A 56,555-nucleotide genomic window follows, 5' to 3' on the forward strand; every position below is an offset into this window, starting at 1 on the left:
CCGTCATCACGGTCGTCGGCAATCTTGTCGATGACCCCGAGCTGCGCTTCACCCCCTCGGGTGCGGCGGTCGCGAAGTTCCGTGTCGCGTCCACCCCCCGCACCTTCGACCGTCAGACGAACGAGTGGAAGGACGGCGAGAGCCTGTTCCTGACCTGCTCGGTCTGGCGTCAGGCGGCGGAGCACGTCGCCGAGTCGCTCCAGCGAGGCATGCGCGTCATCGTGCAGGGCCGGCTGAAGCAGCGGTCGTACGAGGACCGTGAGGGTGTCAAGCGCACGGTCTACGAGCTGGACGTCGAGGAAGTCGGTCCCAGCCTGCGCAATGCCACGGCCAAGGTCACCAAGACCGCCGGCCGCGGTGCCCAGGGTGGTGGCGGCGGCTTCGGCGGCGGTGGCGGCCAGCAGGGCGGCGGCTGGGGCGGCGGCTCCGGTGGCGCCCCGCAGGGCGGCGCTCCCGCCGAGGACCCCTGGGCGACCGGCGCTCCCGCCGGTGGCCAGCAGGGCGGCGGTGGCTGGGGCGGTGGCTCCGGCAACGGCGGCGGCTACTCGGACGAGCCCCCCTTCTAGACCCTCGGGTCAGGGGTGGGGTCGTACCCAAACTTCTTGATCACACAGGAGAAACACCATGGCGAAGCCGCCTGTGCGCAAGCCTAAGAAGAAGGTCTGCGCGTTCTGCAAGGACAAGGTCACGTACGTGGACTACAAGGACACGAACATGCTGCGGAAGTTCATTTCCGACCGCGGCAAGATCCGTGCCCGCCGCGTGACCGGCAACTGCACGCAGCACCAGCGTGACGTCGCCACGGCCGTGAAGAACAGCCGTGAGATGGCGCTGCTGCCCTACACCTCCACCGCGCGATAAGGGAAGGGTGACCGACACATGAAGATCATCCTCACCCACGAGGTCTCCGGCCTCGGTGCCGCGGGCGACGTCGTCGACGTCAAGGACGGTTACGCTCGCAACTACCTGATCCCGCGGAAGTTCGCGATCCGCTGGACCAAGGGTGGCGAGAAGGACGTCGAGCAGATCCGTCGCGCTCGCAAGATCCACGAGATCCAGACCATCGAGCAGGCCAACGCTGTGAAGGCCCAGCTCGAGGGCGTGAAGGTCCGTCTGGCCGTTCGCTCCGGCGACGCCGGCCGTCTCTTCGGCTCCGTCACCCCGGCCGACGTCGCTTCGGCGATCAAGGCCGCCGGTGGCCCCGAGGTCGACAAGCGTCGCATCGAGCTCGGTGCGCCGATCAAGACCCTGGGCGCCCACGAGACGTCCGTGCGTCTGCACCCCGAGGTTGCCGCCAAGGTCAACATCGAGGTTGTCGCGGGCTGATGCTCGCGATCGGCTGAACAGCTGACAGGGAGGGGCCGCACCCGCTTGGGTGCGGCTCCTTCTGCGTGTTTCACGTGAAACGTCGGCCCCGGGCTGAGGCGCTCAGCAATGTCGACCCCGGGCCGGGGTGCTCAGTAATGCCGGCCCCGGCCGGCCGTGGTCAGCGTGTCGCGCCCGTGACGAGCCAGCGGCCCGAGCGGGTGCGCAGCCACAGGGTCGCCATCCGCACGGTCATCATCAGGGTCATCGCGGCCCACAGGGCGGTGAGGCCGCCGCCCAGGGCGGGCACGAGCAGGGCGACCGGGGTGAAGACCGCCAGGGTCAGGAGCATGGCCCAGGCGAGATACGGGCCGTCTCCGGCGCCCATGAGCACCCCGTCGAGGGTGAAGACCACTCCGCAGACCGGCTGGGACAAGGCGACGACGATGAGCGCGGGCAGCGCGGTGTCCGTCACGGTGGAGTCGCTGGTGAACAGAGGCAGGAACACCGGCCGGGCCGCGACGACCAGGGCGCCGAGCACCACTCCGACCCCGATGCCCCACTGCACCATGCGACGGCAGGCGTCGCGGGCGCCCTGGGGATCATCGGCGCCGAGGTAGCGGCCGATGATGGCCTGGCCCGCGATGGCGATGGCGTCGAGGGCGAAGGCCAGCAGGCTCCACAGCGACAGGATGATCTGGTGCGCGGCGACCTCGGCGTCTCCCAGTCGGGCCGCGACCGCTGTGGCGATCATCAGGATCGCCCGCAGCGACAGGGTGCGCACGAGCAGCGGCACTCCCGCGTGCGCGGAGGCCTTGATCCCGGTGGCGTCGGGGCGCAGCGATGCTCCGTGCCGCCGCGCTCCGCGGATCACGACCACGAGGTAGGCGACGGCCATGCCCCACTGGGCGATGACCGTGCCCCAGGCGGAGCCGGCGATGCCGAGGTCGGCGCCGTAGACGAGGCCGGCGTTCAGGGCGGCGTTGGCGACGAAGCCCGCGACGGCCACGTAGAGCGGTGTCTTGGTGTCGTGCAGTCCGCGGAGCACTCCGGTGGCGGCGAGCACGACGAGCATGGCGGGGATGCCGAGTGCCGAGATTCGCAGATAGGTGGTCGCGTGGGGAGCGGCTGTCTGGGAGGCGCCGAAGAGGTCGACCAGGGATGCCGCGGTGGGCAGGACGAGGGCGATGACGCCGGCTCCGAGCAGCAGGGCCAGCCAGATGCCGTCCATGCCCTGGCGTATGGCGGCCTGGAGGTCGCCGGCGCCGACCCGGCGGGCGACGGCGGCCGTGGTGGCGTAGGCGAGGAAGACGAAGACGCTGACGGCCGTCGCGAGGAGTGCGGCGGCGATGCCCAGTCCGGCGAGCTGTGCGGTGCCGAGGTGGCCCACGATGGCGCTGTCGGCCATGAGGAAGAGGGGCTCGGCGACGAGCGCGCCGAAGGCCGGGACGGCCAGCGCGAGGATCTCGCGGTCGTGCTGTCGTCGGGTGGCCCTGGGGGTCGTGGGAGCCTGCGTCATGACTGTCAATGTAATCGTCCACAGGTAAGAGATGCAAAGCATTTGCGCCCCTTACTTGTCGTCACTGTGAGTGTGCTTCCCCACAGGTTCGGAACTGATCTTGGCCCGACTGGGGAAGTTTTTCTTCTGCACAGCCGGTGGACGGGAAAGCCGCAGGTCAGGGCCGTGGCCGCAGAGACTGTGGGGGCTTGTTCACAGGGCTGTCCACCGGGTCGTGCACAGGTTTCGCGGAGTTCTCCACAGCATCTGGGCCGTCGTCCACATGGCCTGTGGATAACCAGATTGGCTGACGGTGCCCGGGGGCCTACCGTGGTCCGGCGCCCGCTCCGTCCGTCGGTCGTGAAAACGACACAAAAACGACGCGCTAGAAACGGAGTTGGGCTTCTCGTTTTGTCAGTGCCGTGCCGTAGAAAAGAGAGGCACGGCGAGGTCCGCTCGGCGGACGGGAGGAGGTGGCTCGGTTGAGCATTTCCGAGCCCTTGGACGACCCGTGGGCCGACAGCGGGCCGGGTGACCGTCTGCCCGCCTCCCGTAGGCGCAGCGACGGCGGCCGAGGCCGCGAGGAGCAGCACGACCGCGATGAGTGGGAGGGCGGCGGAGGCCCGGCCTTCGAGCGGGTGCCGCCGCAGGATCTGAACGCCGAGCAGTCCGTGCTCGGCGGCATGCTGCTGTCCAAGGACGCCATCGCCGACGTCGTCGAGATCCTCAAGGGCCACGACTTCTACAAGCCGGCCCACGAGACGATCTACCAGGCGATCCTCGACGTCTACGCCAAGGGCGAGCCTGCCGACCCCATCACGATCGCCGCCGAGCTCACCAAACGTGGCGAGATCAACAAGGTCGGCGGCGCATCGTATCTGCACACCCTCGTCCAGACGGTCCCGACGGCCGCGAACGCCGAGTACTACGCCGAGATCGTCCATGAGCGGGCGGTGCTGCGCCGCCTGGTCGAAGCGGGCACCCGCATCACCCAGATGGGATATGCGGCCGACGACGACGTCGACGAGATCGTCAACCGCGCCCAGGCGGAGATCTACGCCGTCACCGAGCAGCGGACCAGCGAGGACTATCTGCCGCTCGGCGACATCATGGAGGGCGCCCTCGACGAGATCGAGGCCATCGGCTCGCGCAGCGGCGAGATGACCGGTGTCCCCACCGGCTTCACCGACCTCGACTCGCTCACCAACGGCCTGCACCCCGGCCAGATGATCGTCATCGCCGCGCGTCCCGCCATGGGTAAGTCCACGCTCGCGCTGGACTTCGCCCGCGCCGCGTCGATCAAGCACAACCTGCCGAGCGTCATCTTCTCCCTCGAAATGGGCCGCAACGAGATCGCGATGCGTCTGCTGTCCGCCGAGGCCCGTGTCGCCCTGCACCACATGCGGTCGGGCACGATGACGGACGAGGACTGGACGCGGCTGGCCCGCCGGATGCCCGAGGTGTCCTCGGCGCCGCTCTACATCGACGACTCCCCGAACCTGTCGATGATGGAGATCCGCGCCAAGTGCCGCCGGCTGAAGCAGCGCAACGACATCAAGCTCGTGATCATCGACTACCTCCAGCTGATGCAGTCCGGCGGCTCCAAGCGCTCCGAGAGCCGTCAGCAGGAGGTCTCGGACATGTCCCGTAACCTCAAGCTGCTGGCCAAGGAGCTCGAGGTCCCGGTGATCGCCCTGTCGCAGCTCAACCGTGGTCCCGAGCAGCGCACGGACAAGAAGCCGATGGTGTCCGACCTGCGTGAGTCCGGCTCCATCGAGCAGGACGCCGACATGGTGATCCTGCTGCACCGCGAGGACGCGTACGAGAAGGAGTCACCGCGCGCCGGCGAGGCCGACATCATCGTCGGCAAGCACCGTAACGGCCCCACGGCCACCATCACGGTGGCCTTCCAGGGCCACTACTCCCGCTTCGTGGACATGGCCCAGACCTGATCCACGCCCTCGGTGAAATGGGCTCGACGTCGGCCGTCTCGGCGGGTGGACTGGGCGCATGACACCAGCTCAGGAAGACCTTCTGCCCGCCACGCGCCGGGCGCTGCTGCATCGCGTCGCCGTAGCCCAGGCCGAAGGGCGGACCCCCTCGCTCGTGGCGGCCGTCGTCCGGGGTGGGCAGGCCGTGTGGCACGGGTCGCGGACGTCGGTCGACGGCCATGGCCCGGACGCGAACGTGCAGTACCGGATCGGCTCGATCACCAAGACCTTCACCGCGGTGCTCGTCCTGCGGCTGCGCGACGAGGGGATGCTCGACCTCGGTGACCCGCTGGAGAAGCATCTGCCGGGTACCGGCGCCGGAGAGGTGACGATCCGCGAACTGCTCGCGCACACCAGCGGACTGGCCGCGGAGTCCCCGGCGCCGTGGTGGGAGCGCACCCCGGGCTCGCTGCGCCCCGAGCTTTCGGACGTGCTGGGAGAGCGACCCGTCCTGCACCCGGCGGGTTCGCGGTTCCACTACTCCAACCCCGGCTATACGTTGCTCGGTGCGCTCGTCGAGAAGCTGCGCGGGGCGCCCTGGGAGGACGTGCTGCGCAGCGAGGTGCTCGAACCCCTCGGTCTGGAGCGCACCAGCGGACAGCCGCAGGCACCGCATGCGGGCGGCTGGGCGGTTCACCCCTGGGCCGATGTGATGATGCCGGAACCTCTGGAGGACCTCGGCCGGATGGCCCCGGCCGGGCAGCTCTGGTCCACCAGCGGTGACCTGGCCCGCTTCGCGGCCTTCCTGGCCCGGGGCGACGAGCGGGTGCTGAGCGCGGAGAGCCTTCGGGAGATGCGGACTCCCGCGGCCCCTGCCGAGGCCGCCGATCTCGCGGACGGGGCCGCATACGGTCTCGGTCTGCAGCTCCAGCACCGGGACGGCCGGCTGCTCGTCGGCCACTCGGGATCACTGCCGGGCTTTCTGGCCAACCTCACGATCAGCGTGGCGGACGACGTGGCCGCGGTGGTCCTCACCAACTGCACCTCGGGTCCGCAGATTTCGGCGCTGGGCGCCGATCTCGTCCGTATCGTCGCCGAGGCCGAACCCCGCATCCCCGAGCCCTGGAAGCCCCTGCCTGAGGCCCACGAGGCTCCGCTGGAGCTGGCCGGGCCGTGGTACTGGGGGACCAGCGCCTTCGGGCTGCGGCTGACGGCCGACGGACTGCTCTGGCTGGGGCCGCTGTCCGGTACGGGCCGCCGCTCGCGGTTCCGGGCGAACGGCGACGGCACCTGGACCGGTCTGGAGGGCTACTTCGCGGGCGAGATCCTGCGAGCAGTACGCCGGCCTGACGGCTCGCTGAGCCATCTCGATCTCGGCTCGTTCGTGTTCACTCGTAAGCCGTACGACGAGACCGCCGATGTGCCCGGCGGGGTGGACCCGGACGGCTGGCGGGGGATCGGCTAGCGGACCGGCGCGGAGCGAGGGGCTGTGTTTCACGTGAAACCGGGGCGGGCCGTTTCACGTGAAACCGGGGGCGGCCTGTTTCACGTGAAACATCGCCGCCCCGAGCTCCTCGACGGTGCTGAGAACCTCAGAGTGAGAGCTTGAAGCCCACGTGGGAGGCGGCGAAGCCCAGTCGCTCGTAGAAGCGGTGGGCGTCGGTCCGGGTCACGTCCGAGGTCAGTTGGACCAGTTGGCACCGCTGGCGCCGGGACTCCTCGATCGCCCACTCGATGAGCCGGGTGCCGAGCCCGCTGCCGCGCTCGTCGGCGTGGACCCGGACAGCCTCGATGATCGACCGGGTGGAGCCGCGTCGGGAGAGCCCGGGGATGACCGTCAGTTGCAGCGTGCCGACGACTGCGCTCTCCCGCACGGCCACCACTAGATGCTGGTTCGGGTCGGCCGCGAGCCGCTCGTACGCGGTCAGATAGGGCGTCAGGTCGTCGGGTGACTCCCGCTGGGCCCCCAGCGGGTCGTCCGCGAGCATCGCGACGATCGCCGGGATGTCCTCGGCTGTGGCCCGACGTATCTCAAGATCTTCCATGCCTGCAGCCTAGGCGGGCACCTTCAGCGACTCCACGACCCGTACGAGAGGGGCGAGTTCGGGGTTCTTGGCCGCCTCGTCGAGGGCTTCCCGCAGCGCGCTGTCGTTGGTCGGGCGCGCCTCCTCGAGCAGCTCCAGGCCGGCCTGGGTGACGTTGGTGTAGATGCCGCGTCGGTCGGTGGGGCACAGATAGCGCTCGAGCAGTCCGCGGTCCTCCAACCGGGTGACCAGGCGCGTGGTGGCGCTCTGGCTGAGGACGACCGCGTCGGCGACCTGCTTCATCTGCAGATGGCCGCCCTCGCCGTCGTGCTGGCGGCTGAGGACGTCCAGCAGGGAGTACTCCCGCACGCTCAGGTCGTGCCCGGCCTGCAGGGCGCGCTCGATGTGCGCCTCGATCCTTCCGTGCAGCAGGGAGAGGGCGCACCAGCCCTGGGACAGGGCGGTGAGCGCGGGGTCCGTCGCTGTCATGGGTGTTCCTCCTCCAGAGCGGCTGCTTCCAGAGTAGAGCAAAGACGCAATAGCCCGCTCTTGCAATTATCAGGCGTCTGCAACTATTGTGGTGACACGTAAAGCGCACCTGCAAACGTCTGGGAAGGTCTACCCCATGCCTCTCGCGCTTCTGGCCCTCGCGATCGGGGCCTTCGGAATCGGCACGACGGAGTTCGTGATCATGGGCTTGCTGCCCGAGGTCGCGAGCGACTTCGGGGTCTCCATCCCCACCGCCGGCTTCCTCGTGACCGGCTACGCGTTGGGCGTGATGTTCGGCGCTCCGCTGATGACGGTCCTCGGCACCAAGATCCCGCGCAAGCGGATGCTGATGGTCCTGATGGGCCTGTTCATCGCAGGCAATCTGCTCTCCGCCCTGGCCCCGGCCTTCTCCCTGATGCTGGCCGGTCGCGTGGTCGCCTCGCTCGCCCATGGAGCCTTCTTCGGCATCGGCGCGGTCGTGGCCGCCGAACTGGTCGCGCCGGACAAGAAGGCCGGTGCCATCGCGATGATGTTCACCGGTCTGACCGTCGCCAACGTCGTCGGCGTCCCGCTCGGCACTCTCGTCGGACAGTCCGTCGGCTGGCGCGTCACCTTCGCTCTCGTCGCCGCGCTCGGTGTGGTCGGCCTCGTCGGCATCGCCCGGCTCGTCCCCGACATGCCCAAGCCGGAAGGGGTCCGGCTGCGTCACGAGCTGGCCGCGTTCAAGAACGTCCAGGTGCTGCTCGCCATGGCGATGACCGTCCTCGGCTTCGGCGGCGTCTTCGCGGCGATCACCTACATCGCGCCGATGATGACCCACGTCACCGGCTTCGCCGACGGCTCGGTGACCTGGCTGCTGGTCCTCTTCGGGCTCGGCATGGTCGGCGGCAACCTCGTCGGCGGCAAGTTCGCCGACCGGGCGCTGATGCCCATGCTGTACGTCTCCCTGGGAGCCCTCGCCGTCGTCCTCGCACTGTTCACCTTCACCGCGCACGACAAGATCCTTTCGGCCGTCACGATCACCCTGATCGGCGCCCTGGGCTTCGCCACCGTGCCGCCCCTGCAGAAGCGCGTCCTGGACCAGGCGCACGGCGCCCCCACGCTGGCCTCGGCCGTGAACATCGGCGCCTTCAACCTGGGCAACGCCCTGTCCGCCTGGCTCGGCGGTCTGGTCATCGCGGCCGGCCTCGGCTACACCGCCCCGAACTGGGTCGGCGCCGTCCTCGCCGCCTCGGCGCTGGTCCTCGCCGTCCTCTCCGCCGCCCTGGAGCGCCGGAGCGGCAACCGCAGCACCGTGGTCGCCGGCTCCGCTGCCGAGAAGGAGCGGGTCGCCGTACACGGCTGACCCCGCAGAAAGACACGTGAGCGCCGGTCCCCGCGAAGGGACCGGCGCTCAGTCGTACGTCAGCTCAGTCGGCGAGCGCTGGTCTTCTCCGAGCCCGGCGCTCAGGGCGTGCCCGAGGTCAGCCCGCCGCCACCGTCAGCGGAGCGAACCGGCGGCTCCAGTCACCGGGCAGCTCCCCGATGCCGTAGGTCATGACAGCGTTGAAGGCGACCGACTGCAGGCCGCGCTCCTTGGCCCAGCCGATCAGCTCGCTGTGCCGTACGTCGATGTCGGTGCGCAGCGGCCGGTCGGTGCGCCCGGCGAGCGAGGCGATGAGAGCCTTTGCCGTCTCGGTGTCACGGGCGATCAGCGGACCCACCACATGGGTGTCCATGTTGGGCCAGGCGGCGGCGTAGCCGATGATCCGGCCGTCCTCCTCGGCGACATGGAGCAGGTCGGCGAAGGCCGGCAGCCGGGTGATCATGTGCGTGCGGTCGGTCCCGAAGGCCGGCTCGTCGAGCCGCAGGAGCGAGGTGACGTCCTCTGCGGCGGCCGCGCGGGTCGAGATGCCGGTGCCCGTGCCCTCGGGAGAGAAGCGGCCGCGCAGCATCTCCGCCTGCCCGACGACCTTGAACCCGAGCTCCTCGTACAGCGGAAGGCCGTTGGGGGTGGCGTGCAGGGTCAGGGGGGTGGTGCCCATGGCCGCGACGACATGCCGCATCAGCCGGCGTCCCACGCCCTGCCGGGCGTACCGCTCCGCGACCAGGACCATGCCGATGGCCGCCAGATCGGGGCGGTCCTGAGGGCCGTACTCGGTGACGACGCAGGCGCTCACCAGCCCGCCGTCGGGGTCGTCGATGCCGTACCCCCTCCCGGCCGTGAGGAGAAGGCCCCACTTGTGCTCCTCGCGCGGCCACCCCCTGTTCTCGGACAAGTCGGCGCAGGCGGTGAGATCGCGGAGCGTCAGGCGGCGGATGGGCAGAGCGGAGAGGGAAGGTGTCGGCACGCAGGTCAGGCTGTCCGACGGGGACCCCCGGCGTCCACCTGTTTGGGCCGAGACGTAGGCCCTTTTGGCCACGCTGTGGCGCACTGCACGGCGGGGCGGCGGATATGCGGTGTTTCACGTGAAACAACGGCGAACGCCCGGCAACCGGCCGCTGCCTCCCAGGGAGCGGACGTCCCGGCACATCGATCACCGCCCCCATTAGCCTCAGGGCCCATGGCACGACTTCATCTCTTCGATCTGGACGGCACTCTGCTCCATGGCACGAGTGCGCCCCGGGAGATCTCGCGGCAGCTCGGCCTGGAGGCCGAGACGGTCGCCCTGGACCGCGCGATCTCCACGGGGCTCATCGAGCCACCGGAGTTCGCGGTGCGCGTGCATGCCCTGTGGGCGAATCTGACCGAAGATCATGTGGCCGCGGCTTTCGAAGGCGCGCCGTGGCTGGCCCGCATCCGTGAGGTGTGGGCCGAGATCAGGAGCCGGGGCGAGTACTGTGCCGTCGTCTCGCTGTCGCCGTCGTTCTTCGTGGAGCGGCTCACCGGCTGGGGCGCCCACGCGGCCTACGGCTCCCGGTTCCCCGCTGTGCCGTTCACCGAGCCGGTGGACCCGGCCGGGGTGCTGAGCGCGGCGGCCAAGGTGGTGATAGCCGACCGGCTGTGCGCGGAGTTCGGTGTGAGCCGGTCCGCGTGCGTGGCGTACGGAGACTCGCTGTCGGACAAGGACCTGTTCGCCGTGGTGCCGACCTCCGTCGCGGTCAACGCGGACGACCACCTCGCGGGCCTCGCCACCCACGCGTACGCGGGCAGGGATCTGTGGGACGCCTACGAACTGGTCCGGCACTCCAGCTAGCGGCTCAGCCCAGATCGGGCGCATGCATCGCCCGCACTCCCTCGATGTTGCCGTCCAGGTAGTGGCGCAGCGACAGCGGTACGAGGTGGACGGAGGCGATGCCGACGCGGGTGAAGGGCACTCGGACGATCTCGTACTCACCCATGGGTTCGTCGATCTCGGGACCATGGCGCAGCGCCGGGTCCATCGACTCGAGGCGGCAGACGAAGAAGTGCTGCACCTTCACACCGGTCGCGCCGCCGTCCTCGCCGATGTGCTCGACGGTGTCGACGAAGCAGGGCACGACATCGGTGATCTTGGCGCCGAGTTCCTCGTGCACCTCGCGGTGCAGGGCGTCGACGACGGTCGGGTCCTCGGGCTCCACGCCGCCGCCGGGGGTGAGCCAGTAGGGATCCATGCCGGGCTTGGTGCGCTTGATGAGGATCAGGTCGTCGCCGTCCAGGAGGACTGCACGGGCGGTGCGCTTGACCACGGGTCGGACGGTCATGGGAGAAATGTGGCCCCGCTTGTTCCACGTGAAACATCGCGAACCGTCACCAACTCAGCTCATGGGGTGACGTGCCGGGTCGCCCTCAGGACCAGTCCGCCGCCGCGTGCAGCAGCCACTCGTGCGCCCGGGCGATGTGGGGCATCGCCAGCGTTCCGGTGCGGACGACCAGGAAGTAGGTCCGCAGCGGCGGAACGGCGGGCTCGTGCAGGGCGACGACGTCCCCCTGCTCCAGGGCGGCCGCGCACAGATAGCGAGGCAGCACCGCGAGTCCTGCGCCCGCGATCGCGCAGGTGAGCACCGCGCGAAGGTCCGGGACGACGACCGTGCCGGAGGCCGCGGGACGGCAGTCGAAGACGGAGGCCCAGTAGCGCGAGACGAAGGGCAGCGACTCATGCACCTCCACGACCGGGAGGTTCTCCAGGGCGGAGGCATCCTTGTCGCTCAAGGCCCCGGGGCCGATCCACTCCGCCCAGCGCGGGGCGGCCACCAGCACATGCTCCTCGTCACACAGCGCAGTCGCCGTGAGCAGGGCGCCGCGCGGCTGGGCCGTACTGATGGCCAGATCGTGATGCCCGGCGGCCAGGCCCTCCATGATGTCGTCGGCGTTCCCGAAGGAGACGCGCAGGGCGAATCCCTGGCCGTCGTCACCGGTCCACCAGCGCGGGCAGTGCGCGCTCGGCGATGAACTCGGGCGGCCCCGCCAGATGCAGGGTCCTGAGCGAGGACTCGTCGTCGATCCCGCTCTCCGCGATCTCCACCAGGGCGTCGAGGTGCGGCGCGGCCTTGTGGGCGAGTTCGTCGCCGATGGTCGTCGGCGTCACCCCACGGGCCTGCCGCAGGAACAGCGGGCGGCCCAGTTGCCGCTCCAGCGTACGGATCTGGGAGGTCACGGCCGGCTGGGACAGTCCGAGCAGAGCGGCGGCGCGGGTGAAGGAACCGGCCCGGTGCACGGTCACGAACGTGCGCAGCAAGGCCAGATCCATGGCACGCCCTCCCTTTCGCTGCCCTCCCGCGGCTCGGGAAGGGACCAACTATAAATTTGTCGATAGGGCTCTGTCGCTACCGTGATTGGACACTGACACAGAGTCAACTAGCCTTGTCCGAGCGGTTCTTCGTGCGCGGAACCGAGGACGGTCCGAGCCACGAGGGGGGAGGCTCGGACCGTCCGATCGACGTAGTGGATCCCGTGCGGCTGTCTGCGCAGCCGACTACTTCGCCGACTCCGCCAGCGCCCGCAGTACATCCGCCACCAGATCCTCGGCGTCCTCCGCGCCCACCGACAGCCGGACGAAGCCCTCCGGCACCGCGTCGCCTCCCCAGCGCCCACGCCGCTCGGCGGTGGACCGTACGCCACCGAAGCTCGTCGCGTCGTCCACGAGCCGCAGCGCCTGAAGAAAACGCTCGGCACGCGCACGCGTGGGCAGGGTGAACGACACCACGCATCCATAGCGGCGCATCTGCCGCGCGGCGATCTCGTGCGAAGGGTCGCCGGGCAGCCCCGGATAGCGCACGCCCAGATCCTCGGGCCAATCGCGCAGCGCCTCCGCGACCGCGAGAGCGGTGGCACTCTGCCGGTCCACGCGCAGCTGCAGCGTGGCGAGAGAACGGTGCGCGAGCCACGCCTCCATCGGCCCCGGAATCGCTCCGACGATCTTCCGCCAGCGCCGTACGGCCGTCATCGCCTCGCCCGCGCGGCCGACCACATAGCCGAGGAGGACGTCCCCGTGCCCGGTCAGCTGCTTGGTTCCGCTGGCCACCGAGAAGTCCGCGCCCAGCTCCAGCGGACGCTGCCCGAGCGGAGTGGCGAGGGTGTTGTCCACCGCCACCAGCGCGCCACGCGCGTGTGCCGCCTCCACGAGCCGGCGCACATCGCACACGTCCAGCCCCGGATTGGACGGCGTCTCCAGCCACAGCAGGCGTGCGCCGTCCAGGACGCCGAGCTGGGCGTCCCCGCCGGTCGGCGCGGTGCGCACCTCGATGCCGTACGCCTCCAGTTGGGCACGCACCAGCGGCAGCGCCTGATAGCCGTCGCTGGGCAGCACGACCGCGTCCCCGGCGCGCAGCTGCGAGAAGAGCACCGCGGAGACGGCCGCCATCCCGGAGGCGAACACGAGCGTCTCGACGCCGTCGCGCCCGGGCGCCTCCAGCTCGCCGACGGCCCGCTCCAGAAGGGTCCAGGTCGGGTTCTCGTCACGCCCGTAGGTGTACGGCCCCGTCGGCTCGCCCGGCAGATGGAAGTGCGCGGCGAACACCGGCCCCGGCAGGGTCGGCTCGTGCTTGACCGGCTCCGGGAGCCCGGCCCGCACCGCGCGCGTGCCCTCGCCCTGCCCCGGACCGGTCATGCAGCCCGTCCTTCCAGTCGCTCACGCACCGCGTGGAGCAGGCCGGTGCTCGCCGACTCCACCATCTCCAGACACTCCTCGAAGCCGTCCATGCCGCCGTAGTACGGGTCGGGTACGTCGAGGTCGCCGTCGGCGGTGGGGTCGTACGACCGCAGCAGCCGTACCTTCGCCGCGTCCTGCTCCGTCGGGGCCAGGCGGCGCAGGGCTTTGAGATGGCCGGAGTCGAGGGCGATCACGAGGTCGAGCCGGGAGAACCAGGAGGCCTGGAACTGCCGGGCGACATGGTCGCCGTCGTAGCCGTGTTCCTCCAGGACGGCCACCGTGCGCGGGTCGGCGGGGTCGCCCTCGTGCCAGCCGCCCGTGCCGGCGCTGTCGACCTCCACCTCGCTGTCCAGCCCGGCCTCCGCGACCCGCGCGCGGAAGACGGACTCGGCCATCGGGGAGCGGCAGATGTTGCCGGTGCAGACGAAACAGACGCGGTACGTCATGGCCGCTCAGTCCTTGTCGGGCAGGACGACGTTCAGCGCCCAGGAGACGATCGAGATGATCAGGCCGCCCACGACAGCGGTCCAGAAGCCCTCGACGTGGAAGCTCAGGTCCAGCTTGTCGGCCAGCCACGACGTCAGCAGCAGCATCAGCGCGTTCACCACCAGGGTGAACAGGCCGAGCGTCAGGATCAGCAGCGGCAGGCTCAGCAGCTTCACCACCGGCTTGACCAGGAAGTTCACCAGGCCGAAGAGCAGTGCCACGAGCAGCAGCGTGCCGACCTTCTTGCCGGTGCTGCCCTCGGTCAGGGTGATCTTGTCGAGCAGCCACACGGCGACCGCGAGGGCGCCGGCGTTGGCGAGTGTCTTGACTAGGAAATTCATCATGTGTCTGATCGTGGCAGACCAGATCCGCTACGAGCAGGGGCGCGAGGCAACAACGCGATGAAGGCATTCCGGCTGGACGAACTGGAGGCGGAGCGCGCCGCCAACGACGGCGCCTACCTGCAGTTCCTGCGGGAGCGGAACATGTCGGTCGGTCTGTACGCGCTCGCTGCGGGAGAGCACGACCCGCAGCAGCCGCACAACCAGGACGAGGTGTACTTCGTCGTCAGCGGCCACGCGTCGATCACCGTGGGCCTGGAGACCACCCAGGTGGCCCGCGGCAGCGTCGTCTACGTCCCGGCCGGAGTGCCGCACAAGTTTCACCACATCAGCGAGGACCTGCGGGTTCTCGTGGTGTTCTCTCCGCCCGAGAGCTGAGGCCGGACCCCTGGATTCCCTAGGGGACCGGTCAGGGGAGGACAAGGGGTGCGAGACCCCCGCCGGGCCCCTTCCTCGCCCTAGCATCGAAGCAGGACATCGGAAGATCCCGAGGGGCGGCAAGAGCCCGGAGGGACGGGAGAGAAGGACGAGGGCGATGCGAGAGATCTTCGCGGGACTGCCGTGGTGGGTGAAGTGGGTCGCGGTGCCGATCATCGCCCTGGTGGTGTTCGGCGGGCTGATAGCCGCGGTCGCCAAGTTCGTCGTCGCTCTGCTGTTCAAGCTGCTGATCTTCGTGGCCCTGGTGGGTGGACTCATCTACGTCGTACGGAAGTTCACCGCGGGCTCCTCCTCCCGCGGCGACTGGTGACCGTACGAGGAGCCGGTGGACGGCAAGGCCGGTGAACGGCAAGGCCGGTGGGCGGCAAGGCCGGTGAACGGCAAGGCCGGTGGGCGGCAATAGGAACCACCGGTTCCCTCGGGCGAGGGAAGTTTTGCGGGCAGGCCGTCCGCAGGCGGTGACGGGCCGTTAGAGTCCGGAACTCGACGCGGGGAATCCCCCGCGAACGGCGTACACCCCCGTACACCCCTCCCGTGTCCCCCCGCACGGGCAGCACCCTCGCGCTTCGGGAGTGACCCCTTGGCCACGGCTGACACCACCGCCCCCGCTTCCCCCCACGCACCCCCCGACCCCGCCCGGATCCTCACCAGGCCCCCGGAACAGCCGGTCCCGGCGGGAGCACGGCCTCCGCACCCGGCCACCACCACCCTCATCGGCTCCGTCCAGCGAGCGATGCGCCTGCTGGAATGCGCCGCCGGACACCAGCACGGAGCCCCCGCCAAACAGCTCGCCAGAGAGACCGGCCTGGCGCTGCCGACCGCCTACCACCTGCTGCGCACCCTGGTGCACGAGGGCTATCTGCGCCGGGACAAGGGCCTCTTCTTTCTGGGTGAGGCAGCCGAGCGGCTGAGCAGCAGCGGAGCACAGCAGAAACGTCGCAGCACGGTGGTCGAGGCTCTCGCGCAATGGCGCGATTCGATCGGTGTGCCGGTGTACTACGCCCAGTACCGCGACGGCGAGATCAACGTCGTCTGTGTTTCCGACACCCCGGGCAACCCCGCCGTGGAGGAGTGGGCCGACTTCCGCGAGACCGGGCATGCGCACGCCATCGGCCAGTGTCTGCTGTCCCAGCTGGACCATGAGGCCCGCCGAGACCACCTGGAGCGCTATCCGGTGCAGGCCGTCACCCCGTACAGCGTGCGGGACGCGGATGCCATGCTGCGCCGGCTCGACCGGATGGAACGGATGGCTCCGGTGATCGAGCGTCAGGAGTACGCGCTGGGCACCGTCTGTGCCGCCATTCCGATCACTGTGGGTAGCAGCGCAGCCACGATGGCCATCTCCCTGCCGCTCCAGCACGAGGCCCGTCTGCACTCCGCAGCCCGGCAATTGCAGGGTGAAGTCGAGCGTCTGCTGGGGTCGCTGGCGATCTCTATCAGTATCTGAAAACTCACTCCTTGTGATCTGGTGTGCACGTTGAGCAAGATGCCACCACGATCAGGGTTCATTCCCGGCCAGTCCACGGCAAAGACGGGGTAGGCGATGCGCGAGTCGGTGCAGGCAGAGGTCATGATGAGCTTTCTCGTCTCTGAGGAGCTCTCGTTCCGGATCCCGGTCGAGCTGCGCTACGAGACCTGTGATCCCTACGCCATTCGGCTGACTTTCCATCTGCCGGGGGATGCCCCGGTGACATGGGCGTTCGGGCGCGAGCTGCTCATCGACGGCGTCGGCCGGCCGAGCGGCGAGGGCGACGTGCGGGTCGCGCCCGTCGAGCCCGAGTCCCTGGGTGAGGTGCTGATCCGACTTCAGGTCGGCAGCGACCAGGCATTGTTCCGCTCCTCGACGGCACCGCTGGTGGCGTTCCTCGACCGCACCGACAAGTTGGTGCCGCTCGGTCAGGAGACCTCGCTCGCGGACTTCGACACGCATCTCGACGAGGCTCTGGACCGCATCCTGGCCGAGGAGCAGAGCGCGGGGTGAGGCGGGGACGTCCACTGAGGTGGCGTAACGCTTCATCAGAGACCGTGCGCGCATGACACTCACCTCGCCTTCAGCGACATGGCGCTTGCAGGCACATGGCCTGGCAAACACGGGCGGCAGCCCTCAGCGCTTGCGGCGGCGGCCCCTGCCGGTCCGGGCCGCCGCGGCGGGAGTCGGGCTTGCCTCCGAGGGGGACAGGGCCGGACGGTCGGCGGAGACCATCAGCGCGGCCAGGGCGGTCGTGACCGGCACCGAGGCCACCAGGCCGATGGAGCCCACCAGGGTACGGACGATCTCCTCCGCCACCAGCTCGCTGTTGGCGACCGCTCCCACACTGCTCTGCGCGATCGAGAACAGCAGCAGCAGCGGCAGGGCCGCGCCCGCGTAGGCGAGGACGAGGGTGTTGACGACCGACGCGATGTGGTCGCGGCCGATACGGATGCCGGCGCGGTACAGGCCGCGCCAGCCCATCGTCGGATTGGCCTCGTGCAGCTCCCAGACCGCCGACGTCTGGGTGACCGTCACATCGTCCAGCACACCGAGCGAGCCGATGATGATGCCCGCCAGCAGCAGACCGCTCATGTCGATCGACGGATACAGGCCGTGGATGAGGCCGGTGTTGTCGTCCGTGTTGCCGGTGAGCGCCGCCCAGTCGATGAACCACGAGCCGAGCACGCCGATCAGCAGCAGCGAGATCAGCGTGCCGAGCACAGCCACCGAGGTCCGCGCGGACAGTCCGTGGCACAGATACAGCGCGATCAGCATGATGGCGCTCGCCCCGACCACCGCCACGACCAGCGGGTTCGAGCCCTGTAGCACCGCGGGCAGGATGAAGAAGTTGAGCACCAGGAAGCTGATGGCCAGCGCCACCAGCGCCATCACGCCGCGCATCCGGCCGACGAGGACGACGGCGATCGCGAAGATCCCGGCGAGTACGCCCAACGGCAGCCGCCGGTTCACATCGGCGACGGAGTACTGCAGGTCTTTCGGGGCGGAGGGCTCGTAGGCGACCACGACCTCCTGGCCCTCGTGCAACTGCCGCGACTGGTCGGGCTGCACGATCTCGGTGAACGTACGCCCGCTGTCCTTGCCCGAGTCGACCCTGATCGTCGCTCGCTTGCAGCTGCCGTTCTCCTGCTGCTGCGCGGAGGAGCCCTCCGCCGTGGAGGTGTCGCCGGTCGGGGGGACGCCGGAGGCGTTGACCGACTTGCAGTCCACCCGCTCGACCTTGGTGACGGTCGCCTGTTCCGTCTGCCGGTCGAAACCGACACCCGTGCGCTCGTGTTGCGGCGCACCGCCGGGCCACAGCACGGCCAGGCCCACCACCACCGCGGCCGCGAACGGGACGAGGATCGCCGCGATCACCTTGCGCAGATGCTTGGAGACGGGCGCGGCAGGCCCATGACTGTGACTGTGCCCGTGCGAGTGCCCCCCGCCGGCGCCGTGGCCCCCACCGGAACCGTGGCTGCTGCCGGAACCGTGACCACCCCCAGCACCGTGACCACCCCCAGCACCGTGGCCGCCGCCGGCCCCAGGGCCCTCGCCGTTTCCACGGCCGTGACCCGAGCCGTGGCCACCATCGGGCCCGCGGCCCTGCCCGGTCCCGTAGCCCCCTCGGGCCCCTTGCCCGGCTCCGGTGCTGCTGTCGTACCCCGTTCCGTCGGTGGGGTACCCGCCCCCGGGCCCGGCTCTGTGGCCGCCCTCGTAGCTGTCGCCGTGCCCCCCGATGGGTTCGTCACGGCGCGGTTCGGGCGGCGGAAACGGGGGCTGCTGTGTCGTGGTCACCGACCGATCATCGCAAGAACGGCAGGGGCCCCCTGTTCACCGCGCCCGAAGTGACGCTAGCGTGGAGTCACCTTTGTACACGCGGGAGCTCGGAGCACCGGGCTGAGAGGGCGCTGACCTTCGTCTTCGCGATGTTTCACGTGGAACACGTGGTGTTCCACACGAAACACCGGGAGACGGCGAACGCTGCGTCGACCGCCGAACCTGTTACCGGGTAATGCCGGCGTAGGGAGTAGGTCTCATGACCAGCAAGGACGTACGCACGCCTGCCTCCGCGCAGCCGCAGACCTCTGTGGTCTCCGACAGCGACGACGTCAGGAAGTCCATCGGATGGCACAAGGGGTATGTCGAGGGCTCACGCCCCGATCTGCGCGTGCCAGTTCGTCAGGTGCACCTCACCAACGGCCAGTCGGTCACGTTGTACGACACGTCAGGCCCTTACACCGATCCAGCCGTCGATACGGACGTCCGCAGGGGCCTGGCGCCGCTGCGGGAGAACTGGATCATCGCCCGCGGCGACACCGAGGAGTACGCGGGCCGCCCGGTCCGCCCCGAGGACGACGGCCTCAAGCACACTTCGCCGCGCGGCGGTCTGCGCAACCTCGACGCGGTCTTCCCGGGCCGCCCCCGGCTGCCGCGCCGGGGCCGTGACGGGCAGGCCGTCACCCAGCTCGCGTACGCGCGCCGGGGCGAGATCACGCCCGAGATGGAGTACGTGGCCATCAGGGAGAACGTTTCCCCCGAGGTGGTGCGCGAGGAGATCGCGGCGGGTCGGGCCGTGCTGCCGGCGAACATCAATCACCCGGAGATCGAGCCGATGATCATCGGCAAGCGGTTCCTGGTGAAGGTCAACGCCAACATCGGCAACTCGGCGGTGACGTCCTCCATCGAGGAGGAGGTCGAGAAGATGACCTGGGCGACCCGCTGGGGCGCCGACACGGTCATGGACCTGTCCACCGGCCGCAACATCCACACCACCCGCGAGTGGGTGCTGCGCAACTCCCCCGTGCCCATCGGCACCGTGCCGCTGTACCAGGCGCTGGAGAAGGTCGACGGCAGGGCCGAGGAGCTGACCTGGGAGATCTACAAGGACACGGTCATCGAGCAGGCCGAGCAGGGCGTGGACTACATGACCGTCCACGCGGGCGTCCGGCTGCCGTATGTGCCGCTGACCGCCAACCGCAAGACGGGCATCGTCTCGCGCGGCGGCTCGATCATGGCCGCGTGGTGCCTGGCGCACCACAAGGAGAGCTTCCTCTACGAGAACTTCGAGGAACTCTGCGAGATCCTCGCCGCGTACGACATCACGTACTCGCTCGGCGACGGCCTGCGCCCGGGCTCGATCGCGGACGCCAACGACGAGGCGCAGTTCGCGGAGTTGAGGACGCTCGGGGAACTCAACCAGATCGCCAAGCGTTTCAATGTACAGACGATGATCGAGGGCCCCGGGCACGTCCCGATGCACAAGATCAAGGAGAACATCGACCTTCAGCAGGAGATCTGTGATGAAGCTCCATTCTATACGCTCGGCCCGCTGACCACGGACGTCGCGCCCGCGTACGACCACATCACCTCCGGCATCGGTGCCGCGATGATCGCCTGGTGGGGCACGGCCATGCTGTGCTACGTCACGCCCAAGGAGCACCTGGGCCTGCCCAACCGCGACGACGTCAAGACCGGCGTCATCACCTACAAGATCGCCGCGCACGCCGCCGACCTCGCCAAGGGGCACCCGGGGGCGCAGGAGTGGGACGACGCGCTGTCCGACGCCCGGTTCGAGTTCCGCTGGGAGGACCAGTTCAACCTGGCCCTCGACCCGGACACGGCACGGGAGTTCCACGACGAGACCCTCCCGGCCGAGCCCGCCAAGACGGCTCACTTCTGCTCCATGTGCGGGCCGAAGTTCTGCTCGATGAAGATCTCCCAGGACATCCGCCGTGAGCACGGCGGCACCAAGGTGGAGATCGAGGAGGGCATGGCCCAGAAGTCGAAGGAGTTCGCGGAGGCCGGCAACCGGGTGTACCTGCCGCTCGCGGACTGAGACCGACAGTTGGGCGGCCCGCCGCAGGGTGCGGGTCCGCCGAAGCCGTCGGTGGCCCGATGTGCGGCTTGCGCTCCCCGCGTGGGGGCGCAAGCCGGGGTCAGTCCGGCTGGTGCTCGGGACCTCCGAAGTCGGGGCTGCTGAAGTCCGGGCTGCTGTAGCTCGGGCGAGGGCTCCTGGAAGGTCCCTCCCCGGGGCTGGTGAAGCCCGGGCGGTCGTAGCCGAGGTGAGGCATGCGACTGGCGGGTGCCGGCGAGGTCGTGCGGGGCAACGGGACAGGGCTGGACGCGGTGAGCGCGTCGCGCAGGAACGGCACGATGCCGCGCTCCAGCAGGGCCTCCCGCCAGGCCTGCCTGGCCTGGTCCAGTTCCCCGCCCGGATCGTCGTAGGAAGTGGGGGCCGGGGTGGGCCTGTTGCGCAGGGCGGTGAGCAGCAGTCCGACGGCGGCGACCAGGATCGCGACGGCGGTCAGGGCGCCGAACACCCACCCGGTCGTGAGCAAGGTGTCGGCGAACGACCGATCCGGATCGAGCATCTTCAGGAGGTAACCGACGAGCAGGAAGATCGCCGCGGCGGTTCCGGCCAGGACCGGGGCGAGGACGGCGACGACCGCGACGGCCCCCGCGCCGGCGGTCTCGGTGACCTCCCCCATGACCGAGGCGAGTCCCACCGCGCCCGAACCGGGCTCGGCGGAGCCGGACTCGCGCAGGGACGACGAGGTGGACGGTGCGGGCCGGCGCAGTTCATCCCGGACCTTCACGTAGTGCTGGTACTCGGTCGCCGCGGCCGCGGTGATGAGTGCGGTGGCGCCCAGCGCCATGGTGCGCAGTTGTTCGGGGTTGAGCCGCTGTCCCACAGCGGCCAGTTCAGGACGGTGCGGGGCGGAGCGCAGCGCCTCATCGAGGATCCGCTCGTATTCCTGGCGGTCCTCGCTCAGCAGGTGCTGCGGAACGCTGTTCATGTGCATCCCCGATGCTCCGTAGGGCTTGGGGCTCGCATGCTGACGAGCCGTCGGGCAGAAACGGAGGGGAGCCTGCTACGGATAAGGCGATGGTAGAGCGGTGACGGCACACGGTGACAGGGGGTTTGCAGAAATTGGCCCCTGGCCCGCGCAGTCACTTTCCGGGCCTGCGACGGGGTACGCCTGCCCGGTGAAGGTTCAGTTATCCAGCGGGAGTTGCTGCACCAGCAGCTTTCCGGCCATGGTCACGCCGCCGTCCATGGCGATGGCGAGGCCGTCGGCGTAGACGTGCGGTCCCTCGACCACGGGGCCGGAGCGGTCCTCGCCGTCCTCGGAGCCGACCTCGCCGAGGAGGTAGGGGATGGGGCTGTGGCCGTGGACGATGCGGCTGCCGCCGAAGACGTCGAGCAGTGAGCGCACATGGTCGGCGCCGCCCTCGTCGCGGAAGGAGAAGCGCTTGGTGAACTTGCGGAACAGATCCCAGACCTCGTCCGCGTCGTTGCGGGTGAGGGTCTCGCGGATGGTGTCGTTGACTTCCTCGATGGAGCCGCCGTAGTCCAGATAGGCGGTGGTGTCGGAGTGCACCAGCAGATGGCCGTCGACCTGCTCGAGGGCGTCGAGGCGGGACATCCACTGCAGGTGGTGGTCCTGGAGGCGGTCCATGTCGGTCTTCTGGCCGCCGTTGAGCAGCCAGGCCGCCTGGAAGGTGGCGGTGCCCGCGCCGGAGTTGACGGGGGTGTCGCCGAACCGTTTGGCGCCGATGAGCAGCAGCTCGTGGTTGCCCATCAGGGCCTTGCAGTAGCCGCCGGCCGCGGCGGCCTCGGCGGACAGCCGCATCACGAGGTCGATGACGCCGATGCCGTCCGGACCGCGGTCGGTGAAGTCGCCGAGGAACCACAGCCGGGCGGTGCCCGCGCACCACTGACCGGCGGTGTCGATCAGGCCCTTCTCCTGAAGGGCGGCGATCAGCTGGTCGAGGTAGCCGTGCACGTCGCCGACCACGAACAGCGGGCCGGGGCCTGCCGTGGGCTGGGGGGCGGGCGCGGGGGCCGGGTCGACGGTGACCTGCAAGGTGTCACCCCGATTGATGACAGGCAGATCGCGCTGCGTGGGGGTGTACCCCTCCGGGTAGTCGGCCGGCTCCGGGGTGGGGGCGGCCGGTTCGCCGGGGTGGCTGCCCTGGGCGGGGTACGGGCCGGTCTCGTGGACGTACGCGGGCACCCGGAAGTCGCGCAACGTCGCCGTCCGCTCCACCTCGGGTCCCTGACCGGCCCCCTGAGTCATCGACCCCTCCACCATCGCGCCGCATCTGCACCGATCGGACTGCCTGGTCGCAGCGGCCCGTGATGCCGTGGGCCCATCATAGGAATGCGGATCGTGCCATGTGATGACCCAGGGGTGGTGAAAAGGAGCGGAACTCCGGTTCACCGTGGCTTTCGCCCCGATTGCGCCGGGCTTCGCCCGGGCCGTTGCCCGGTCCCGCGCTGGCCCGCGCTATCCCTCCTCGGGGGAGCGCGGGGGGCTGACGGTCCGCCGCGGCGGGCGCCGCTGCGAGGAAGTGCGCACGATCAGCTCCGTCGGTATCACCTGCTCGACGGGATGGTCCGACTCGACCCCCTCGATGGCGTCGATGAGGAGCTGGACCACGGCCGTGCCGATGCGGCGCGGTTTGAGGGACAGGGTGGTGATGGGCGGCTCGGTGTTGGCGTACACGGTGGACTCGCTGCAGCACACCAGCAGCAGGTCCTCGGGCACGCGCAGCCCGTAGCGGCGGGCGGCGGCGAGCAGGTCGGTGCCGTTGGGGTCGAACAGTCCGTAGACGGCGTCCGGGCGGTCGGGCCGGGCGAGCAGCCGGTCGGCGGCGACGGCGCCGGCACAGGGGTCGTGTGCCGGGTAGGCCTCGTAGACCGGGTCCTGGCCGACGCGTTCGCACCAGCGCAGATAGGCCGTGGTCGACAGGTGGGTGTAGGTGTCGGTGGTCGTGCCGGTCAGCAGGCCGATACGGCGGGCGCCGGCGTCGGCCAGGTGGTCGAGGATGCCGAGGACGGCGGCCTCGTGGTCGTTGTCGACCCAGGCGGTGACGGGGAGCGAGCCGGCGGGGCGGCCGTCGGAGACGACCGGTAAACCCTGCCGGACGAGCTCGCTGACCACCGGGTCCTGGTCGGAGGGGTCGATGACGACCGTGCCGTCCAGGGCGACGTTGGACCACACGTCGTGGCGGGAGGTCGCGGGGAGGATGACGAGGGCGTAGCCGCGGGCGAGCGCGGCGGAGGTGGCGGCACGTGCCATCTCCGCGAAGTACGCGAACTCGGTGAAGGTGAAAGGTTCATCCCCGTACGTCGTCACGGTCAGGCCGATGAGTCCCGACTTGCCGGTACGGAGGGTTCGGGCGGCGGCCGAGGGGCGATATCCCAGCCGGTCGGCGACCTCGCGGACGTGGCGGCGGGTGGCGTCCGGGAGCCGGCCCTTGCCGTTGAGGGCGTCGGAGACGGTTGTGATGGAGACTCCGGCGGCGGCGGCCACGTCTCTGATGCCCGCCCGTCCCGGCCGGCTGCCTCGCCGTGAGGTTTCCGCGCGGCTCACCTGGTGCTTCCCTGCTGCTGTCATGGCGTGCCGATAGTAGGGCTCTTGCGGTGGGGTAGTGCGGACGCATATGCACCCGTTGACAGGCACGTTTCTGCAAGGCGGCGAGGGGTGAAATGCCTTTGAAAGCAAGGGAGTTGGTGGACTCTGCTGTAGTACGTGGCTTGTCGGCGCGCACCCGCCTGCCAAGTGCCCGATGTCTCGAAGAGGTCTCAACTCACCTTCACGAGGGACGCGCGCCACGGCGCAAGCCACCGGCGCATAGATATATGTATGGTGCGCCCCCGATTCATGGCTCTTCGTGCGGTGATGCCCCTGATGTCGGTGGGGCTCCTGTGGCGCTTCGTCTCCGCTCCGTCTCCGGTGAGACTCCGGTCAGGCTCCGCTCCGACTCAGCTCAGGCTCAATGCCGACTCGGGGCCGCTCGCTGCCGACTCCGGCCCATGAGGTGTGCCCGGACCCATACGCAGCGAGGCCGAATCCTCTTAAGGTGAGAAGCATTGGAAGCCGGCGGTGCTGACGGTCCGCCGGTGATCGCGAGGAGGACTGCGGTGAGCGAGACGAGCCCGAAGCTGCGCGCCGAGCTGGAGGGTATCCCCACCTACAAGCCGGGCAAGCCTGCCGCGGCCGGGGGGCCGGTGGCGTACAAGCTGTCCTCCAACGAGAACCCCTATCCCCCGCTCCCGGGCGTCATGGAGAGCGTCACCGCGGCGGCCGCCTCCTTCAACCGCTACCCGGACATGGCCTGCACGGGCCTGATGGCGGAGCTGGCCGAGCGCTTCGGTGTGCCGGTCTCGCACGTGGCCACCGGCACCGGCTCGGTCGGTGTCGCCCAGCAGCTGCTCCAGGCCACCTCCGGCCCCGGCGACGAGGTCATCTACGCCTGGCGGTCCTTCGAGGCGTACCCGATCATCACCCAGATCAGCGGCGCGACCTCGGTGAAGGTGCCGCTGACGCCCGGCGATGTGCACGACCTGGACGCCATGGCCGACGCCATCACGGACAAGACCCGGCTGATCTTCGTCTGCAACCCCAACAACCCGACCGGCACGGCCGTACGCCGGGCCGAGCTGGAGCGCTTCCTGGACCGGGTGCCCGGCGATGTGCTGGTCGTGCTGGACGAGGCCTACCGCGAGTTCGTCCGGGACGCGGAGGTGCCCGACGGCGTGGAGCTGTACCGCGACCGGCCGAACGTCTGCGTCCTGCGGACCTTCTCCAAGGCGTACGGCCTCGCCGGACTGCGCGTCGGGTTCGCGATCGCGCACGAGCCGGTCGCCGCGGCGCTGCGCAAGACGGCCGTCCCGTTCGGAGTCAGCCAGCTCGCGCAGGACGCGGCGGTGGCCTCGCTGCAGGCGGAGGACGAACTGCTCGGCCGGGTCGGCTCGCTGGTGTGCGAGCGCACGCGTGTGGTCGACACGCTGCGCGCCCAGGGCTGGACGGTGCCCGACACCCAGGCCAACTTCGTGTGGCTGCGGCTGGGGGAGCGTACGACGGCGTTCGCGGCCGCCTGTGAGCAGGCGGGGGTCGTGGTGCGGCCGTTCCCCGGCGAGGGTGTGCGGGTCACGGTCGGCGAGACGGAGGCGAACGACATCCTCCTGAAGACGGCGGAGGGCTTCCGCAAGGAGGTCTAGTCGGTCCTGTCGAAGGAGATTCCGGTCGGTCCTGGTCGGAGGATTTACGGTCAGTCCTGGTCGGAGACGTCCTGGGTCGTTCCAGGCAATGCGTTCCGGTCAGTCCTGGGCGTTGATCACTTCGACCCGGATCGGGTCGCCGGCTCGCACCGTCGCCAGCAGGCGGGGGTCGCCGTCGAGGCGGCCGAGGACGTTGCACGGGCTCGCGAGGCGACATTCGTCACCTCGCGAGATCGGCGTGGGGCCGTAGGGGAGTGCGAGGGCGTCGCCGTCTGTCCAGAAGGCGACCGTGCCGGGCTCGACGACCTGTCGGGCGTCTGTTTCACGTGAAACCGACACGCTTGTGTCGAAGTAGACCTCCTCGCCCCACGTCTGGGCGGTGGAGGTGAAGGGGAGCGCCTTGACCAGGGCCTGTGTGGTCGGGGTGCTGTCCAGGGTCGCGGTGAGATGACCCGCGGGCCAGGAGATCCGTATACGGGTCGGTGAGTGCTGCGTCTGCATGGCGCGCAATTCAACAAGACGTTGAAGTCTCTGCCAAGGGGTTGACGCGAAGGCCAAGGAGGGACCCCCCTTCCCGGGCCGAAAATCAGTGCGTCATAATTGCTTGTGAATGTGAACGCGTTCACAAGCGTGTCCCGGTTGCTCCGTGTTGTGTGCGACAAAAGGGGCGAACCGCCGCTGTATCCACGGCGAGTAAGGAGACGACGACGTGGAATTGGCTCTGGCGCCGGAGACTTTGGCGCGTTGGCAGTTCGGCATCACCACCGTCTACCACTTCCTGTTCGTTCCGCTGACGATCTCGCTGGCCGCCCTGACGGCCGGCCTGCAGACCGCCTGGGTCCGGACGGAGAAGGAGAAGTACCTCAGGGCCACCAAGTTCTGGGGCAAGCTGTTCCTGATCAACATCGCCATGGGTGTGGTCACCGGCATCGTGCAGGAGTTCCAGTTCGGCATGAACTGGTCCGACTACTCGCGCTTCGTCGGTGACATCTTCGGCGCCCCGCTCGCCTTCGAGGCGCTCATCGCCTTCTTCTTCGAGTCCACCTTCATCGGCCTGTGGATCTTCGGCTGGGACAAGCTGCCCAAGAAGATCCACCTGGCCTGCATCTGGATGGTGTCGATCGGCACGATCCTGTCGGCGTACTTCATCCTCGCGGCCAACTCGTGGATGCAGCACCCGGTCGGTTACCGGATCAACGAGGCCAAGGGCCGGGCGGAGCTCACCGACTTCTGGCTGGTTCTCACCCAGAACACCGCGCTCGCCCAGGCCTTCCACACCCTCTCCGCGGCCTTCCTCACCGGCGGCGCGTTCATGGTCGGCATCTCCGCCTTCCATCTGCTGCGCAAGAGGCACATCCGTGAGATGAAGACCTCGCTGCGGCTCGGCCTGGTCACCCTGGTCATCGGCGGCATGTTCACGGCGGTCAGCGGAGACGTGCTCGGCAAGATCATGTATGAGCAGCAGCCGATGAAGATGGCCGCGGCCGAGGCCCTGTGGGACGGCGAGTCCCCCGCTCCCTTCTCCGTCTTCGCCTACGGCGACGTCGAGAAGGGCCACAACAAGGTCGCCATCGAGATCCCGGGCCTGCTGTCCTTCCTGGCCAAGGACGACTTCACGTCGTACGTGCCCGGTATCAACGACGTGCAGAAGGCCGAGCAGGAGCGGTTCGGACCCGGTGACTACCGGCCCAACGTGCCCGTCGCCTACTGGGGCTTCCGCTGGATGATCGGGTTCGGCATGAGCTCCTTCACCCTCGGGCTGGCCGGGCTGTGGCTGACCCGCAAGAAGTTCCTGCTCCCCCAGCACCTGAGGGTCGGCGAGGACGAGGTGCCGCAGCTGGTGCTGTTCAAGAACAAGGCCCTCGGCCCGAAGCTGACCACCTGGTACTGGCGTATCGCGCTCTGGACCATGGCCTTCCCGCTGATCGCCAACTCCTGGGGCTGGATCTTCACCGAGATGGGCCGCCAGCCGTGGGTCGTCTACGGCGTGCTCCGGACCCGTGACGCGGTCTCCCCCGGAGTGTCCCAGGGCGAGGTGATCACCTCGATGATCGTCTTCACCACGCTCTACGCGATCCTCGCCGTCGTCGAGGTCAAGCTGCTGGCCAAGTACGTCAAGGCCGGCCCGCCCGAGCTGACCGAAGCCGACCTCAACCCGCCCACGAAGATCGGCGGCGACTCCCGAGACGCCGACAAGCCGATGGCCTTCTCGTACTAGGCCGAGGGAGCTGCACAGTCATGGAACTGCACGACGTCTGGTTCGTCCTGATCGCCGTCCTGTGGACCGGTTACTTCTTCCTGGAGGGCTTCGACTTCGGGGTCGGCATCCTCACCAAGCTGCTGGCCCGCAACCGGCTCGAGAAGCGGGTGCTGATCAACACGATCGGCCCGGTCTGGGACGGCAACGAGGTCTGGCTCCTCACAGCGGGCGGTGCGACCTTCGCCGCCTTCCCCGAGTGGTACGCCACCCTCTTCTCCGGCTTCTACCTGCCGCTGCTCGTCATCCTGGTCTGCCTGATCGTCCGGGGTGTCGCCTTCGAGTACCGGGCCAAGCGGCCGGAGGAGAACTGGCAGCGCAACTGGGAGACCGCGATCTTCTGGACCTCGCTGATCCCCGCGTTCCTGTGGGGCGTGGCCTTCGCCAACATCGTGCGCGGCGTGGAGATCGACGCCGACCTCGAGTACGTCGGCGGCCTGCTGGACCTGCTCAACCCGTACGCGCTGCTCGGCGGTCTGGTGACGCTGACACTGTTCACCTTCCACGGCACGGTGTTCACCGCGCTGAAGACCGTCGGTGAGATCCGGGAGCGGGCGCGGGGGCTGGCCCTCCGGCTGGGTCTGGCGACCGCTGTGGTCGCGGCGGGCTTCCTGTTGTGGACGCAGGCCGACAGCGGTGACGGCAAGAGCCTGGTCGCACTGGTCGTGGCGGTAGCCGCGCTGGTGGCCGCGCTCGTGGCGAACCAGGCCGGGCGGGAAGGATGGTCGTTCGCCCTCTCCGGCGTCACCATCGTCGCCGTAGTGGCGATGCTCTTCCTGTCGCTCTTCCCGAACGTCATGCCGTCCTCGCTCGACGAGAACTGGAGCCTGACGGTCACCAATGCCTCGTCGAGCCCCTACACCCTGAAGATCATGACCTGGTGCGCCGCGATCGCCACACCGATCGTCCTGCTCTACCAGGGGTGGACCTACTGGGTGTTCCGCAAGCGGATCGGCACGCAGCACATCGCAGTCGACGCCACGCACTGAGTACGACCGGGAGGGTGTTTCACGTGAAACAACCTGTGGTGTTTCACGTGAAACACCGTCAAACACCCTCCCTGGACCGAAGGGCATGTTTCACGTGAAACCGATCGATCCCCGTCTCGTACGTCACGCCCGAGCCACCCGGTCGTTCCTGGCGGCGGTCGTCGCCCTGGGCGCCATCGGGGCGGGGCTCGTCGTCGCCCAGGCGATGCTTGTCGCCGAGGTCGTGGTCGGCGCCTTCCAGCGCGGGCTGGCGGTCGGTGAACTCCGCACTCCCCTGCTGCTGCTCGTGGCCGTGGCGGTCGGCCGTTCCCTGGTCGCCTGGCTCACCGAACTCGCCGCCCACCGGGCCAGCGCCGCCGTGAAGTCCGAGCTGCGCGGGCGGCTGCTGGAGCGTGCCGTCCGGCTCGGGCCGGGCTGGCTCGGCGGGCAGCGGACCGGCTCGCTGGTGGCGCTTGCCACGCGGGGCGTGGACGCGCTCGACGACTACTTCTCCCGCTATCTGCCGCAGTTGGGTCTCGCGGTGGTCGTGCCGGTGGCGGTGCTGGCCCGGATCGTCACCGAGGACTGGGTCTCCGCCGCGATCATCGTGGGCACCCTGCCGCTCATCCCGGTCTTCATGATGCTGATCGGCTGGGCCACCCAGGCGCGGATGGACCGTCAGTGGCGGCTGTTGTCCCGACTGTCCGGCCACTTCCTGGACGTGGTCGCGGGCCTGCCGACGCTGAAGGTGTTCGGACGGGCCAAGGCCCAGGCCGACTCGATCCGGCGGATCACCGGCGAGTACCGCCAGGCGACCATGCGGACCCTGCGGATCGCCTTCCTCTCCTCCTTCGCCCTGGAGCTGCTCGCCACGATCTCGGTGGCCCTGGTCGCCGTGACGATCGGCATGCGGCTCGTCCACGGCGAGATGGATCTCTACACCGGCCTGGTCATCCTGATCCTCGCCCCGGAGGCGTATCTGCCGCTGCGGCAGGTGGGCGCGCAGTACCACGCGGCGGCGGAGGGGCTCGCGGCCGCCGAGGAGATCTTCGAGGTGCTGGAGACACCGGTCCCGGACTCCAGGAGCCACCCGGTGCCCGCCGGCGCGCTCTCCTTCGAGGGCGTCTCCGTCCGCTATCCCGGACGGTCCGAGGACGCCGTCGCCGATGCCACCTTCACCGTCGAGCCCGGGGAGACGGTCGCGCTCGTCGGACCCAGCGGCGCAGGCAAGTCGACGCTGCTGAACGTCCTGCTGGGCTTCGTACGGCCGACCGCGGGCCAGGTGCGGATCGATGGCAAGGACCTTGCCGACGTCGACCTGGAGCAGTGGCGTGCGCAGGTGGCCTGGGTACCGCAGCGGCCTCATCTGTACGCCGGGACGATCGAGGAGAACGTCCGGCTCGCCCGGAACGACGCCGACGCCGAGGCCGTACGACAGGCCCTGCGGGACGCCGGGGCGCTGGAGTTCGTGGACGCGCTGCCCCTCGGCGCCGGCACCCTGCTCGGTGAGGACGGGGCCGGGCTCTCGGCCGGGCAGCGACAGCGGCTCGCGCTCGCCCGGGCCTTCCTTGCCGACCGGCCCGTGCTGCTGCTCGACGAGCCGACGGCCGCGCTCGACGGAGAGACCGAGGCGGAGGTCGTGGCCGCGGTACGCCGGCTGTCGGCCGGACGCACGGTCCTGCTGGTCGTCCACCGCCCGGCCCTGCTGTCGGTGGCGGACCGGGTGGTACGGCTGGAGTCGACGGGAGAGGCGCCCACGGGCCCTGCGCGGCCGGCCTCCAGCGGACCGGTGAGCCCGGCTCCCGCTCGTCTCGCGGAATCGGCCCGGGCTCAGAAGATCGAAGAAGCCCCCTCTGAAGCACACTCGCGCCACCCCCTCGCCCGGGTCCGGGCCATGGCCGCACCCCGGCGCGGTCGGCTGCTTCTCGCGCTGCTGCTGGGCAGCCTGGCGCTCGGCAGTGCCGTAGGGCTGATGGCGACGTCCGGGTGGCTGATCTCGCGGGCGTCGCAGCAGCCGCCGGTGCTGTATCTGATGGTGGCCGTGACGGCGACGCGGGCCTTCGGGATCGGCCGGGCCGTGTTCCGGTACGGCGAGCGGCTCGTGTCGCACGAAGCGGTGCTGCGGATGCTGGCCGACACCCGGGTCGCGGTGTACCGGCGCCTGGAACGGCTGGCGCCCGCCGGGCTGCGCGACACGCGCCGCGGTGATCTGCTCAGCCGTCTGGTGGCCGACGTGGACGCGCTGCAGGACTACTGGCTGCGGTGGCTGCTGCCCGTCGGCGCGGCGACGCTGGTGTCGGCCGGGTCCGTCGCCTTCACCGCCTGGCTGCTGCCGGAGGCGGGCGCGGTCCTCGCGGCCGGACTGCTGGCGGCCGGGGCCGGGGTCCCGCTGCTCACGGGCGCGGTGGCGCGGCGTGCCGAACGCCGGCTCGCCCCCGCCCGAGGGACGCTCGCCACGCACGTGGCCGACCTGCTCACCGGCACCGCCGAACTGACCGTCGCTGGCGCCCTGCCCACCCGTACCGCACAGGCTCGCAGGGCGGACGCGGAGCTGACCCGGATCGCCTCGCGCACCGCCACCGCGACCGCGCTCGGCGACGGGCTCACCGCGCTGATCTGCGGTCTGACCGTCGCGGGGGCGGCTCTCGTCGGCGCCCAGGCGGTCGCCGCCGGGCGGCTGAGCGGCGTGGCCATGGCCGTCGTCGTACTGACCCCGCTGGCCGCCTTCGAGGCCGTCCTCGGGCTGCCGCTCGCCGTGCAGTTCCGGCAGCGGGTACGCAAGAGCGCCGAGCGGGTGTACGAGGTGCTGGACGCCCCCGAGCCCGTGTGTGAGCCGGACCAGCCGCGGCAGGCGCCCGCCTCGCCGTTCCCGGTCGTCGTCAAGGCGCTGACCGCCCGGCACGCGGGGCAGGACCGCGATGCCCTGGCCGGCCTGGACCTCCGGCTGGAGAAGGGCCGCCGGGTGGCCGTGGTCGGCCCGTCCGGGTCCGGCAAGACGACCCTGGCACAGGTGCTGCTGCGCTTCCTGGACGCCGAGTCCGGCTCGTACACCCTGGGCGGCGTGGACGCCTGCGCGCTGGACGGCGACGACGTACGGCGGCTCGTCGGCCTGTGTGCGCAGGACGCGCACCTCTTCGACAGCTCTGTGCGCGAGAACCTGCTGCTGGCCCGGAGGGAGGCGACCGACGCCGAGCTGCGTGACGTGCTGCGCAGGGCCCGGCTGCTGGACTGGGTCGAGGGCCTGCCGGACGGGCTCGACACGCTCGTGGGGGAGCACGGGGCCCGGCTGTCCGGCGGACAGCGGCAGCGGCTGGCGCTGGCCCGCGCGCTGCTCGCCGACTTCCCGGTGCTCGTGCTCGACGAGCCGGCCGAGCATCTCGACCTGCCCACCGCCGACGCGCTCACCGCCGACCTGCTGGCCGCCACCGAGGGCCGTACGACGCTGCTGATCACGCATCGGCTGGCCGGTCTCGACGCTGTCGACGAGGTGATCGTGCTGGAGGGCGGGCGGGTGGTGCAGCGGGGCGGCTTCGCGGAGCTGACCGCCGTAGAGGGGCCGTTGCGGGAGATGGCGGCGCGCGAGGCGGCGACGGAAGACCTTCTGGCGGAAGTGCGTTAGGCCGTTCACGTCCCACGGGCGGAGGGGATGTCCCGTCGACACGGTCGTCGGGCCGCGCAGCACCCCATTCGCAGCAACGTGTCCCCCAGGCGTACGACGTGAACAGGACGCGGGGCGCCCCTGCGGGCCACGATCGCTGACATGCCCTCATTTCGCCGTCGTCGGCTGCTCGTTCCGGCGCTGCTGTGTGCGCTCGCGGTGCTCGCGGCCCGCCCCCACGCGGACGCGGGCGGTGCCGACGGCGGTACGGCGGCGGAGGTGGCGCGGCTGTACGCGGACGCGGCGGTGGCCACCCAGCAGTACGAGGAGGGGCGGCGCGAGGCCGACACGCAGCGGGCGCGCGCCCAGCGCTACGAGGAGCTGCTGGACCGTCAGCGGCGCGAGATCGGCGTGCTGCACGAGGACCTGGGCCGGATCGCGCGCGCCCAGTACCGCGAGGGCGGCGGGCTCCCGGTCGCCGCGCAGATCGTGCTGGCGGGCAGCCCCGAGCAACTCATGCGCGGCCAGCATGTGTTCTCCCAGGCCAACATGGCGGTCGACAACGCGATCGGCAAGAGCCGCCGGGCACAGGAGCGGCTCGCGGCGGACGAGGCGAAGGCCGCGGCGGCGTGGCAGGAGCTGGAGAAGCGGAACGGTGAGCTGGCCGAGCTGAAGCAGTCCATCGAGCACAAGCTGGAGGAGGCACGCGCGCGACTGCAGGGGGAGGCGGACGCGTCGGCTCTGGCGGGCTCCTGCCGGGGCGTGGCACGGCTGGAGCAGCCGCCGGCCTCGTACGCGCAGGGCTGGGTCGCGCCGGTGGAGACGTACGAGCTGTCGGCGGGCTTCGGCAGCGGTGGCGAGCGCTGGGCGAACCGGCACACCGGGCAGGACTTCGCGGTGCCGATCGGTACGCCGGTGCGATCGGTCGGCGAGGGCCGGGTGGTGGCCGTGTCCTGCGGGGGCGCGTTCGGCATCCAGATCATCATCGAGCACCCGGGCGGCTACTACACGCAGTACGCGCACCTCGCCTCGGTCGCCGTGGACCAGGGTGAACGGGTGACGGCCGGGCAGTGGATCGGGCAGGCGGGCACGACCGGCAACTCCACCGGCCCGCACCTGCACTTCGAGGTGCGGGTCACGCCGGAACTGGGCTCGGGAGTGGACCCGGTGCCGTGGCTGGCGGCGCGCGGCGTAACCGTGGGACAGCCCTGACCGGGTCCTCGGCCGGAGGTCAGGCCTCCTGCGCCTCCGCGAGCAGTTGCTCGATCACCACGGCCACGCCGTCCTCGTTGTTGGCGACCGTGCTCCCGGATGCCGCGGCGATCACATCCGGGTGGGCGTTGCCCATGGCGTAGGAGCGGCCGGCCCAGGTGAGCATCTCGACGTCGTTCGGCATGTCACCGAAGGCGACGACCTCCTCGTGCGAGATGCCGCGCTCGGCGCAGCACAGGGCGAGGGTGCTGGCCTTGGAGACCTCGGGGCCGCTGATCTCCAGTAGGGCGCTGGGGCTGGAGCGGGTGACGTTCGCGCGGTCGCCGATCGCGGTGCGGCCCAGGATGAGGAAGGCGTCGGGGTCCAGCGTGGGGTGGTAGGCGAGGATCTTGAGCACGGGCTCGCCGGCCCCGGGCGCGTCCGGCCCCAGCAGGTCCTCGGCGGACGCCAGGGTGTCCGGGACCTCCATGTGCAGCTTGGGATAGTCCGGCTCCTGGTTGAAGCCGTACGTCTGCTCGACCGCGTACACCGTGCCGGGCGCCGCGTCCCGCAGCAGGCGTACGGCGTCCAGCGCGTTCCTGCGCGGCAGCTCGCGCACCTTGACGAACCGGTGGGCGCCGGGGCCGCCGTGCAGGTCGACGACGGCGGCGCCGTTGCCGCAGATGGCCAGGCCGTGGCCGTGGACGTGCTCGCTGACGACGTCCATCCAGCGGGCGGGGCGGCCGGTGACGAAGAAGACCTCGATGCCGGCCTCCTCGGCCGCGGCCAGTGCGGCGACGGTCCTCGGGGAGACGGACTTGTCGTCGCGCAGCAGCGTGCCGTCGAGGTCGGTGGCGATCAGCCGCGGGCGGATCGGGGCGTCGGGGGAGGCCGGGGGCTCGGGCTTTCTCGTCGCTGAGGTCACCGGGCCATTCTCGCGCATATGCCTGCACGGGCGTGCGGGCATCCGCACATCTGAGGCCTCCCCGTCGGGGATCAGCCCAGCTCCGCGACCGCGTCCATCGCGATCTGCTCGAACACCTTCTGCTCGGCCGCGAAGACCGAGTCCGGGATCGGCCAGTGGATCACGATCTCGGTGAAGCCCAGCTCCTGGTGGCGACCCGCGAAGTCGACGAACGCGGACAGCGACTCCAGCGGGCGCCCCCGGTCCGGCGTGAAGCCGGTCAGCAGGATCTTGTCGAGCTGGTTCACGTCCCGCCCGATGGCGGCACACGCGTCGGCCAGCTTCTCGGCCTGCCCGCGGATGGCCCGCACGGACTGCTCCGGCGTGCCGTTCTCGTACAGCTTGGGGTCACCGGTCGTCACCCACGCCTGCCCGTATCGCGCGGCCAGCTTCAGCCCGCGCGGGCCGGTCGCCGCCACCGCGAAGGGCAGCCGGGGCCGCTGCACACAGCCGGGGATGTTGTGGGCCTCATGAGCCGAGTAGTAGTCGCCCTCGTACGACACCGAGTCCTCGGTCAGCAGCCGGTCCAGCAGCGGTACGAACTCGCCGAACCGGTCGGCCCGCTCCCGCGGGGTCCACGGCTCCTGGCCCAGCGCGGTGGCGTCGAAGCCGGTGCCGCCCGCCCCGATGCCGAGGGTGACCCGGCCGCCGGAGATGTCGTCGAGAGAGATCAGTTCCTTGGCCAGCGTCACGGGGTGCCGGAAGTTCGGCGAGGTGACCAGCGTGCCCAGCCGCAGCCGCTCGGTGATCGCCGCGGCGGCGGTCAGCGTAGGAACTGCACCGAACCAGGGCCCGTCACGGAAGCTGCGCCAGGACAGGTGGTCGTAGGTGTAGGCGGTGTGGAAGCCGAGCTCCTCGGCACGCTGCCACGCCTCACGACCTCCCTCGTGCCACCGGCGGTACGGAAGGATCACAGTGCTCAGACGCAGACTCATGCATCGAGCGTATGCGGCTGCGCTGTTTCACGTGAAACAGTCACCGAACGCGGTCGGCGAGCCACGGGTCAGTGACGATCACCCCAGTCAGTGACGATCACCCGGGCGGTGGCGATCACCCCGTGCCGTGGCGATCATCCCGGTCAGTGCGACGCGGGGAAGCGCAGATACCGGGGCGGCACCGCCTTCGTCAGCCACACCCCGTTGGCGCTGACGTGGAAGACATGGCCGTCGCGGTGCATGGCGGCCGCGTCCACCGAGAGCACGACGGGGCGGCCGCGACGGGCCCCGACCCGGGTGGCGGTCTCACGGTCGGGGGACAGATGCACGTCGTGGCGGTTCATGGGCCGCAGCCCCTCGGCGCGAATCGCGTCCAGGTTGCGGGCCACGGTCCCGTGATAGAGGTACGGCGGCGGGACCGCCGGCGCGAGGCCGAGGTCGACCTCGACGCTGTGGCCCTGGCTGGCGCGGATGCGGGTCCCCTCGACGGCGAAGCGCTTCTTGTCGTTCGAGGCCACCACATGGTCCAGCTCCTCGCGCGTGAAGCGGAACCCGTGCGCGGCGGCCGCCTCGATCAGGGTGTCGATCTCCACCCAGCCGCCCTCGTCCAGGGTGAGCCCGATCCGCTCCGGCTGGTGGCGCAGATGCTTGGAGAGGTACTTCGACACCTTCACGGTGCGTTGTTCGTTCATGCGACTCAGCATGACGACCGAGACGCGGATCACGCGACGAGTTTTGCGGGGCAGGTTTGATCCACAACCAACTCGGGTTATCCACAGCTCACTTGGCGGAGTTGTGGACAACCGACGTCCGAAATCGGATAGTTCGCGAAATTGCCTGTGCCAGCTGTGAAGTTGATCAACAGCCCCGGCCCAGCAGCCCCCTTCACCGTCAGAGCTTCGGCTCCACGCGCGCGAGCCTCCTCAACAAGCCAGGAGCGAAACGGGACAAGGCGTGTGCTCCGCGTGCTTCCGGGGTGACCGGGACGACCGCCTCGTTGCGCACGACGGCGCGCAGGATCGCCTGAGCGACCTTCTCCGGCGGGTAGTTGCGCCTGCCGTACAGCCGCGTGCTGCTCTTCTGGCGGCGCTTCTCCTCGTCCTCGCCGACACCGACGAACCGCGCCGTGGAGGTGATGTTGGTGTTGACCAGGCCGGGGCAGATCGCGCTCACCCCGATTCCCTGGCCCGCGAGTTCGGCGCGCAGGCACTCGCTGAGCATCAGCACGGCGGCCTTGGAGGTGCTGTAGGCGGGCAGGGCGCGCGAGGGCTGGAACGCGGCTGCGGACGCCGTATTCACGATGTGGCCGCCCTGGCCGCGCTCGGCCATCTGCCGTCCGAAGAGGCGGCAACCGTGAATGACGCCCCACAAGTTGACGTCGAGGACCTTCTTCCAGTCCTCCGGTGTGGTGTCGAAGAAGGAGCCGGACAGTCCGATGCCGGCGTTGTTCACGAGCACGTCGACCACGCCGTACTCCAGCGCGACCTTCTCGGCGAGCTTCTCCATGGACTGCGCGTCGGAGACATCGACGGCCTCGGACCAGGCGGCAGGAGCGCCGATCAGCTGGGCCAACTCGGCGGTGCGGGCGGCGCTTTCCGCGTCGCGGTCGACGGCGATCACTCGGGCGCCCGCCTCGGCGAACGCGAACGCCGTGGCCCGGCCGATGCCGCTGCCTGCCCCGGTGACCAGGACCAACTGGCCGCCGAAACGGTCGAAGTGACGCCCGGTCGGCTCGATCTCGGTGCGGCCGCCCTCGATGCCGTTCACGAACTCGGTGATCCAGGTCGTCAGTTGTTCGGGCCGGGTGCGGGGGACCCAGTGCTTGGCGGGCAGTGTGCGACGGGTGAGCTGCGCTGCCCACAGTTCCAGTTCGTCGTAGAGCCGCTCGGACAGGAAGGCGTCGCCCAGCGGCGTGATGAGCTGCACGGGCGCGTGCGCGTAGGCGTCGGGGCGCGGCCTACGGAGTCGTGCGCGGACGTTGTCGCGGTACAGCCAGGCGCCGCGGGCCGCGTCCTGGGGCAGCGACGAAGTCGGGTAGCCGTCGGTGGGCACCCGCTCGACCCGCTCCAGAATGCCCGGCCAGTGCTTGCCGAGCGGTCCGCGCCAGGCCAGCTCGGGCAGGACGGGGGTGTGCAGGAGGTAGACGTACCAGGACTTGGCGCCCTGGCCGAGGAGTTGGCCGACCCGGCGCGGAGTGGGGCGCTTCATCCGCCGCTGGATCCAGTGGCCGAAGTGGTCGAGGGATGGCCCGGACATCGAGGTGAAGGAGGCGATCCGCCCCTCGGTGCGCTTGACGGTGACGAACTCCCAGGACTGCACCGAGCCCCAGTCGTGGCCGACCAGGTGCACGGGCCGGTCGGGGCTCACCGCGTCCGCGACGGCCAGGAAGTCGTCCGTCAGCTTCTCCAGCGTGAACCCGCCGCGCAGGGGCTGCGGGGCGGTGGAGCGGCCGTGGCCGCGGACGTCGTAGAGGACGACGTGGAAGCGGTCGGCGAGACGCGGCGCGACCTCGGACCACACCTCCTTGCTGTCCGGGTAGCCGTGCACGAGCAGCACCGTCGGCTGCTCCGGGTCACCGAGTTCGGCGACGCACAGTTCGACGCCGCCGGTCCGCACCCAGCGCTCACGCGCGCCTTCGAGCATGGTCACTTCTCCTCCGCCCAGCGCCGCACGTGCGGCAGATCGTCGTCCAGCCAGAAGGCGCTCTCCTCGGGGTCCCGCGAGTCGGTGACGACCAGGATCTCCTCGAACTTCGCGCCGGTCCCCCGGAAGCCGAGATGGGGCTCGACCGCCCACAGGCCCGGCTGCGGCGGATGGTCGGAGAAACGGTACGGCGACCACAGCGGCGACCACCCCTCGCGATGACCGTGCAGTGCGTCCGAGGCGAGCCCCTTGAGGGACTGGGTGCCGAAGCCGAAGATGTGCGGCGAGAAGCGGCGGGCCTTGACCCGGTCGACCTTGTGCGCGATCACTCCGAAGGGGTAGGCGCGGTGCCGGTTGGCGTAGCCCTGGCGGACCATGAGGCGCTCCACGTCCTCGTAGATCTCGCGCAGCGAGCGGCGTTCGCGCACCTCGCGCAGGATCAGCTCGCGGTGTGCCTGGAGGTCGTCCATCAACCGGTTCTGGACGGGGTTGAGGCCGAGCGAGCCGGAGTAGCCGATGTCCGCGGTGTAGCCCTCGTGGACCGGGGCCATGTCGAGGATGAACGGCATGCCCGGCTCCAGGGCCCGGTCGGTGGGGAAGAACTGCAGGGGGATGCGGAAGTTCGCGAACGCCGTGCGGTCGCCGAACCAGGCGAAGGGCAGGTGGAACCAGTCCCTCACGCCCCGCTCGCGCAGCCATGCCCGCTGCATCCGGGCCGCCTCACGCTCGGTGACACCCGGCTGAAGCTGGGCCGCCACCGCTTCCGCGCACTCGTAGGCCAGCCGCTGCACGGTCCTGAATCCGTGCAGCTCCGTGGATATCTCGCCTGCCACTGCCGTCGTCATGCCGCCCCGTCCCACCCGGTCCACACTGACTGCGGTACGTGTCCGTAACTTGACATCGCCGAATCTCGCACCTTGTTAGAGCTGGCGTCAATAGGGCGGTCATGGTGCGTGCCCAACCTGGGGTCGCCGCCCCGACCTCAGGGTGACCCTGAGTTCCCCGTACGACTCCAGGGTGACCCCAAGACGGCTCTGGAGTCTGACGACGTCCGTGGTCCACGTCACTACTGTCGAAGACGTGACTGTGATCGCGACCGAAAGCCTGAGCAAGCGGTTCCCCAGGGTGACCGCGCTCGACCGGCTGTCCATGGACATCGGAGCCGGTGTGACCGGACTCGTCGGAGCCAACGGCGCCGGCAAGTCCACCCTCATCAAGATCCTCCTGGGCCTGTCCCCCGCCTCCGAGGGCCGCGCCGCCGTGCTCGGACTGGACGTCGCCACCGAGGGCGCCGCCATCCGCGAGCGCGTGGGCTACATGCCGGAGCACGACTGCCTGCCGCCCGACGTCTCGGCCACCGAGTTCGTCGTGCACATGGCCCGCATGTCCGGCCTGCCGCCCACCGCCGCCCGCGAGCGCACGGCGGACACGCTGCGCCATGTCGGGCTGTACGAGGAGCGCTACCGCCCCATCGGCGGTTACTCCACCGGCATGAAGCAGCGCGTCAAGCTCGCCCAGGCCCTGGTGCACGACCCGCAGCTGGTGTTCCTGGACGAGCCGACCAACGGCCTCGACCCGGTCGGCCGGGACGACATGCTGGGCCTCATCCGCCGCATCCACACCGACTTCGGCATCTCGGTCCTGGTCACGTCCCATCTGCTGGGCGAACTGGAGCGCACCTGCGACCACGTCGTCGTCATCGACGGCGGCAAGCTCCTGCGCTCCAGCTCCACCACCGACTTCACCCAGACCACCACCACCCTCGCCATCGAGGTCACCGACACCGACGAACACCCCGACGGCACCCGCGCGGTGCGCGAGGCGCTCCGCGCGCGCGGGGTCACCGTCGAGGACGGCAGCGGCCTGCCCGGCGCCGGACACCTGCTGCTGCTCACCGCGCAGGGCGAGGAGACCTACGACCTGGTCCGCGACACCGTCGCCGACCTCGGCCTCGGCCTGGTCCGCATGGAACAGCGCAGGCACCACATCGCCGAGGTCTTCAGCACCGCTGACGAGAACAGCGACGAGCACCGGAAGGAGGCCGTCGGCCATGGCAGTTGAGCAGTCCCTGTCACAGCCCCTGGCAGCGGGTGACCAGACCCGCATCCACAACATCGGCTACCGCAGCTACGACGGCCCCCGCCTGGGCCGCTCCTACGCCACGCGCTCCCTCTACTCGCAGTCCCTGCGCGGCGCCTACGGCCTCGGCCGCTCGGTGAAGTCCAAGGTGCTGCCGATGCTGCTGTTCGTGGTGATGTGCGTGCCGGCGGCCATCATGGTCGCCGTCGCGGTCGCCACCAAGGCCAGCAAGCTGCCCGTGGACTACACCGAGTACGCGATCTTCCTCCAGGCCGTCATCAGCCTGTACGTGGCCTCCCAGGCGCCCCAGTCCGTCTCGCGCGACCTGCGCTTCAAGACGGTCCCGCTGTACTTCTCGCGGCCCATCGAGACCGCCGACTACGTCCGCGCCAAGTACGCGGCCCTGGCGTCGGCGCTGTTCATCCTCACCGCGGCCCCGCTGCTGGTGCTGTATGTGGGCGCGCTGCTCGCCAAGCTCGACTTCACCGACCAGACAGAAGGATTCGCGCAGGGACTCGTGTCCGTCGCACTGCTCTCGCTGCTCTTCGCCGGGCTGAGCCTGGTGATCGCCTCCGTCACCCCGCGCCGCGGCTTCGGCATCGCCGCCGTCATCGCGGTGTTCACCATCTCCTACGGCGCCGTCTCCGCCCTCCAGGGCATAGCCGAGCTCCAGAACAGCAGCGACGCGATCGCCTGGATCGGCCTGTTCTCGCCGGTCACCCTCATCGACGGCGTGCAGACCGCCTTCCTCGGCGCGACCTCCTCCTACCCCGGAGGCGTCGGCCCGTCCAACGGGGAGGGCGTGGTGTACGTGCTGTTCACCCTCGGCCTGATCGCCGCGAGCTACGGCCTCCTGATCCGCCGCTACAAGAAGGTGGGCCTGTGACCACCCTCCAGATCGACCACGTCTCCCGCTGGTTCGGCAACGTGGTCGCCGTCAACGACATCACCATGTCCATCGGCCCCGGCGTCACCGGCCTGCTCGGCCCCAACGGCGCCGGAAAGTCCACCCTCATCAACATGATGGGCGGCTTCCTCGCCCCCTCCACCGGCACGGTCACCCTCGACGGACAGCCGGTGTGGCGCAACGAGGCCATCTACCGGCACATCGGCATCGTCCCCGAGCGCGAGGCGATGTACGACTTCCTCACCGGGCGTGAATTCGTCGTCGCCAACGCCGAGTTGCACGGCCTGGGCGCCAAGGCGGCCCAGAAGGCGCTGGCCACGGTCGAGATGGAGTACGCACAGGACCGCAAGATCTCCACCTACTCCAAGGGCATGCGCCAGCGCGTGAAGATGGCCAGCGCCCTGGTGCACGAGCCCTCGCTGCTGCTGCTGGACGAGCCGTTCAACGGCATGGACCCGCGCCAGCGCATGCAGCTGATGGACCTGCTGCGCCGCATGGGCGACGAGGGCCGCACGGTGCTGTTCTCCTCCCACATCCTGGAGGAGGTCGAGCAGCTCGCCTGGCACATCGAGGTCGTGGTGGCGGGCCGGCACGCGGCCAGCGGTGACTTCCGCCGCATCCGCCGCCTGATGACCGACCGCCCGCACCGCTACCTCGTGCGCTCCAGCGACGATCGTGCCCTCGCGGCCGCGCTGATCGCCGACCCGTCCACGTCCGGCATCGAGGTCGACCTCGCCGAGGGTGCGCTGCGCATCCAGGCCGTCGACTTCGGGCGCTTCACGGCGCTGCTGCCCAAGGTGGCCCGGGACCACGGCATCCGGCTGCTGGCGGTCTCGCCGTCCGACGAGTCGCTCGAGTCCGTCTTCTCTTACCTGGTCGCGGCGTAGGAGGCCGAAGATGTACGACCCCACAGTCGCCCGGCTCACCTATCGGGCCCTGCTCGGCCGTCGCCGGGCCCTTGTCCTCGGCGCGCTGCCACTGCTGCTCATCGGGATCTCCGTGGTCGTCCGCGGGCTCGCCGGAGCCGACGACCAGACCGCGTCCGACCTGCTGGGCGGGCTCGCGCTCGCCACCATGGTGCCGATCATCGGTGTCATCGCCGGCACCGGCGCGATCGGCCCGGAGATCGACGACGGTTCTGTCGTCTACCTGCTGTCCAAGCCGGTGAAACGGCCCACGATCATCTTCACCAAGCTCATCGTGGCGATCGCGGTGACGATGGTCTTCTCCGCACTGCCCACCTTCATCGCCGGGTTCATCCTCAACGGCAACGGCCAACAGATAGCGGTCGCCTACACGGTCGCCGCCCTGGTGTCCTCCATCGCCTACGCGGCCCTGTTCCTGCTGCTGGGCACGGTGTCGCGGCACGCGGTGGTCTTCGGGCTCGTCTACGCGCTCGTCTGGGAGGCCCTGTTCGGCTCCCTGGTGCCGGGAGCACGCACCCTCAGCGTCCAGCAGTGGTCGCTGGCCGTGGCCCACAAGGTCGCCGGGGGTGAGCTCGTCACCTCCGACGTCGGACTGACCACGGCGACGGTGCTGCTGGTGGCGGTGACCGTGCTCGCCACCTGGTACGCCGGGCAGAAGCTGCGGTCGCTGACGCTGGCGGGTGAGGAGTAGACGCGGCGCCTACTGAGGGGGTTTCGCCCGCTTACTGACGGGGGCTTCGCCCGCTTACTGACGGGGGTTTAACCCCCGTCCCCGCACACTGGGCACAACGTGGGGCGTACGGCTGGGAGGAAGGGCATGGCAGACGCGCAGTACGACGGCCGCGAACAGCGTGCTGATGTGTGGGACGACCTCGTCCTGGACGAGGACTTCGTCCGCGCCGCCGAGACCACCGAGCCGTCCGCCCGCGCCCGTATGCTCGCCGCCCGCTGGCGCCGCGAGCAGCCCGAGCCGCAGCCCTGGCGCTCCGACGAGCCGCCGGCCGGATGGTTCTTCAGCAAGGCGCGTAGGTGGAGGTGGCGGCGGCGCTAGCGGTCGCACGTCTGTTTTATTCGGTGGCACCCAACTCCCCGACGCGGCACAGTGGTCGGTGACCGGCACCACGATCTGGGAGAGGAGCGGGGCGATGTCCATGCACGGCAGTACGCCGCGCTCCCGACAGGGCAGCCGGCGGCAGGCTCCGGTGTAGTTACCCCACCGTGGAGCCGACCGCATCTGTGTTGCCCGGGGCGGCCGCTTCGAGCACGCGAAATCCCACTTCGCGTGAGGCCGCCCACCCGGAGGATTGGCCGAGTGGCAAGGCACCGGCTTGCTAAGCCGTGGTCGGGGGAAACCCCGCGCACGTTCGATCCGTGCATCCTCCGCGAGACCGCCGAATGTAGCAACCGGCGCGGAACGAGGCCGTCCGGGGCGGGACGGGTCAGACCGAAGTATGAGCATCTTTGCAGCGCGGGGTGGCCTGGCCCAGGCATGTCGGGCGAGAGAGCACTCGTGTGGCCGTATGGTCAGTGTGTCCTGATACATGCAGAGGTGTCGCTTCTAGCATGTGCGGGCATGTTCTCCCTCCTCCATGGCCCTCTTCATGGCCCTCTCCGCGGCCGTCTTCATCGCCTTCGGCAGTTGCCGGTTCGGGCCGGTGCCGCGGCCGCTGCGGCGCTGGCGCTCCTGATCGCCTCGCCCGGTCCCGCGCATGCCGCCTCCGGCGACCTCGATCCCTCGTTCGGCGGCATCGGAAAGGTGGCCAACTTCGACATCTCCGCCCCGGAGGAAGGGCACGGTCTCGCCGTACAGGACGACGGCAAGCTGGTCGTGCTCGGAAGCTTCTACGGCGAGGGCACCGGCCCCGACTTCGCGATGGTGCGGTACAACCCCGACGGCACCCTGGACAGCGGCTTCGGTAACCAGGGCGTTGTCACCACCGACTTCCAGCAGGGCGAGGAGGTGTCCCGCGGTGTCGCGCTGCAATCGGACGGCAAGATCGTCGTCGTGGGCACCTCGCAGCGGCCCGGGTCCGAGGGCTGCTGCTGGTTCACGGTGGCCCGCTTCCAGCCCAACGGGGCTCTGGACACAGACTTCGGCGACGGCGGTCGTACGATCACCGACTTCGGCGACGACGGCGCCGCCGACGCCTACGCGGTCACCGTCCAGTCCGACGGCCGGATCGTCGCCGTCGGCCAGTCCGGCGGTGACGTCGCGGTGGCCCGCTATGACTCCGGCGGCGACCCCGACCCCACCTTCAGTGGGGACGGCCGGCTGAAGACGCACTTCTCGGGGGGCGACATCTCGATCGCCCAGGACGTGGCGGTGCAGCCCGACGGCAGGATCGTCGTCGCCGGCGGTGTCGGCCTCGGCAACCCCGGTTACCGGCCCAGCTTCGCGCTCGCCCGCTATAACACTAACGGCAGCCTCGACACCGGCTTCGACGGTGACGGCAAGCGGGTCGTCAGCTTCAGCGGAGAGGCCCAGGGGTACGGGCTGGTTCTCGTCCCGGGCGGCGACATGGCGGTCGCCGGATATGTCACTCCCGTCGGCGGCAACAGCCGCTTCGCGGTGGCCCGGCTCAACTCCGACGGCTCCCTGGACACCGCATTCGATGGCGACGGCAAGGTGACGACGCCGTTCGCGGCCACCGCCCGCGCTCACGACCTGGCGCTCCAGTCCGACGGCAAGCTGGTCGCCGCCGGCAGCCGCGGCGGTGACTGGGCGCTGGTGCGATACAACACGGACGGCAGCCTCGACACCGGGTTCGCCGGTGACGGCAAGGTGGTCACCGACTTCGCCGCCGGGGTTCCCGACCACGCGCGCGACGTCGCGGTGCAGCCCGACGGCCGGATCGTGGCCGCCGGGGACGCCGAGACGTACCTGGCTCTGGCCCGGTACCTGCCCTGACGCCACCCGTGACGCGGCAACCCCGAGGCGGGCGCGCTAGCCGAGCAGCCGCTCCAGGACCACCGCGATCCCGTCCTCCTCATGGGACGACGTCACCTCGTCGGCCACGGCCTTCAGCTCCTCGTGGGCGTTGGCCATGGCCACACCATGTGCGGCCCAGGCGAACATCGGAATGTCGTTGGGCATATCGCCGAAGGCGATCGTCTCCGCGGCCTTGATGCCCAGTCGGCGGGCCGCCAAGGACAGTCCCGTCGCCTTCGACAGCCCCAGCGGCAGCAGCTCGACGATGCCCGCGCCGGCCATGGCGACGGTGACGAAGCCACCGGCGGCCTGTCGGGAGGCCGCCGCCAGCTCGTCGTCGGACAGCTCCGGATGCTGTATGTAGATCTTGTTCAGCGGGGCCGACCAGAGATCGGCCGCGTCCGTGAACGGCGTCGCGGGGAGCTCGCCGGTGAGGGCGTAGCCCGGCCCCACCAGTACGTCGCCGTCCAGACCGTCACGGCTGGCGGCCAGGTACAGCGGGCCGACCTCCGCCTCGATCTTGGCGACGGCGACCCCGGCCAGCTGCCGGTCCAGGGTCACCGACGTCAGCAGGCGGTTCTCCCCGGCGTGATACACCTGCGCGCCCTGCCCGCACACCGCGAGACCCCGGTAGCCCAGGTCGTCGAGGATGTGCCGGGTCCAGGGCACGGAACGCCCCGTGACGACGATGTGCGCGGCGCCCGCCGCGGTGGCCGCGGCGAGCGCGTCACGGGTGCGCGCGGAGACCGACTCGTCGGAGCGCAGAAGCGTTCCGTCGAGGTCGGTGGCGATCAGCCGGTAGGGGAACCCGGAGGTCACTTGGCCACCGGCTCCAGCACCTCGCGGCCCCCGAGGTACGGACGCAGCATCTCGGGCACACGCACGGAGCCGTCGGCCTGCTGGTGGTTCTCCAGGATCGCCACGATGGTGCGCGGTACGGCGCACAGCGTGCCGTTGAGCGTGGCCAGCGGCTTGACCTGCTTGCCCTCACGCACACGCGTCGACAGCCGGCGGGCCTGGAAGCCGTCGCAGTTGGAGGCCGAGGTCAGCTCGCGGTACTTGCCCTGCGTCGGGATCCACGCCTCGCAGTCGAACTTGCGCGAGGCGGAGGCGCCCAGGTCGCCCGAGGCCACGTCGATGACCTGGAAGGGCAGCTCGAGGCCGGTCAGCCACTGCTTCTCCCACTCAAGGAGCCGCTTGTGCTCGTTCTCCGCGTCCTCGGGAGCGACGTACGAGAACATCTCGACCTTGTCGAACTGGTGCACGCGGAAGATGCCGCGCGTGTCCTTGCCGTACGTGCCGGCCTCGCGGCGGAAGCAGGGCGAGAAGCCCGCGTAGCGCAGGGGCAGCTTGTCCGCGTCGATGATCTCGTCCATGTGGTACGCGGCGAGCGGGACCTCGGACGTACCGACGAGATAGAAGTCGTCCTTCTCCAGGTGGTACACGTTCTCCGCGGCCTGGCCGAGGAAGCCGGTGCCCTCCATGGCGCGCGGGCGGACCAGTGCGGGGGTGAGCATCGGGATGAAGCCGGCCTCGGTGGCCTGGGCGATCGCCGCGTTGACGAGGGCCAGCTCCAGCAGGGCGCCGACACCGGTCAGGTAGTAGAAGCGCGACCCGGACACCTTGGCGCCGCGTTCGACGTCGATGGCGCCCAGCGCCTCGCCGAGCTCCAGGTGGTCCTTGGGCTCGAAGCCCTCGGCGGCGAAGTCGCGGATGGTGCCGTGCGTCTCCAGGACGACGAAGTCCTCCTCGCCGCCGACCGGGACGTCGGGGTGCACGAGGTTGCCGAGCGCCATGGCGAGGCGCTTGGTCTCCTCGTCGGCCTCGTGCTGCGCGGCCTCGGCGGCCTTGACGTCGGACTTGAGCTGCTCGGCCTTCTGCAGGAGCTCGGCGCGCTCCTCGGGCGAGGCCTTGGGGATCAGCTTGCCGAGCGCCTTCTGCTCGGAACGGAGCTCGTCGAAGCGGACGCCGGACGACCTGCGCCGCTCGTCGGCAGACAGGAGAGCGTCGACGAGCTCGACATCCTCTCCACGGGCGCGCTGGGACGCGCGCACACGGTCGGGGTCCTCACGGAGCAGGCGAAGGTCAATCACGTGGTCAAGGCTACCGGGGACGGATGACGGCCCACGACTCACTATTCCGAGCGGCGGCTTACGTACCGTTATGGGGGAATTGCGTGTTGTGTCGACCCCTCATCCGAGCGTGTCAATAAAAAGTGTCTCACTCCCTGGGACGGGGCAGGCCCGAGGCGCCCTGTTGACCGGATCCCCTTGTGGAGAACGGGATTTGAGGGGCCTCCGGCCCGGCTTTGTCCACAGGGATCCACGACTTCCGAAAGTTATCCACAGGCTGTGTGGAAGATCTGTGGACGTCGGAATTGATCACTCCGCTAAGCGTTGTCGCCCCCTGCGATTCCCTGGGCAAACCTTGAATAGGCCCACCTTCGAGTGGAAATGCGTCGCCCCAAAGGATTGATCAAAGGAAACGAGTGGACGAAGGGTGACTTACGTCCTGGTGGGCGCACTTGATCCATCCAGGGTGATTTGTCGACTGCGTGCCGCTTCGTTGTCGACTTGTGCACAGGTCGAGAAGCAGACCTGTGGATAACTTCTGTGGATAACGAAAATCTGACTAGAAACGGCCGTCCTGGCAGCGGGCCACCCAGTCGGCCGCCGTGACGAACTCGTCGTCCGACGTCCCCTGCCGCGGGGCGCTCACGTCCTCCACGCCGATGTCCGCGCGTGGGTACGAGCCCAGGTAGCGGACCTCCAGACAGATCCGCTTCAGCCCCATCAGGGCCTCGGCCACCCGCCGGTCGGAGATATGGCCCTCGGCGTCGATGCAGAAGCAGTAGTTGCCGATGCCGGCGCCGGTCGGGCGGGACTGCAGCAGCATCAGGTTGATGCCGCGCGTGGCGAACTCGCCGAGCAGGTCGCGCAGCCCGCCGGGGTGGTCGTCGCGCTGCCACAGCACCACGGACGTCTTGTCGGCCCCCGTCGGCGCGGCGGGCCGGGCCGGACGGCCCACGAGCACGAACCGCGTCTGCGCGTTCTCCGCGTCGTGGATCTCGGTCTCCAGGGCTTCCAGGCCGTACCGGGCGGCCGCGAACTCACCGGCGAACGCGGCATCGTAACGGCCCTCCTGGACCAGCCGGGCGGCGTCCGCGTTGGAGGCGGCCGACTCCCAGTGGACGTCCGGGAGGTTCTTCTTCAGCCAGTTGCGCACCTGCGGCTGGGCGGCCGGGTGCGCGGAGACGGTCTTGATCTCCGACAGCTTGGTGCCGGGCCTGACCAGCAGCGCGAAGGTGATCGACAGCAGCACTTCGCGGTAGATCATCAGCGGCGCGCCCGCGACCAGCTCGTCGAGGGTGGTGGTGATGCCGCCCTCCACGGAGTTCTCGATCGGCACGAACGCGGCCTCGGCCTCGCCGGTGCGGACCGCGTCCAGCGCGGACTGCACGGACACATACGGCACCAGCTCCCGGGTCGCCGCCTCCGGGAGCGTGCGCAGGGCGACTTCGGTGAAGGTGCCCTCGGGGCCGAGATACGCATAGCTCGCTGGCATGCCCTCACCCTAATGGCCGCAGGGCAGCCCGGCGTGCCTGTCTCGCCAGGACCACTCGTGAGGGTGGTTTGAAGAGCGAAACCGCACCAAGCCGCGTCAACCTTCACAGCAAGGTCAGCTCTCCAGAAGCCCCTGCCCCACGTACTCCCCCTGCGCCGCCCCGCCCGGCACGGCGAACAGCCCGCTCGCCTCGTGCCGTACGAACGCCGACAGCGCGTCCCCCCGGTCCAGCTTGCGCTGCACCGGTACGAAGCCGCGGAGCGGATCGGCCTGCCAGCAGATGAAGAGCAGCCCCGCGTCGGGCACACCGTCCGTGCCGATGCCGTCGTGGAAGGAGAAGGGCCGCCGCAGCATGGCCGCGCCGCCGTTCTGGTCCGGCCGGCTGATCCGCGCGTGGGCGTTGATCGGCACGACCAGGTTGCCCTCGGCGTCGACCTTCTCCAGGTCCATCTCGGTCGTCTCCGAGCCACCCGACAGCGGGGCCCCGTCCGCCTTGCGACGCCCGATGACGTCCTCCTGGGCCTTCCCCGACAGCTTCTCCCAGTCGTCCAGGAGCATGCGGATACGGCGTACGACGGCGTAGGAGCCGTTCGCCATCCACGCAGGGTCCTTAGAACCGGAGGCAGGCACGAAGATGCGCCGGTCGAAGTCCGGCTCGGCCGGCTTGGGGTTGCGTGTGCCGTCGACCTGGCCCATGAGGTTGCGGGCCGTCATGGGGTGCGCGGTGGCGCCCGGCGACCGGTTGAAGCCGTTCATCTGCCAGCGCACCCGGGCCGCGGACCCCGCGTCCTTCTGGATCGCGCGCAGTGCGTGGAAGGCGACCAGGGCGTCGTTCGCGCCGATCTGCACCCACAGGTCGCCGTTGCTGCGCGACTTGTCCAGCCGGTCGGAGGAGAAGTCGGGCAGTGGGTCCAGGGACACCGGCCGCTGCTTCTCCAGGCCCGTACGGCCGAAGAAGCTGTGGCCGAAGCCGAAAGTGACCGTCAGGGACGACGGGCCGGCGTCCTGCGCGATGCCGGTGTCGTCGTGGGCGGAGGGCTCGCCCGCCATCAGCCGCCGGGCCGTGTCCGACCAGCGGCGCAGCAACGCGGCGGCCTCCCTGCGCCCGGCGCCGGGGGCCAGGTCGAAGGCGACGAGGTGGCCGCGCGCCTGGAGCGGGTCGGTGATGCCGGGCTGATGTTTCCCGTGAAACATCGCCTGCCCGGTGCCCACCGAGCTGAGCGGGGTCGCCCCGGCGGGCGCGGCCGCGTAGCCGACGGCGCCGCCCGCCGCGCCGAGCGCGAGCCCGGTGGCCCCGGCGGTGGCGAGCAGGGTGCGCCGCGAGACGCCCTCACCGGCCGGGGTCTCGGCAGTGGCGGGCGCCTCCACGGAGGTCCGGGCCTGGGGGATGGACTGGTCAGCCATGTGGTTCAGCCGATCTTCGCGTTCTTGTCCACGGTCACCTGGTCGATGTCGGAGGTGCGCACGGTCACGGCGACCTTCCAGTCGCCGGCCATGGGGATCTGCACCCCGCTCGCCGCCCAGTGCCCGGTGGTGATGTGATCCGGGACGACGGGCAGCGGCCCGACGTCCTTCGACTCGAGGGTGAAGGAGAGCTTGACCTCGGGGACGTCGAAGGCACGGCCGTTGGGCCGTTCGACGTAGACGTGCAGCTCGTTGCCGCCGATCCGCGCGGGGTCGAGGTCCACGCGGACGACGCCCTTGCCGTCCTCGCCGCCGGTGTCGAACGGCATGTCCAGCGTGAGCGTGCCGGACGCCGAGGCCTCAGCCGCCGACGCCGTGGCCGCCTTGGCCTCCTCCTCCGTACGGCCCGGCTCGGTCGACGTCAGCATGGTGGTCACGGCCAGCACCACGACGGCGACGGCCGCCTCGGCGAGCACCGAGCGGCGCAGCCCGAACCGCCGCGGGTCGGCGTCCCGCGCCTGCTTGCGCCGCGCGGCCTCGGCAGCGGCCTTCTGCCGCGCGAGCTGAGCGGCCCGCGCAGGATCGGTGTCCCGCGTGTGGGTGCCCTCGATGTCCTCGGCGTCCGGCGCAGCCGCCCCTACGGCCACCCGCTCCCGCTCGGCCCCCGCCGGCGCCTGCGCCAGCTGGGACGTCCACCGCCGGGAGATCCACGCGATGCCCACCAGCAGCACCACGAGCCCGATCTTCACCAGCAGAAGCTGCCCGTAGCGGGTGCCGGTCAGCGCCGACCAGGAGCCGAGCTGCCGCCAGCTCTGGTAGACCCCGGTCGCCACCAGCGCGACCACGCTGCCGAAGGCGACCCGCGAGAAGCGGCGTACGGCGGTCGAGTCCAGCGGGGTCTCCACCGGTGCCCGGTAGAGGGCGACGAGGAGCGCGCCCAGTCCGCCGAGCCAGGCGGCGACGGCCAGCAGATGGACGACGTCGACCGGCATCGCGAGCCCCGGCTGGAGCCCGGTCGAGGCGTGCTCGGCCATCGCCCAGCTCGCCGCGAGACCGGCGGCCACGACACCGCCGCCGACCGCGAGCCCGAACACCAGATCCCGCTTCTCGTCCCCGTCCCGACGGTCGTACGCCCCGAAGAGCACGGCGATGAACAGCGCCGCCGCCGCGAGCAGCAGCAGCCGGGAGACCAGGGCGGCGCCGGTCTTGGTCTGGAGCACCTGGCCGAGCAGGTCGAGGTCGAAGACGTCGCCGAACTTCGACGAGGTGGTGTACGAGCCGCGCAGGAGCAGCAGCGCCAGCGTGGCCGCGGTCAGCGCGAGCCAGCCGGAGACGACCAGCCGCTGCACGGCCCGCACCCCGGCGCCGCGCGGCCAGCAGGCCAGCACGAAGGCGCAGCCGCCGACCAGGACGATGAACCCGGCGTACGACACATAGCGCCCGAGCCCGTAGAGCCGGCCGACCAGGCCCTCGCCCGCGCCCTGTCCGTCGACGGACACGGACGTCGAGGAGGGCGCGCCGATGGAGAAGGTGAAGGCGCCGGAGACGGGATGGCTGTCGGCGGAGACGACCTGGTAGGTGACCGTGTAGGTGCCGTCGGGCAGCCCCGAGTGCAGCTTCACGGCGTACGTCGTGCCGCCGGTGCCGGCCGCCTTGCCGGTGTCGGCGCGCTTGCCCTTGGGGTCGAACACGCGCAGCGAGTCGTCGGACAGGGAGACGGTCTCGGAGAAGGTGAGCGAGACCTGCTGCGGGGCCCGGTCGACCACCGCCCCCTGCCGGGGGTCGCTGCCGGTGAGCGCGGCGTGCGCGGAGGCCGGTGCGGCACCGGCCAGCAGGGCGCCGGCGACGGCCAGGAACAGCAGCACCAGCGTGCGGACGCGCGGGGCGATGGCCTGCGTCAAGGTGGTCCCTCCCTCAGTTCCCGGACGTGGGGCGGTAGGTGGCCGGCTTGACCGGCAGGTCGACCTCGACCGGGTCGAGTCCGGTGAAGTGCAGCGTTATCGGGACGGTCTGGCCCTCCCGCGGCTGCTGCGCGAGCTGCTCGAACATCAGATGGCTGCCACCACTTTTCAGTACGAGCGTGCCGTGCGCGGGCACGTCGAGGGAGGTGACCTCCTGCATGGCCCCGCCGTCGGTCTGGTGGACGGTGACCTCGCCGAGGTCGCTGGTGACCTCGGTCAGCTTCGCGTCCTCGTCGCCCTTGTTGGCGATCGTCAGGAAGCCCGCGGCCATGTCGGAGACCGGCTGGGGCATGTAGGCGCCGCTGACGCTGAGGTCGGGCCCGGTGGACTCGTCGCCGCCGCAGCCGGCCAGCGTCAGCACCAGCACGCCGGTCGCCCACCAAAGGCGCCTCACGGGTTCTCCCCCTTGATCAGCTTCGGCAGGTCCGCGGTGTAGTCGTCGACGGTGGCGTCCTCGCCGTAGAGCACGTACCCGGCGTCGGTCTTCGGGGAGAAGGCGATGACCTGGGTGCCGTGCATGGAGACGACCTTGCCCTTCTCCTTCTTCGGCGCCTCGATGGAGATGCCGAGGGTGCGGGCGCCGGCCTGGACGGTGGCGAAGTCGCCGCTGAGGCCGACGACCTGGGGGTCGATGCCCTTGAGCCACTTACCGAGGGCCTCGGGCGTGTCCCGCTCGGGGTCGGTGGTGACGAACACGATGCGCAGCTCGTCCTGCTGGGCCTTGGGCAGCGACTTCTTCGCCACGGCGATGTTGTTCATCGTCAGCGGGCACACGTCGGGGCAGTTGGTGTAGCCGAAGTAGATCAGCGTCGGCTTGCCGGCGGTCTCCTTGCGGAGGTCGTACTTCTTGCCGTGGGTGTCGGTGAGCACCATGTCCGGCTTCTGGAACGGGTTCTCCGACAGGACGGTGGCGGCCTTGTCGGAGCCGGGCTCCTCGGAGACGACGGAGACGGGCGAGGCGGCGCTGTCGTCGTCCCCGCCGCCGCACGCGGACAGGGTCAGGGAGGCGGCGGCGAGGAGCGCGGCCGCCGCGAACTTCGTACGCAGAGGGTGCAGAGAGTGCATGGAGAGATGTCCCGGAGGTGAGTGCTCCGGTGGGCGCCGGGACCCCGCGAGGTCCCGGCGCCCACCGAGGTGGGTGGGTCAGGCGGAGCGCCGGCGTCCGGCCAGGACGCCGTAGGCGACACCGGCGGCGCCGACGACGATGCCCACGACGCCGAGCACCCGGGCGGTGGTGTCGGAGCTGTCACCGGACGCCTCCTCGGTGGCGGAGGTCTGGGCGGCGGCGTGGTCCGCGTCGCCGGACGGCTCGTCGGAGGGCTCGGCGGTGGCGGAGCCGGAGCCGTGGTGGCCCTCCTCCTCGGCGGCGGACAGGGCGAGCACCGGCGCCGGGTTCTCCGGCTCCTCCGCGCCCTCCTGCACCTCGATCCAGCGCACCACCTCGTTGTTGGAGTACGTCTGGATCGCCTTGAACACCAGCTCGTCCGCGTCCTCGGGCAGGGCGCCGATGTTGACGGGGAACTTCTGGAAGAAGCCGGGCTTGATGCCGCCGCTCTTCGCGGTCCAGGTCACCTTGGTGACGGCCTCGGTGATCTGCCGCCCGTGCACCTCCAGCGGCTTGTCCAGCTTCGCCTTGGTGATCTTGATGTCCCAGCCGTTGATCGGCTCCGGCATCACCGAGGACAGCGGGTGCTCGGCGGGGAAGTTGACCTCGACCTTGGTGGTCGAGGCGTTGTCGCGCTCGTTCGGCACCTTGAAGTCGACGACCGCGTAGCCGCCCTTGGCCGCGGTGCCCTCCGGCTGGACGCTGACGTGCGCGAGCGCGGGGGAGGACAGGGCGAGGACGGCGGTGCCGGCGACGGCAGCGGCGGCGGCGACACGGGAAACCTTCATGACAGCAAGCACTCCACTTCGAGACTTCGAGAGATCCGGTGATCCCGGTGATCCGGTGATCCCAGCGATCTGGTGATCCGGTGATGAAGAGGGATACGAGCGCGCGCAGGTGACCGCCGGTCAGCGGTGAGAACGTCACAGAGGACGGCGGAGATCGGCGCACACGCGTGTGCCGCTCGGCGCGGCCGGCCCTCCCACCGGATCAGGGAAGATCCCGGGGCGGTGCTGCGGTCGCGTCAGGCGGCGAGGGCGAGCGCGGCGGCGGGCGGGCCGCGCCGGATCACCGTGTGCTGGAGTGCGGTCGTACGGAGTTCAGGAGGCGCGAGAGAAGCCGCGCGCGTCGGGCGCGGACCTGCCACGGGCGCGCCCGGAAGCCCGGCACGCAGGGCGCGCACCAGCGCGAGCGCCCCGCGCAGGGAACGTACGAGCGCCCCCTCGGCGACCCCGTGCGCCGACAGCCGGACCAGCCGCAGCAGGGCCAGATCGCCATGGCGCAGCAGCCAGCCGACGGCCAGCGCAGCGAGGGCGTGACCGAGCAGCATCGGCAGCGAGGGCAGCAGGGACGCGGAGGAACCGGCCGTGGTGGACAGCGCGTCCGCCGGATCGTGCGCCGTGTGCACACCGGCGCCCGCGCCCGAGCCGCCGGTCGGCAGCAGGCGCGCGTCGGTGAGGATGCGCTGGGCCTGGGCGGGGCTGAGCGCCGCCGCGGTGGTCCCGCACAGCAGCCGCGCGGCCCGGTCGACCAGCGCGGTGTCGCTCCCGGCCGGGGCGGCCATGACCGCCGTACCGTGCTGGCCCAGTCCGAACAGGGTGTGCAGCACCGTCTGCCCGACCGTCAGCAGGGCCGCGATCCCGGGCAGGGTGCGCTCGCGCCCGGCGAACGGCGCCACCACCGCGAGTACGGCCACGAAGCCCGCGCCCAGCGCCCACAGCGGAACCGCGGCGCAGGAGGCGAGGGCATGTCCGGCCCCGGACAGCACGACACAGACCGCGGCGAACACCGCGGCCCGCAGGATCCGGAGCCGGACTCCGGAGCGCTTCGCGCGCGCGTGGGGGGCAGACATGGCGGGCTCATCATCGCACTGGCCTTATGGGCGCCCTACGGCAGGTCCGCAAGATTCCGTACGCGTCCTACGATCCGGAAGATCACCTTCTGCCCGGACCGCTCCCCTCCGGCGCCCTCCCGCCCCACATACACCGAATGGCGCGCCCGGCACATCCCCCATATGGGCGGCATCACGCTGAATGAACGCTTACGTTCGGGCACTCGTGGCAATAGGTATCGGTATGTCGAGCCGCGGCCAGGAGGCTGGAGCATGAGCATCTGGTGGTCACTCCACTTGCGGCGCGAGGCCGCGAGCGTCCCGCTCGCCCGGCGTCTGCTGCTCGGCACGATGGAGACCGCGGGGGTGGACCCGGACATCTCCTACGACCTGTCCGTCGCGCTCACCGAGGCCTGCGCCAACGCCGTCGAGCACGGCGGGGGCACCGCGGGCGGGAGTACTTCGGAGGCGTACCGGGTCACCGCCTACCTCGACGGCGAGAAGTGCCGCATCGAGGTCGCCGACTCGGGCCCGGGCTTCTCCCCCTCCCCGGTGGCCCGGCCGGCTCACTCGGACGCCGAGCACGGCCGGGGCCTGTGCCTCATCGAGGAGCTCGCCGACCACGTCCACATCGGCAACAAGCCGGGCCGGGGCGGGGCGGTGGTGAGCTTCGACAAGATGCTCAAGTGGCGGGACAACGCTCCACTCGTGACAGCGTCCTGACCTCGGACCGGGTAGCCGCCTCGGCATCGGGTGGCCGCCTCGGCCTCGGCCGGGACGCCGCCTAGGCCCGGCCGGGACCGCCGCCTAGGCCCCGGCCAGGACCGCCGTCTCGGCATCGGCCCCGGCTGCCGCCTCGTCGGCCCGTCGCCCCGCCGCCCACCGCGAGACGGGACCCATCCCGTACGACGCCGCCACCATCGCCGCGCCCAGCAGCAGCCAGCCCGGGGTGCCCCACTCCACCACCAGGGCCGTCAGCACCAGCGGGCCGAGGGTGCGGGCGACGGTCACGCCGGTGCCGAACAGGCCCTGGTACTCACCGACCCGCCCCTCCGGCGCCAGGTCGAACGACAGCTGCCAGGACCCCGCCGACTGACCCATCTCGGCGATCACCTGAAGCACGGCCCCCAGCACCAGGAACCCGACGGCCGCCCACAGCGAGGCCCCCGCCGACAGCGCGAACACCGCACACGCGGCCAGCATCACCCAACCGGCGTGCCGCAGCGCCCGGTTCGCCGAGCCGACCCCCGTCACCCGCCGGGCCGCCCGCACCTGGAACAGCATCACCGCACCGGTGTTGAGCACGAACAGCGCCGACACCAGCCAGGCCGGGGCGTCGGTCCGCCGGGTGATCCACAGCGGCAGCACCAGGCTCAGCAGCGGAAGCCGCAGCAGCAGCACGGTGTTCAGCAACGCCACCAGCGCATACGGCCGGTCCCGCAGCACCCCCAGCCGATCCTGTGCCCCGCCGTGGCGCCGGTCCCCCGTCGCCGGCGCCACAGCGGGAAGCCTCAGCAACAGCAGCGCACACACCAGGAAGCTCACCGCGTCCAGCGCGAACACCGCCAGATAGGCGCCCCGCGTCCCCGCCTGCAACGCGAGTCCGCCGAGCCCCGCCCCGACCGCCAGACCGGCGTTGAGGGTGGACTGCAGATGCGCCAGCAGCCCGGTGCGCTCGGCGGCGGACACCAGCCCCGCCAGCAGCGCCTGCCGGGCCGCCGCGAGCCCGGACTGCGCGGCCGCGTACGC

52 protein-coding genes, 1 tRNA gene and 1 pseudogene (2 of these 54 only partly in view) are annotated in these 56,555 nt (G+C 70.4%); 25 read left to right on the forward strand and 29 right to left on the reverse strand.

Annotation, left to right across the window (positions count from 1 at the left end; translation table 11 throughout):
* The 3 genes in view from RKD23_RS19125 to rplI are tightly spaced (at most 58 nt apart) and all read left to right on the forward strand, a layout consistent with a single transcriptional unit that may run on beyond the window.
* Positions 1 to 566, forward strand: partial view of a single-stranded DNA-binding protein gene (locus RKD23_RS19125; RefSeq protein ID WP_424854766.1) — the 3' portion only. It extends 13 nt beyond the left edge of the window; 566 of the gene's 579 nt are visible here — the last part of the coding sequence; the start codon falls outside the window, past its left edge; it ends in the stop codon at positions 564 to 566.
* A gap of 58 nt (positions 567 to 624) precedes the next feature.
* Positions 625 to 861 (forward strand): 30S ribosomal protein S18, encoded by a 237-nt coding sequence (gene rpsR / locus RKD23_RS19130; protein ID WP_003949403.1) that lies wholly within the window; start codon positions 625 to 627, stop codon positions 859 to 861.
* Between the two features lie 18 nt (positions 862 to 879).
* Entirely contained in the window at positions 880 to 1,326 is a 447-nt protein-coding gene (gene rplI, locus RKD23_RS19135) for a 50S ribosomal protein L9 (RefSeq protein WP_386377860.1), read from the forward strand.
* Positions 1,327 to 1,486: 160 nt separating this feature from the next.
* Here rplI and RKD23_RS19140 read toward each other — a convergent pair whose 3' ends face one another.
* Positions 1,487 to 2,833 (reverse strand): MATE family efflux transporter, encoded by a 1,347-nt coding sequence (locus RKD23_RS19140; protein ID WP_424854767.1) that lies wholly within the window; start codon positions 2,831 to 2,833, stop codon positions 1,487 to 1,489.
* A gap of 452 nt (positions 2,834 to 3,285) precedes the next feature.
* Here RKD23_RS19140 and dnaB point away from each other — a divergent pair, with 452 nt between their 5' ends.
* Positions 3,286 to 4,755, forward strand: a complete 1,470-nt coding sequence (dnaB, locus tag RKD23_RS19145) for a replicative DNA helicase (protein ID WP_424854768.1) — start codon at positions 3,286 to 3,288, stop codon at positions 4,753 to 4,755.
* 58 nt (positions 4,756 to 4,813) lie between these two features.
* Positions 4,814 to 6,199 (forward strand): serine hydrolase domain-containing protein, encoded by a 1,386-nt coding sequence (locus tag RKD23_RS19150; protein WP_424854769.1) that lies wholly within the window; start codon positions 4,814 to 4,816, stop codon positions 6,197 to 6,199.
* A gap of 127 nt (positions 6,200 to 6,326) precedes the next feature.
* On the opposite strand, the gene RKD23_RS19155 is transcribed toward RKD23_RS19150, so the two are convergent.
* The gene (locus tag RKD23_RS19155; protein ID WP_424854770.1) at positions 6,327 to 6,779 is read right to left on the reverse strand and encodes an N-acetyltransferase family protein; all 453 of its coding nucleotides are present in this window, start codon (positions 6,777 to 6,779) and stop codon (positions 6,327 to 6,329) included.
* Between the two features lie 9 nt (positions 6,780 to 6,788).
* Positions 6,789 to 7,247, reverse strand: a complete 459-nt coding sequence (locus RKD23_RS19160) for a MarR family winged helix-turn-helix transcriptional regulator (protein WP_424854771.1) — start codon at positions 7,245 to 7,247, stop codon at positions 6,789 to 6,791.
* Positions 7,248 to 7,383: 136 nt separating this feature from the next.
* Between RKD23_RS19160 and RKD23_RS19165 the strand changes: the two genes are divergently transcribed.
* Positions 7,384 to 8,592 carry an MFS transporter gene (locus RKD23_RS19165; RefSeq protein ID WP_424854772.1) on the forward strand — a complete coding sequence of 403 codons (1,209 nt, stop codon included), beginning with the start codon at positions 7,384 to 7,386 and terminating at the stop codon, positions 8,590 to 8,592.
* 118 nt (positions 8,593 to 8,710) lie between these two features.
* Here the strand turns inward: RKD23_RS19165 and RKD23_RS19170 are convergent, their stop codons facing one another.
* A complete protein-coding gene (locus RKD23_RS19170) occupies positions 8,711 to 9,577 on the reverse strand; it encodes a GNAT family N-acetyltransferase (RefSeq protein ID WP_424854773.1) in 867 nt (288 codons plus the stop codon).
* A gap of 213 nt (positions 9,578 to 9,790) precedes the next feature.
* On the opposite strand from RKD23_RS19170, the gene RKD23_RS19175 reads away from it, so the two are divergent.
* Positions 9,791 to 10,423, forward strand: a complete 633-nt coding sequence (locus tag RKD23_RS19175) for an HAD family hydrolase (RefSeq protein WP_424854774.1) — start codon at positions 9,791 to 9,793, stop codon at positions 10,421 to 10,423.
* Between the two features lie 4 nt (positions 10,424 to 10,427).
* On the opposite strand, the gene RKD23_RS19180 is transcribed toward RKD23_RS19175, so the two are convergent.
* The 5 genes and pseudogenes from RKD23_RS19180 to RKD23_RS19200 all read right to left on the reverse strand — a co-directional run bounded on the left by RKD23_RS19180 (position 10,428) and on the right by RKD23_RS19200 (position 14,127).
* A complete protein-coding gene (locus RKD23_RS19180) occupies positions 10,428 to 10,910 on the reverse strand; it encodes an NUDIX domain-containing protein (RefSeq protein WP_424854775.1) in 483 nt (160 codons plus the stop codon).
* An 85-nt stretch (positions 10,911 to 10,995) separates the two neighbouring features.
* Positions 10,996 to 11,896 (reverse strand): annotated as a pseudogene (locus tag RKD23_RS19185) (LysR family transcriptional regulator).
* A gap of 225 nt (positions 11,897 to 12,121) precedes the next feature.
* A complete protein-coding gene (locus tag RKD23_RS19190) occupies positions 12,122 to 13,255 on the reverse strand; it encodes a cystathionine gamma-lyase (RefSeq protein WP_424854776.1) in 1,134 nt (377 codons plus the stop codon).
* Positions 13,252 to 13,743, reverse strand: a complete 492-nt coding sequence (locus RKD23_RS19195) for a low molecular weight protein-tyrosine-phosphatase (RefSeq protein ID WP_424854777.1) — start codon at positions 13,741 to 13,743, stop codon at positions 13,252 to 13,254. Before RKD23_RS19195 ends, RKD23_RS19190 begins: the two co-directional genes overlap by 4 nt.
* A 6-nt stretch (positions 13,744 to 13,749) precedes the next feature.
* Positions 13,750 to 14,127, reverse strand: a complete 378-nt coding sequence (locus RKD23_RS19200; protein WP_424854778.1) for a phage holin family protein — start codon at positions 14,125 to 14,127, stop codon at positions 13,750 to 13,752.
* A gap of 57 nt (positions 14,128 to 14,184) precedes the next feature.
* Between RKD23_RS19200 and RKD23_RS19205 the strand changes: the two genes are divergently transcribed.
* From RKD23_RS19205 to RKD23_RS19220, 4 genes are all read left to right on the forward strand, one after another.
* A complete protein-coding gene (locus tag RKD23_RS19205; protein WP_404036871.1) occupies positions 14,185 to 14,502 on the forward strand; it encodes a cupin domain-containing protein in 318 nt (105 codons plus the stop codon).
* 157 nt (positions 14,503 to 14,659) lie between these two features.
* Positions 14,660 to 14,872, forward strand: coding sequence for a DUF5326 family protein (locus RKD23_RS19210; RefSeq protein WP_404036868.1), 213 nt, complete (start codon positions 14,660 to 14,662; stop codon positions 14,870 to 14,872).
* A 402-nt stretch (positions 14,873 to 15,274) separates the two neighbouring features.
* On the forward strand, positions 15,275 to 16,009 hold the full coding sequence (locus RKD23_RS19215; protein ID WP_424858280.1) for an IclR family transcriptional regulator: 735 nt from the start codon (positions 15,275 to 15,277) through the stop codon (positions 16,007 to 16,009).
* Positions 16,010 to 16,105: 96 nt separating this feature from the next.
* Positions 16,106 to 16,543, forward strand: a complete 438-nt coding sequence (locus tag RKD23_RS19220; protein ID WP_402493266.1) for an SsgA family sporulation/cell division regulator — start codon at positions 16,106 to 16,108, stop codon at positions 16,541 to 16,543.
* Positions 16,544 to 16,666: 123 nt separating this feature from the next.
* Here RKD23_RS19220 and RKD23_RS19225 read toward each other — a convergent pair whose 3' ends face one another.
* Positions 16,667 to 18,328 carry a YibE/F family protein gene (locus tag RKD23_RS19225; protein WP_424854779.1) on the reverse strand — a complete coding sequence of 554 codons (1,662 nt, stop codon included), beginning with the start codon at positions 18,326 to 18,328 and terminating at the stop codon, positions 16,667 to 16,669.
* 241 nt (positions 18,329 to 18,569) lie between these two features.
* Between RKD23_RS19225 and thiC the strand changes: the two genes are divergently transcribed.
* Complete coding sequence (gene thiC, locus RKD23_RS19230; RefSeq protein WP_424854780.1) at positions 18,570 to 20,369, forward strand: phosphomethylpyrimidine synthase ThiC; 1,800 nt, start codon at positions 18,570 to 18,572, stop codon at positions 20,367 to 20,369.
* A gap of 100 nt (positions 20,370 to 20,469) precedes the next feature.
* On the opposite strand, the gene RKD23_RS19235 is transcribed toward thiC, so the two are convergent.
* The 3 genes from RKD23_RS19235 to RKD23_RS19245 form a co-directional block, all read right to left on the reverse strand.
* Entirely contained in the window at positions 20,470 to 21,336 is an 867-nt protein-coding gene (locus RKD23_RS19235) for a hypothetical protein (protein WP_424854781.1), read from the reverse strand.
* Between the two features lie 192 nt (positions 21,337 to 21,528).
* On the reverse strand, positions 21,529 to 22,629 hold the full coding sequence (locus RKD23_RS19240) for a metallophosphoesterase (protein ID WP_424854782.1): 1,101 nt from the start codon (positions 22,627 to 22,629) through the stop codon (positions 21,529 to 21,531).
* 195 nt (positions 22,630 to 22,824) lie between these two features.
* Positions 22,825 to 23,937, reverse strand: a complete 1,113-nt coding sequence (locus RKD23_RS19245) for a LacI family DNA-binding transcriptional regulator (RefSeq protein ID WP_399642949.1) — start codon at positions 23,935 to 23,937, stop codon at positions 22,825 to 22,827.
* 527 nt (positions 23,938 to 24,464) lie between these two features.
* Between RKD23_RS19245 and hisC the strand changes: the two genes are divergently transcribed.
* Positions 24,465 to 25,544: a histidinol-phosphate transaminase gene (gene hisC, locus RKD23_RS19250; RefSeq protein ID WP_424854783.1), complete on the forward strand. Its 1,080-nt coding sequence runs from the start codon at positions 24,465 to 24,467 to the stop codon at positions 25,542 to 25,544.
* Positions 25,545 to 25,643: 99 nt separating this feature from the next.
* Here hisC and RKD23_RS19255 read toward each other — a convergent pair whose 3' ends face one another.
* On the reverse strand, positions 25,644 to 26,045 hold the full coding sequence (locus RKD23_RS19255; protein ID WP_424854784.1) for a cyclophilin-like fold protein: 402 nt from the start codon (positions 26,043 to 26,045) through the stop codon (positions 25,644 to 25,646).
* 208 nt (positions 26,046 to 26,253) lie between these two features.
* On the opposite strand from RKD23_RS19255, the gene RKD23_RS19260 reads away from it, so the two are divergent.
* From RKD23_RS19260 to RKD23_RS19275, 4 genes are all read left to right on the forward strand, one after another.
* Positions 26,254 to 27,762 (forward strand): cytochrome ubiquinol oxidase subunit I, encoded by a 1,509-nt coding sequence (locus tag RKD23_RS19260; protein ID WP_424854785.1) that lies wholly within the window; start codon positions 26,254 to 26,256, stop codon positions 27,760 to 27,762.
* 20 nt (positions 27,763 to 27,782) lie between these two features.
* Positions 27,783 to 28,790, forward strand: coding sequence for a cytochrome d ubiquinol oxidase subunit II (cydB, locus tag RKD23_RS19265; protein WP_424854786.1), 1,008 nt, complete (start codon positions 27,783 to 27,785; stop codon positions 28,788 to 28,790).
* A gap of 85 nt (positions 28,791 to 28,875) precedes the next feature.
* The gene (cydD, locus tag RKD23_RS19270) at positions 28,876 to 32,388 is read left to right on the forward strand and encodes a thiol reductant ABC exporter subunit CydD (protein ID WP_424854787.1); all 3,513 of its coding nucleotides are present in this window, start codon (positions 28,876 to 28,878) and stop codon (positions 32,386 to 32,388) included.
* Positions 32,389 to 32,529: 141 nt separating this feature from the next.
* A complete protein-coding gene (locus RKD23_RS19275; RefSeq protein ID WP_424854788.1) occupies positions 32,530 to 33,579 on the forward strand; it encodes a peptidoglycan DD-metalloendopeptidase family protein in 1,050 nt (349 codons plus the stop codon).
* A 19-nt stretch (positions 33,580 to 33,598) separates the two neighbouring features.
* Here RKD23_RS19275 and RKD23_RS19280 read toward each other — a convergent pair whose 3' ends face one another.
* The 5 genes from RKD23_RS19280 to RKD23_RS19300 form a co-directional block, all read right to left on the reverse strand.
* On the reverse strand, positions 33,599 to 34,501 hold the full coding sequence (locus RKD23_RS19280) for an HAD family hydrolase (protein ID WP_424854789.1): 903 nt from the start codon (positions 34,499 to 34,501) through the stop codon (positions 33,599 to 33,601).
* Positions 34,502 to 34,554: 53 nt separating this feature from the next.
* Positions 34,555 to 35,457 (reverse strand): LLM class flavin-dependent oxidoreductase, encoded by a 903-nt coding sequence (locus RKD23_RS19285; protein ID WP_424854790.1) that lies wholly within the window; start codon positions 35,455 to 35,457, stop codon positions 34,555 to 34,557.
* Between the two features lie 143 nt (positions 35,458 to 35,600).
* The gene (locus RKD23_RS19290; protein WP_424854791.1) at positions 35,601 to 36,149 is read right to left on the reverse strand and encodes an RNA 2'-phosphotransferase; all 549 of its coding nucleotides are present in this window, start codon (positions 36,147 to 36,149) and stop codon (positions 35,601 to 35,603) included.
* Between the two features lie 199 nt (positions 36,150 to 36,348).
* Entirely contained in the window at positions 36,349 to 38,100 is a 1,752-nt protein-coding gene (locus RKD23_RS19295) for an SDR family oxidoreductase (RefSeq protein ID WP_424858281.1), read from the reverse strand.
* Between the two features lie 2 nt (positions 38,101 to 38,102).
* The gene (locus tag RKD23_RS19300) at positions 38,103 to 38,945 is read right to left on the reverse strand and encodes a M24 family metallopeptidase (protein ID WP_424854792.1); all 843 of its coding nucleotides are present in this window, start codon (positions 38,943 to 38,945) and stop codon (positions 38,103 to 38,105) included.
* Between the two features lie 241 nt (positions 38,946 to 39,186).
* On the opposite strand from RKD23_RS19300, the gene RKD23_RS19305 reads away from it, so the two are divergent.
* The 7 genes from RKD23_RS19305 (at position 39,187) to RKD23_RS19335 (ending at position 44,920) form a co-directional block, all read left to right on the forward strand.
* Positions 39,187 to 40,161: an ABC transporter ATP-binding protein gene (locus tag RKD23_RS19305; RefSeq protein ID WP_424858282.1), complete on the forward strand. Its 975-nt coding sequence runs from the start codon at positions 39,187 to 39,189 to the stop codon at positions 40,159 to 40,161.
* Positions 40,151 to 41,065 carry an ABC transporter permease gene (locus tag RKD23_RS19310; RefSeq protein ID WP_424854793.1) on the forward strand — a complete coding sequence of 305 codons (915 nt, stop codon included), beginning with the start codon at positions 40,151 to 40,153 and terminating at the stop codon, positions 41,063 to 41,065. The genes RKD23_RS19305 and RKD23_RS19310 overlap by 11 nt, the downstream gene beginning before the upstream one ends.
* Entirely contained in the window at positions 41,062 to 41,973 is a 912-nt protein-coding gene (locus tag RKD23_RS19315) for an ABC transporter ATP-binding protein (RefSeq protein ID WP_424854794.1), read from the forward strand. Before RKD23_RS19310 ends, RKD23_RS19315 begins: the two co-directional genes overlap by 4 nt.
* A gap of 10 nt (positions 41,974 to 41,983) precedes the next feature.
* Positions 41,984 to 42,703: an ABC transporter permease subunit gene (locus tag RKD23_RS19320; protein ID WP_424854795.1), complete on the forward strand. Its 720-nt coding sequence runs from the start codon at positions 41,984 to 41,986 to the stop codon at positions 42,701 to 42,703.
* A 126-nt stretch (positions 42,704 to 42,829) separates the two neighbouring features.
* Entirely contained in the window at positions 42,830 to 43,063 is a 234-nt protein-coding gene (locus RKD23_RS19325; RefSeq protein WP_404036811.1) for a hypothetical protein, read from the forward strand.
* A 247-nt stretch (positions 43,064 to 43,310) separates the two neighbouring features.
* Positions 43,311 to 43,395 (forward strand) — tRNA-Ser (locus RKD23_RS19330).
* Between the two features lie 256 nt (positions 43,396 to 43,651).
* Complete coding sequence (locus RKD23_RS19335; protein WP_424854796.1) at positions 43,652 to 44,920, forward strand: hypothetical protein; 1,269 nt, start codon at positions 43,652 to 43,654, stop codon at positions 44,918 to 44,920.
* A 36-nt stretch (positions 44,921 to 44,956) separates the two neighbouring features.
* Here the strand turns inward: RKD23_RS19335 and RKD23_RS19340 are convergent, their stop codons facing one another.
* The 9 genes from RKD23_RS19340 to RKD23_RS19380 form a co-directional block, all read right to left on the reverse strand.
* Positions 44,957 to 45,760, reverse strand: a complete 804-nt coding sequence (locus tag RKD23_RS19340; protein ID WP_424854797.1) for an HAD family hydrolase — start codon at positions 45,758 to 45,760, stop codon at positions 44,957 to 44,959.
* Positions 45,757 to 47,034, reverse strand: coding sequence for a serine--tRNA ligase (gene serS, locus RKD23_RS19345; RefSeq protein ID WP_424854798.1), 1,278 nt, complete (start codon positions 47,032 to 47,034; stop codon positions 45,757 to 45,759). Before serS ends, RKD23_RS19340 begins: the two co-directional genes overlap by 4 nt.
* Before the next feature lie 538 nt (positions 47,035 to 47,572).
* Positions 47,573 to 48,505 (reverse strand): prephenate dehydratase, encoded by a 933-nt coding sequence (gene pheA, locus RKD23_RS19350; protein ID WP_424854799.1) that lies wholly within the window; start codon positions 48,503 to 48,505, stop codon positions 47,573 to 47,575.
* A gap of 114 nt (positions 48,506 to 48,619) precedes the next feature.
* Positions 48,620 to 49,909 carry an iron uptake transporter deferrochelatase/peroxidase subunit gene (gene efeB, locus RKD23_RS19355; protein WP_424854800.1) on the reverse strand — a complete coding sequence of 430 codons (1,290 nt, stop codon included), beginning with the start codon at positions 49,907 to 49,909 and terminating at the stop codon, positions 48,620 to 48,622.
* A 5-nt stretch (positions 49,910 to 49,914) separates the two neighbouring features.
* On the reverse strand, positions 49,915 to 51,810 hold the full coding sequence (locus RKD23_RS19360; protein ID WP_424854801.1) for a copper resistance CopC/CopD family protein: 1,896 nt from the start codon (positions 51,808 to 51,810) through the stop codon (positions 49,915 to 49,917).
* 13 nt (positions 51,811 to 51,823) lie between these two features.
* The gene (locus RKD23_RS19365; protein WP_424854802.1) at positions 51,824 to 52,264 is read right to left on the reverse strand and encodes a copper chaperone PCu(A)C; all 441 of its coding nucleotides are present in this window, start codon (positions 52,262 to 52,264) and stop codon (positions 51,824 to 51,826) included.
* Positions 52,261 to 52,917, reverse strand: coding sequence for an SCO family protein (locus RKD23_RS19370; RefSeq protein WP_424858283.1), 657 nt, complete (start codon positions 52,915 to 52,917; stop codon positions 52,261 to 52,263). The genes RKD23_RS19365 and RKD23_RS19370 overlap by 4 nt, the downstream gene beginning before the upstream one ends.
* A gap of 96 nt (positions 52,918 to 53,013) precedes the next feature.
* Positions 53,014 to 53,763, reverse strand: coding sequence for a YcnI family protein (locus RKD23_RS19375; protein WP_424854803.1), 750 nt, complete (start codon positions 53,761 to 53,763; stop codon positions 53,014 to 53,016).
* 236 nt (positions 53,764 to 53,999) lie between these two features.
* Complete coding sequence (locus RKD23_RS19380; protein WP_424854804.1) at positions 54,000 to 54,827, reverse strand: hypothetical protein; 828 nt, start codon at positions 54,825 to 54,827, stop codon at positions 54,000 to 54,002.
* A 252-nt stretch (positions 54,828 to 55,079) separates the two neighbouring features.
* On the opposite strand from RKD23_RS19380, the gene RKD23_RS19385 reads away from it, so the two are divergent.
* Positions 55,080 to 55,529, forward strand: a complete 450-nt coding sequence (locus tag RKD23_RS19385) for an ATP-binding protein (RefSeq protein ID WP_424854805.1) — start codon at positions 55,080 to 55,082, stop codon at positions 55,527 to 55,529.
* 84 nt (positions 55,530 to 55,613) lie between these two features.
* Here the strand turns inward: RKD23_RS19385 and RKD23_RS19390 are convergent, their stop codons facing one another.
* Positions 55,614 to 56,555 carry the 3' portion of an MFS transporter gene (locus RKD23_RS19390; protein ID WP_424854806.1) on the reverse strand. 321 nt of this gene lie beyond the right edge of the window, so 942 of the gene's 1,263 nt are visible here — the last part of the coding sequence; the start codon falls outside the window, past its right edge — the gene reads right to left on this strand; its stop codon occupies positions 55,614 to 55,616.

Origin of the sequence: Streptomyces sp. SAI-170, from assembly GCF_049739565.1 — a bacterium.
Classification (GTDB): Bacteria; Actinomycetota; Actinomycetes; order Streptomycetales; family Streptomycetaceae; genus Streptomyces.

Bases quoted from the DNA above. Each gene is read 5' to 3' on its own strand.
- rpsR (WP_003949403.1), top strand. From the start codon at position 625: ATGGCGAAGCCGCCTGTGCGCAAGCCTAAGAAGAAGGTCTGCGCGTTC.
- rplI (WP_386377860.1), top strand. From the start codon at position 880: ATGAAGATCATCCTCACCCACGAGGTCTCCGGCCTCGGTGCCGCGGGC.
- RKD23_RS19150 (WP_424854769.1), top strand. From the start codon at position 4,814: ATGACACCAGCTCAGGAAGACCTTCTGCCCGCCACGCGCCGGGCGCTG.
- RKD23_RS19155 (WP_424854770.1), bottom strand. From the start codon at position 6,779: ATGGAAGATCTTGAGATACGTCGGGCCACAGCCGAGGACATCCCGGCG.
- RKD23_RS19160 (WP_424854771.1), bottom strand. From the start codon at position 7,247: ATGACAGCGACGGACCCCGCGCTCACCGCCCTGTCCCAGGGCTGGTGC.
- RKD23_RS19165 (WP_424854772.1), top strand. From the start codon at position 7,384: ATGCCTCTCGCGCTTCTGGCCCTCGCGATCGGGGCCTTCGGAATCGGC.
- RKD23_RS19175 (WP_424854774.1), top strand. From the start codon at position 9,791: ATGGCACGACTTCATCTCTTCGATCTGGACGGCACTCTGCTCCATGGC.
- RKD23_RS19180 (WP_424854775.1), bottom strand. From the start codon at position 10,910: ATGACCGTCCGACCCGTGGTCAAGCGCACCGCCCGTGCAGTCCTCCTG.
- RKD23_RS19190 (WP_424854776.1), bottom strand. From the start codon at position 13,255: ATGACCGGTCCGGGGCAGGGCGAGGGCACGCGCGCGGTGCGGGCCGGG.
- RKD23_RS19195 (WP_424854777.1), bottom strand. From the start codon at position 13,743: ATGACGTACCGCGTCTGTTTCGTCTGCACCGGCAACATCTGCCGCTCC.
- RKD23_RS19200 (WP_424854778.1), bottom strand. From the start codon at position 14,127: ATGATGAATTTCCTAGTCAAGACACTCGCCAACGCCGGCGCCCTCGCG.
- RKD23_RS19205 (WP_404036871.1), top strand. From the start codon at position 14,185: ATGAAGGCATTCCGGCTGGACGAACTGGAGGCGGAGCGCGCCGCCAAC.
- RKD23_RS19210 (WP_404036868.1), top strand. From the start codon at position 14,660: ATGCGAGAGATCTTCGCGGGACTGCCGTGGTGGGTGAAGTGGGTCGCG.
- RKD23_RS19220 (WP_402493266.1), top strand. From the start codon at position 16,106: ATGCGCGAGTCGGTGCAGGCAGAGGTCATGATGAGCTTTCTCGTCTCT.
- thiC (WP_424854780.1), top strand. From the start codon at position 18,570: ATGACCAGCAAGGACGTACGCACGCCTGCCTCCGCGCAGCCGCAGACC.
- RKD23_RS19235 (WP_424854781.1), bottom strand. From the start codon at position 21,336: ATGCACATGAACAGCGTTCCGCAGCACCTGCTGAGCGAGGACCGCCAG.
- RKD23_RS19240 (WP_424854782.1), bottom strand. From the start codon at position 22,629: ATGGTGGAGGGGTCGATGACTCAGGGGGCCGGTCAGGGACCCGAGGTG.
- RKD23_RS19245 (WP_399642949.1), bottom strand. From the start codon at position 23,937: ATGACAGCAGCAGGGAAGCACCAGGTGAGCCGCGCGGAAACCTCACGG.
- RKD23_RS19255 (WP_424854784.1), bottom strand. From the start codon at position 26,045: ATGCAGACGCAGCACTCACCGACCCGTATACGGATCTCCTGGCCCGCG.
- cydB (WP_424854786.1), top strand. From the start codon at position 27,783: ATGGAACTGCACGACGTCTGGTTCGTCCTGATCGCCGTCCTGTGGACC.
- cydD (WP_424854787.1), top strand. From the start codon at position 28,876: ATGTTTCACGTGAAACCGATCGATCCCCGTCTCGTACGTCACGCCCGA.
- RKD23_RS19275 (WP_424854788.1), top strand. From the start codon at position 32,530: ATGCCCTCATTTCGCCGTCGTCGGCTGCTCGTTCCGGCGCTGCTGTGT.
- RKD23_RS19280 (WP_424854789.1), bottom strand. From the start codon at position 34,501: ATGCGCGAGAATGGCCCGGTGACCTCAGCGACGAGAAAGCCCGAGCCC.
- RKD23_RS19285 (WP_424854790.1), bottom strand. From the start codon at position 35,457: ATGAGTCTGCGTCTGAGCACTGTGATCCTTCCGTACCGCCGGTGGCAC.
- RKD23_RS19290 (WP_424854791.1), bottom strand. From the start codon at position 36,149: ATGAACGAACAACGCACCGTGAAGGTGTCGAAGTACCTCTCCAAGCAT.
- RKD23_RS19295 (WP_424858281.1), bottom strand. From the start codon at position 38,100: ATGCTCGAAGGCGCGCGTGAGCGCTGGGTGCGGACCGGCGGCGTCGAA.
- RKD23_RS19300 (WP_424854792.1), bottom strand. From the start codon at position 38,945: ATGACGACGGCAGTGGCAGGCGAGATATCCACGGAGCTGCACGGATTC.
- RKD23_RS19310 (WP_424854793.1), top strand. From the start codon at position 40,151: ATGGCAGTTGAGCAGTCCCTGTCACAGCCCCTGGCAGCGGGTGACCAG.
- RKD23_RS19320 (WP_424854795.1), top strand. From the start codon at position 41,984: ATGTACGACCCCACAGTCGCCCGGCTCACCTATCGGGCCCTGCTCGGC.
- RKD23_RS19325 (WP_404036811.1), top strand. From the start codon at position 42,830: ATGGCAGACGCGCAGTACGACGGCCGCGAACAGCGTGCTGATGTGTGG.
- pheA (WP_424854799.1), bottom strand. From the start codon at position 48,505: ATGCCAGCGAGCTATGCGTATCTCGGCCCCGAGGGCACCTTCACCGAA.
- efeB (WP_424854800.1), bottom strand. From the start codon at position 49,909: ATGGCTGACCAGTCCATCCCCCAGGCCCGGACCTCCGTGGAGGCGCCC.
- RKD23_RS19375 (WP_424854803.1), bottom strand. From the start codon at position 53,763: ATGAAGGTTTCCCGTGTCGCCGCCGCCGCTGCCGTCGCCGGCACCGCC.
- RKD23_RS19380 (WP_424854804.1), bottom strand. From the start codon at position 54,827: ATGTCTGCCCCCCACGCGCGCGCGAAGCGCTCCGGAGTCCGGCTCCGG.
- RKD23_RS19385 (WP_424854805.1), top strand. From the start codon at position 55,080: ATGAGCATCTGGTGGTCACTCCACTTGCGGCGCGAGGCCGCGAGCGTC.